Consider the following 57,671-nt stretch of genomic DNA (forward strand, 5'->3'; position numbering starts at 1 on the left):
TACGCTATTTTTGATAGCGCCTTCCCTCCCTGACGCGGTACATCAGTTCCCGGCGCGGCGCGATTCGTCTTCGTTACCGGCTTTCCGTTCGCGGGCGCCTTCGATTTTATTATTACCGAAGCGGTAACTGAACGATACGTTCACCGTTCTGTTCTGCCAGCGGTTGTTGACATACAGGTAAATATCCCCATACTCCGTACCGCCCTTGAAGCGGTTGGAAGCAAAAATATCGTTCACGTTTACCTTGATGGTGCCTTTCTTTTTGAATATCTGTTTCTGCACACCGGCATTCATGGCCCACATCGCCTTGGCCTTGAAAATACCATATACGTTGGCCGATTCGAACCAGCCGCCCAGCTCCAGTTTGATATCTTTCGGAAGCGTGAAGGTATTGGTGGTGTTGAAGTTGTATGCGAACCGTTCGTTAGTGAATGCTACGGCGGAATCTTTGATCCGGTATTGGTTGTAGTACAGCGAGATGTTATTGCTGGTATTCCACCACTTCACCGGGTCGAAGGGAAGCGTAAGGTTCAGTGAATAGGTGTTCTGGTTGGCGAGGTTCCGGTTGGTGCTGGTCGTTACTTTCGATTCCGGGTTCAGCAGCAGGAACTCGTCGATGCCGTCGACGGTGCGGCTGTATCCCAGCACCGCGATGTATTTCTGTTTGAACATATAGGTCAGCTCCGTGTTCTGCGTGTATTCCGGCGTCAGGAAGGAGTTGCCCCGGAAGTAGGTGTACTTGTCGAGGAAGAACATGAACGGGTTCAGCTGCCCGTACCCCGGCCGGTTGATGCGCCGCGAATACGCGAGGCCCAGCTTGTGGTTGTCGGAGAATTTATGATCGATGGAGGCGTTGGGGAAATAATCGAGGTACGTTTTTTTGATCCTGTTCTTGAGCGAGATGGAATTCCCGTCGGAAGTAGTCTGTTCGAGGCGCAGGCCCGCTACGAAGTCGGTCTTTTTAAACTGCTTCTTATAAATGAGGTACGCGGCCAGTACGTCTTCCTTATAAATGAACTGGTCGTACTGCGAAGGCACCGGTTTATACACGTAATTCTCCATGGAATCGAAGCGCATGTTGTTTTCGGTTCTCACGAAGCTGGCTTTTGCGCCGGCTTCGATCTTGGATGTTTTGTTCAGCACCCGCACAAGGTCGGCCTTGATGCTCCTGATCTGTATTTCCGTATTGGGCAAAGTTCTGATGGCGCTGTGGTTGAGGGTCTTACCGTCGTGCATGTTCACCATACTGTCTGCCAGGAAGGAATACATCCTGTTTTTAAACTTCGCATAATCCGCGTCCATCGTCAGTTCGGAGCCGAGCGTATCGATCTTCCATTTATAATTCAGGTTGAAAGACAAATTTTTGAAACGGTTATTCCCATGCAGGCCGGTGTAAAGCGTGGAATCCGTGGCGCCGTGCAGCCGGGCCACCTGTGTGGCGCTGGGCGCATTGCGCCAGAAGGCGTTGGTGTATCCGCTGGCCATCACGCCGATGGTATGGTTCGGTGTGAGGAAATAATCGAACCCTGATTTCATGGAACGGTTCAGAAAATGACTGGTCTGGTACACGTCCTGCCGGAACTGCAGTGGTACATTGCCGCCCGTTCTCCTGTCCAGTTCGCGGGTATTGTAGCCGTTCCATTCACCATAGTTCAGGTTGGCGAACCAGTTGAATTTTTTGGTGCGCCAGTTGAGATTGGTGCCGGCGTTGCCGAAGATGTATTTGCCGCCGCCGAGGCTGGCGTTCACGCTGCCGTTGAAGCCGGTCAGCTGCCCTTTTTTCGTTTTGATATTGATGATACCGGAAGTGCCCGCGGCATCGTATTTCGCACTGGGACTGGTAATGATCTCGATCTGCGACACCGATTCGGCCGTCATGCTTTTCAGCAGCTCCGCCAGCGCCTCATTCGACAGATACGTCAGCTTGCCGTCGATCATTACCGTTACGCCCTGTTTCCCTTTCAGCACGAGGTTCTCATCTTTATCCACCGTAACACCGGGCGCCCTGCGCAACAGGTCCAGCACGGTATTACCGGCGGCGGTCACACTGCTTTCCACGTTGAGGATGGTTTTGCCTTCCGCCCTTTCGATGTAGGGCTTTTGCGCCGTCACCTCCACGCCTTTCAGGTTCTTCGGCGCGTTCGGCAGGGCCATTGATTTCAGGTCGATGTTCTTATTGGATTCCGTGACCTGGAATGTGGTACTGCGCTGGGTGGTATAGCCCATCTGTGATACTTCGAGGTAATATTTTCCGGCTTTTATTTTTTCGATCAGGCATTTGCCTTCTTCATCGCTCATCTGTCCTTTTACAAGGGCGGAATCCGCCGCGGCACGCACGGCCACGCTGGCAAAGGGAAGTGCTTTCCCGGCAGCGTCCGTGATCTTCACGGTGATGCGGCCGGAGGGTGCTTCCTGCGCGAATAGGGTCGAGGAGATGAAGCACAGCAATACTCCCAACAATAGACATTTTTTCATAAACAGTTCCGGGTTGAATGGCTACCGGCATTTTTGGGGCAAACGGCCGGTATATTAAAGCTAGGTCATTCACTTTGTTCGTCCCCATTCAATAAAGACGACCGGCTGTAAAAAAGGTTGCAGGGTTACGTTTTAATTTCGAAGGTAAACGGGTTATCCGGCTAAAAATCGATTTAGCCGGTCACTAGAAAAGATGAAGCGATCGGAGCAATTTGTTAACCGCACCGAGTTGTGCAGCCATTTTTTGTTCCCCGTTAACAAACTCAGCGGGCCAGGCTGACCCTGGCCTCACTTTGCCGCGGTATCGCCGGGCGCACCGCCGGTATAACGTCACCGGGCGCTTTGACAGCGGGGTCGTAAACGGCCACCGCCACCCTTGAATCGGCACAGCCATAGTACAGCCACCATTTCTTCCTGAAGTATACGAGCCCTTCTATGAACACCGTACCGTCGATGTACTGCCCGCTTTTTTCAAACGGCTCCATGGGCCGGAGGAACGGCGCATCCAGGCGGGCGACGGCCCGGGTGGGATCCTGCAGGTCGAACAGCACCTGCCCGGCGCAATAGGCCCTGCCGTTGAAGCGCCGGTCGCCTGCTTCGCCGGAGCGGTTTTTACCATTATATAACAGCAGGATGCCTTTGTCGGTGATCACTGCGGGCGGGCCGCACTCGGTAAGATCGCTGTCGAAGTAACCTTTTCTCGGCGTGATGAACGGTTTCAACCCGCCGGTATCGTTCACGACAGGTGTCCAGTTCTTCAGATCGTCAGACACGGCGCCGTACACGGCATGCTCACCGAAATACATAAAATAACGGCCGTTGACTTTAGCGATCACCTGCCGGCCGTTTTCCACTTTGGTAACGATGGAGGCCGACTTGCTCCAGGTCCGCAGGAATTTACCGTCGTACGCTTTCGCGAAAATGGGCCCGTGTTTTTGCCAGCGCAGCAGGTCCCTGGAAGTGGCCACGCCAATTCGCGCCACATCCCGGTTCCACTGCGTATAAAACATTACATAGGTGCCATCGGCCGTTACGGCTACACGCGGGTCTTCACAGCCGCCGGGATATTCATAGGTTTTCTGGTTATCCTCCCCCGGGTACAATACCGGTTTGGTGTTCCTTTTAAAATGCAGGCCATCCGTGCTTTCCGCATACCCGATGCGCGACGTGCGCTTGCCGATGCCCACACCGGATTTATCTTCCGCGCGGTAAAGGACTACCACTTTATTATTCCTGACCACCGCGGCCGGGTTGAACGTATCGTTCGATTCCCAGGCTACGCGGGCTTTCTGCATGGGACAATAAAAATAAGTGGTGGAATCCGGCGACAGTACCGGGTTAATGCCCGCAGGCCGTACAAAACCACCCAGCGCCCAGTCGGGCAGGGTATTCTGGGAAAACGCCAGCAGCGGGAACAGCAACAAAGTAATGATGATCAAACGTGGAGTGTACATGCGCGGAAAATGATGGGTGAAACGAATATGCCTGTAAATGTAAAGTTTCCCTGTTAGAAAAAGAAGCGCGGCAGTGCGCAGTTCATGCACAAGCGCACGTTTCAAACCCCTACCCTCACAATTTGTACGGCAACCGCCAGGCACTCGTTCTCGAAAAAGAAAAGCTGCATCAAAAACTGATGCAGCTTCTTTATTGTTGTAACCCACATTATTAAATAGCCGGGTCCGCGGGTGTGCTGGGATTGTTATCCCTTTCGATCAGCGGGTAAGGATAAAAATTCCGGTTCCTTTCCTCACCGGGCGCATTGGGCCCGGGGCGTCCGAAACGGCGGCTGTCTTCCAGCTCCTGGCCGCAGAGGAACATCTCCAGTCTTCTTTGTTTATAGATGTCGGTGAGCAGGGCGGCTGTCGTCATCGCGCCGCTGTACGCCGGCTGCGAAGCGCCGATGCCGTAGATGTCGGTCGTTTTGGTGCGCACGGCATCCAGGGCGGTTTTGCTCTGTACGAACTGCGACTGGCGGGCGTAGTTTTCCGCGATGATCAGGTGCATTTCGCCGGGCAGGTATACCGGGTAAGAAGCGGTGGTGTTCAGCGCAAATGCTTTCAGCGGATAGGTGGTCGGCCCCGTACGGCTGATGTAGAACCCTACGCGCGGATCCGTTGCCGCAGGTACCGGCGCGAGGCCGTTGCGGAGGCCGAGCGTGGAATCGATCGCGCCGAATACGTTCACCGTGAAGTTCCACTCACCCAGCGGGTTGGTGGTCACCGCGGAAAAACGGAACTCCGATTTCACCGTCAGGCTGGCGGCGGAGGCGTATGTGATGGCTTTGTTGCCGGATGCTGCATCGTAAGTGCCGGTGATCATGCTCTGGATGTTGTAGTAACGTGCCAGCAATGCTTTCACGGTATTCTTCACATCGATGCCCGCCGGTACTCTGCTGAGAAACTTCGCGCTGGGCGCAGTTGCAGCCAGGTCGGCATCCGCACTTTCAAGTACCTCGATCACTTTTTTCAGCACGTCGGCGCGCGGACTGAACGCGGCATTGTTTTCCGTTTTCAGCGGGATGTGCTCGAAAAACTGCACCAGGGTGCCCATGCTCAGGGCGTAGAAAATACTGCCATATGCTTTCAACCCTACCTTGTCGCCTGCGTCCGCGGCCACGTTGAGATTATTCAGTACCGTTTCGGCCTCGGTGCGCGCGAGCAGGCATTGCGTCCACAACTGGGATACCACGGAGTTGGCCTGTGTAACGGCGCCTTTGCCGGTTTCCAGTTCTTTTTCCGCGGTGTTACCGATGTTGAGGGTGTACAGTGCATACACGCCATACGCCGCCCCGATCGGTGCGGAATACAGCGGGCTCTGGCGGCCGATGGTAAAACGCCGCTGTAAGCCGGCGCTGAGGTTCATCAAAGCATCCGGACTGGTCGTCACGCTCGGTACCGATGCCGTACTCGGGTTGATGTATTCTTTATTGCAGGAAACGATCGGCAGCGCACTTCCCAGCATGAGCAATAAAGCCGTTTTTTTGATATAATGCGTTTTCATGATTGTAGTGGTTTGAATTTAGAAACTGGCTCTGAACGATAACTGGTAGGTTCTGGGAATCGGCACGTTCCCGAAATCCAGCCCGCGCAAAACGGAAGCATTCCCGGCGGCATTGGTTTCCGGATCATAACCGTCGTAAGTGTCGAAGCTCACCAGGTTACGGCCTACCAGGGAAACGGACGATGATTTGATGAACTTCGCGAATTTCGGCAGTTCATAACTCAGCGCCACTTCGCGCAGCTTCACATAGGAGCCGCTTTCCACGCGCCACTCTTCGGTGTTGTAAATCGCAAAGATGTAACCTCTGGGCAGTTCACCCTTCAGTTCTTTCTCCGAATAATCCCCGATGCCCACGCCTTGTCTTGTTCTCCTGTCGGCATTGAACACTTCCTGTCCCAAAGCGCCGTCGAAGAGGATACTCAGGCTGAGTTTTTTGTAGGAAAGATTATTGGAAAAGCTCAGGATCCAGTCAGGATGCGGACTACCGATCACCTTGCGCAGCAGTACTTTCTGCGTGGGGTTGTTGATGGCTGCAATCGGGCGGCCCTGTGCGTCTAATGACATACCGCCTTTTGCGTCGCGTTCAAAATAGTTGCCGTAGAACACCCCTACCGGCTGTCCTGCCAGTATCACGGACGTAGCGCCGGTCGGGTTCGGCAGCGAAATCGGCGTTACCTGGCTGGAAGAAGTCACAAGGTTTTTGTTCCGGCTCACCGAAGCACCTATGCTCCAGCTGAAGTCTTTCCCGGCGAACGGATTGGCGTTGATGCCCAGTTCCCAGCCTTTGTTGGTGAGATTACCCACGTTCTCCGTACGCGCGCTCCCGCCAGAAGAAGGCGCCAGCACCCGGTCTACCAGCAATGAACTGCCCACGATCTTCTTGTCGTATATCGTGAAAATGATACCGAGGCGGTTGTTGAGGAAGGAAAGGTCGGTGCCGAACTCCAGTTCGCTGGACCTTTCAGGCTCCACAAATTCGTTACCGAGCTGGGTATTCAGATTATAAGTAGCGATACCGTTGATGCTGCCGGAGAGGTAAGTGGAAAAACGCTCGTAAGTGCCGATACCGGTCAGGTTACCCGCCAGGCCCCACGAACCGCGCACACGGGCAGAAGTAAACCAGGTATTCGAAAAGTCTTTCCAGAAGCCCATCTCGCTGATATTCCAGGAGCCGCTCACTTTGGGATAGAAGTAAGTACGCGTATCCTTGGGGAAGGTGGTAGCTCCGTCCACACGAGCTGCGCCCGTCAGGAAAAAGATATTCTTATACCCGAAAGTCTGTTGCAGGAAGCCGCCGAAAACCTGGCGCTGGTCGTCCGTATACCGGGGATCCAGCCGTACAGCCGCACCGTTGATGGTGGTGATGCCGTTCAGCAGATCGCGGCCCTCGTTAAACAGGCCGGTGATTTTCTGGTACTGGTGATTGAAACCTGCGGTGGTCAGCGAAGAGAAATCACCAAAGTTGGTGTTGTAGGAAATATTGACGTCGTTGTTGATCAGGAATGAGTTCACCATCGCCGACGCAGCGTAACCCAGGCCTTCCTGCGCTGCGATATAGGGATATTTTTCAATCAGGTTCCTGCCCTCCTGGCTGAAATTGTCAACACCCAGGATGTAATCGATATTCAAGCCTTTTACGGGCCTTATCTTGAGCTGCACATCACTGATGGTCCTGCTCACCGCCTGCGTCAGGTGCATGTCTTCTATCACACTCAGCGGGTTCACGCGGGTGGGCTCCACATTTTTGAGGTTGCCGGACACATCCCTTTCTTCGATGTTGTAAATGTTGTTGGTGATATTGATGGCGTTGATCGGGCTCCAGAATACGTTCCCGTTGGGCTTCTCGTTGGAGAAGGTGTTCGAATAGGCAAGCCCTCCGCTCACTGATATGTAATCATTGATCGTCTGGTCAATTCTCGTTTTGAAGTTAAACCGCCGGAAATCCGTATTCCTGATAATGCCCTGGTTGTAATAGTAACCACCGGAGAAGTAATACTTCGTTTTTTCCGAGCCACCGCTCACAGACACGTAGTTATCGGTGCCGAGCCCCGTACGGAAAATCTGGTCCTGGTAATCGTAACGCGTTACATCCACCAGGTCGGTCGACAGCTTGCGGGTCTGCCCGTCCGGGCGGGTGTAAGTCACCGTGTTACCCGGGCCGTCGCTGATATTGCCGAGGCGCAGCGCGGTGGAGCCGAACTGTTTGCCGTAAGTGGAGATGTATACTTTTTTACGCAGCTCGTTCATCGCGATGCTGGTGCTGAAGTCTACCTTCAGCTGGCCCTGTTTGCCCGCTTTGGTGGTGATCAGCACCACGCCGTTGCTCGCTCTGGAACCATAGATCGCCGAAGCCGAGGCGCCCGGGATAACGTCGATCTTTTCGATGTCGGCGGGATTGATGTCGGCCATACGGTTGGTACCGATATCGCCGCCGGAGCCCACGTTGAGGTTGGTGACATTCGTAGTGGCGTTACTTACCACCACCCCGTCCACGACATAGAGTGGTTCAGACGACCCTTTGATGGTACTGGTACCGCGCATGCGCACGGATATGCCGCCGGACGGGTCGCCGGAGGTCTGGGTGATCTGCGCACCGGGCACCTTGCCCTGCAGTGCGGCGCCCAGGTTGCCCGAGCCCGTATTGGTGAGCTGTTTGGCGTTCACGGAGTTGACGGTGTTGCCCAGTTGTTTCCTCGACTGGCGGAGGGAAGAACCGATCACCACGATCTCGTCCATCTTCAGCACGTCTTCTTCCATCACCATATCCACGGATACGGCGCTGCCGCTTACCGAAACGGCCCTGCGCATGGCTTTGAATCCGATTCCGGAAAACTCCATGGTGTAGTTGCCGGGTTGAACGTTGGCAGTAAAACTGTACTTGCCGGTTGCGTCTGTCACCGCACCTGTGCTGGTGTTGCTGAGTCGCACGGAAACGCCTGGAACGGCGGAGCCGTCGGAAGCGGTCACGTTTCCGCTGAACCGGACCTGCGCCATTGCCAGGCAGGCCAGCAGTTGAAACAGGAAAATCAGCGGGAGCGCCTTCCATCTTCCTGGTAATTGTCTGATTGGATGTTTCATGAAGGTTTCGATTTTGGCGTGTTAAAAAATTGTCAGGAGTGCACATCCTTGCGGTGGGGCCGGTTCCGGGAATTCCCTTTGCAGGAATCACCGGAACAGCCGTTCATTGTTCACCCGGATGATGTATTGTATTTTCTGTTAGCGAATGTTAGCGAATTCTGTTAGCGAAATATTAGCGAATCTCCATGCCCGCCGCCCGGTACGGTTTGAGCAACGCATGATGCGGATCCAGCTCCGTGATCAGCACGTCGATGTCCGTTACATTGCAAACTTTCAGGCGCTGAACGGTATTGACCTTTTCTGAAATCGCGAGGGACACCACTTTTGAAGAAGACTCAATCATGGCCCTTTTGATATGCACCACATCCAGGTCGTTGTCTGTCAAACCTGCATGCAGATCGATGGCGTTGGTGCCGAGGAAACATAAATCGGCTTTCACGTGCCGGATCTGGGAGATGGCGGCGCCGCCTACCGTAATCCGGGAATTTTTCGAAAGCCGGTCTCCTATCAGCACCACATCGATATGCGGGTGCTGGACGTATTCAAAGGCTGCGGGCAGACTGCCGGTAAAAAAAGTGGCATGCAGGTTTTCGGGAAGCGCACGGGCCAGCTCCAGTATGGTGGTGCCGCCGGTAGTAAAAATAAACATCCCGTCCTGGATCAGTTTTAAAGCTTTCTGTGCAATCTGCCGTTTTTCGGCCAGCGAATAGATTTCGGTGCCGTTAAATGAATTATGGAACGATTTGGAAAGCGCCCCGCCATGCACCTTGATGATTTTACCGGCATCCGCCAGTTCATTCAAATCCCGGCGAATCGTGTCTTCCGACACATTGAGCTTATCTACCAGGTAGGTGGTGAGCACTTTACTGTGGACATTCACTTCGTGAAGAATCACATTCTGACGTTCCTCTTTGAGCATAATTCATTAACGTGTCCGTGAAGTTAGGGAAATTCCGGTAATCCTGCATAAAAATGCATGTTTTTTTCGGGAATGTGCATTTTTAACTGGATAAGAACCGCAGTTATATAGAAATTCACGCACGAACATGCAGCTAAATGCTGCTAAACAGGCAGCCCGGAAACGCATAAAAAAATCCCCTGCTGCGGTGCCGCAACAGGGGAAATACAATATGAATGCGCAGGCGCTTCTTCTGCAGAAGCCGGTCGGCGGTGCCACTCAGCCCCCACCCGCGCAATTACACGAACGCACTGAACCCGGTGATCGCCCTGCCTACTATCAATGAATTGATCTCCTTGGTGCCTTCGTAAGAATAAATGGCCTCCGCATCCGCCACAAAACGCGCCACGTTATGATCGAGCAGGATGCCGTTGCCGCCCATCACTTCCCTCGACTTGCTCACGATATCACGGGTGCGCAGGCTGCAGAATACTTTCGCCAGCGATGCATGTTCGTCTTTGAGCAAACCCTGGTCCTGCAATTCGGACAAACGGAACACCATCGACTGCATGGCCGTGAGGTTGGACAACATTTCCACGAGGTGGTTCTGTATCAGCTGGAAAGCGGCGATGGGCTTGCCGAACTGTTTGCGCTTGCGGGTATAGTCGAGCGCGTTTTCATAAGCGCCGCGCGCACAGCCCACGGCCATCCAGGCCACGCCGGCGCGGGTCATCTGCAGCACCCTGGCGGTATCTTTGAATGAATTGGCATGTTCGAGGCGGTCGCTTTCGGGCACCACGCAGTCTTTCATCGTGATGAGGCCGTTCTGCACAATCCGCAGCGCCATTTTGCCTTTTATTTTTTCCACGTCGAAACCGGGTGTGTCTTTCCTGACGAGGAAACCTTTTACCTCCCCGTCGTCGAGGTCGCGGGCCCAGATGATGGTGACGTCCGCAAAGGGTGCGTTGCCGATCCATTTTTTCTGTCCGTTCAGCACCCATCCGTCTGCGGTGCGCTTAGCCGTTGTGGTGAGGCCGCCGGCAACCCCGGAGCCCACTTCCGGTTCGGTGAGGCCGAAAGCTCCTATCTTTTGGAACTGCTGCATCTGCGGCAGCCATTCCTGTTTCTGCGCTTCGGAGCCGCACATATAAATGGAGCCCATCGCCAGGCCGCTCTGCACACCGAAGAAGGTAGCCATCGAACTGTCGACCCGCGCTATTTCCATCGCGATGATCCCTTCCATCAGGAATGATTTGCCGGGGCAGCCGTATCCTTTGTACGTCACGCCGCAAAGGTTGAGCTCCGCGAATTTGGGCACCAGCTCAAACGGGAACTCGTCGCGCAGCCAGTAATAGTTGACGATGGGCTGCACTTCCCGTTCCATGAACTCGCGTACTTTTAACTGTATGGCGCGGTCTTCATCGCTGAGGCGCAGGTGGAGCTCATAGAAATCGCCGTTGATTTCAGGCAGTTCCTTCTTTTTACCACCGCTGCTGTTGAGCATTTTCATCAGGCCCTTCAGCTGGTTGTCGTCCAGTCTGGAGAAACCCTCCATCACTTTCTGAAGGTCCACTTTCTCGGAGAGTTTACCGAGTTTGTCGAAGTCGATTGTTCTGAGCAGCCTGATTGCGCTTTTGATCTTTGAGAATGTTCCTGCCATATCAATTCAGTTGAATACCAAATTTATCGAAAAAAGGCGAGGGAACGTGTGAGTTTATAACGTACAGTTGAAGGGCGGCACGCCCTGCACGCCGGGTTTTGCCATGTATATACCGCCGCCTCCCCGACCGGCAGCCGTGGTGATAAGCAACGTATCGAGCTGTTCGCCGGCGAATGCGCACGACGTTACATGCGGTACCGGTAATGCGATGAAACCGGTCATCTCACCGGACGCCGGATTCCAGCAACCGACGCCGGAGCCGCCGTACAGTGCGATCCACAGCATGCCCCGCATGTCGATCGCCATACCATCCGGCAGGCCGAGATGCGCGGGAATAGTAATGACGGTATGGCGGTTGGTAATGCGGCCGTCGTGGAAATCGTAACGCCATATTTCCCGTGTGCTGCTGTCTGTATAATAAAAGAACCGGTTATCGGCGCTCCAGGCCATGCCGTTTGAAATGAGCACGTCCTGCTGCTGAACGGTAAAATCACCGCCGGCTTCTATGCAATAAAGATGCCCATTACCCACATGCCCTTGCATCGGCATCGTTCCTATCCACAGCCGTCCTTCGTGATCGGCGCGCGCATCGTTGCAGCGGATGGTCTGCCATTCGATGCCGAGCGGCGTTATCCAGGTAATGGTTTCGGTGACCAAATGGTATCGCGCGATGCCACCCTGCATCCCGAGTATCAATTCATTCTCTTTTCCGGGCACGGCAACCGATACGCGCCGATCGAAACGATGCTGCCGCACTTCCCCGCCACTCCACTCCTTTTCGAATAACGTTTTCCTTTCGATATCTACCCAGAAAAAACTGCGCCGCGCCGCATGCCACAAAGGCCCTTCTCCCAACTCGCAACCGGCATCGTACCATAATTTCGCGTCCATCCTTAAAAAAATTTAATGTCGTAAATATCTGCAATTACCGGAGAATATTTCTATCTTCGGTTACGTACCCGTAAAATGGCTGAAAACGGGTGTATCCACGCAATAGAACCAACGTCTGACAAATGAAACGAACCGCTGTACCGCTGCTCCTCGTATTGTGCCTGGCCCTCGCGGCCTATTTTATTTTCTTCCGCTCAAAGGAAAAAGACCGGCCTGTTGAAGCCACGCTGCTGCTCGATTCGAGCGCACTAGGCATCACCACCATCGCCAGCGGGCTGAACGTGCCCTGGGAAATCTGCTGGGGGCCGGACGGCCAGATCTGGTTCACCGAACAAAGTGGTTCCATCAGTAAAGTGGACCCGCGCACAGGTGAAAAAAAACTGCTGCTCACCATCCCGGAAGTATTCCGCAAACGTTCACTGGGCATGCTGGGCATGGCCATCCACCCGCAGCAGCCTTACATCTTCGTGGATTACACCGCGCTCAAACCGGACTCTTCCGTGGTGTCGAAACTGGTGCGGTACACCTATACGGCGGACACGCTGAAAAATCCCCTCCTGCTGATGGAGCTCCCCGGCGCTACGGGCCATAACGGTTCACGCGTAGCCGTGTCGCCCGACGGGAAAGTGATCTGGTCTACCGGCGATGCCACTCGCGGCGCCAATGCCCCGGATACGGCGTCACCCAACGGGAAAGTACTGCGCCTGAATACGGACGGCTCTATTCCGGCCGACAATCCCTATCCCGGCAACCCCATGTGGTCGCGCGGGCACCGCAACATCCAGGGCCTTGCCTATACAGACAAGGGACATCTCTTTGCCTCCGAGCATGGCGATGCGATGGACGACGAGATCAACTATATTCAAAAGGCCGCGTTTTACGGATGGCCCCGCATCGAAGGGTTGGCCGACCGTGACGACGAAAAGCCCTATGCGGATTCTTTCCCGTTCACCCCTCCCGCCAAAGCCTGGACGCCCACGATCGCGCCCGCCGGTATCGCTTATTATCACGCTTCCAAAATACCCGAATGGCAAAACGCCATCCTGATGACCACGCTCAAAACATCGAGCCTGCGCGTGTTGCAACTCAACGCCGCGCAGGATGCCGTGACCGGTGAGAAGATCTACCTCGGCGGCATCTTCGGCCGGCTGCGCGCCGTATGCGTTTCGCCGGACGGGGATGTGTACGTGGCCACCAGCAACCGCGACTGGAACCCCGGAAAGGGCTTTCCCATCGAGGCCGACGACCGTATCATCCGCATTTCTCCCGTTGCAAAAACACACAACCCCATCCGCCCGTTGAAAGAAGACACACTTGCCGTGACGCTTTCAAAAGGCCAGGCATTGTATAAAAGTTATTGCGATGCCTGCCACAAAGCAGACGGTAAAGGGATTCAGGGCTCATTCCCCGCGCTGGACGGCAACGCCCTGGTTAACGGCAAACCGCAGGCCCTCGTAAAAATCATCCTGAACGGCCAGAGCGGCAACATGAAAGGCGGCGAACAAATGCCCGCCTTCAAGTTCCTCAGCGATGCAGACGTGACCGCCATCGTGAACTACACCCGGAAATCCTGGAGCAACAAAGCTTACGAAATATCCTTCGAGGACGTAGAGCGCTTCAGAAAAAGATAGTACGCTTTACACTGATACACCACTGAGAACAAAAACGCGAAGGCTTTCCTTCGCGTTTATTTTTATATCAACTGCTGCTGCGCAACCTTTGGTATGGAACAACCATCTGCATGGCTGGGAGAGCCTTCATTCGCATGCGGTTTACGCATAGCGGATGTAAAAGAAGAGCACCGCTGCCGTAATGATGGCCCACCAGAAAGCGGGGTTACGAATGCCCCGCTGGTATTGGCGCTGATCTTCCGGCAGCGAAAGGCTGGCCCTGTTCCAGATCAGGCCTTCGAGCGCAGCCGCCGGTTTGGGTTTGGTGGCCAGGCTCACCAGCACGCATACGATCATGCAGGTCCAGAATACGATACCGGTGCGGTTGAAAAAAGGCATGGCCGGGAAAATGATTTCCATGGCCACAGACATGGGAATGGTGAGAATACCCGCCGCCAGCGCGCCGGCATGCGTGGTCCTTTTCCAGAGGATGCCCAGCAGGAACATGGCGGCAATACCGGGCGTAAAGAGCCCGTAGGCATTCATGAGATATAAAAAGATGGGCTTGTCGGAATGCTCGAGGAACAACGCCGTGCAAAGAATCCCCACTACGATGATCACAGCCCCGGCCATCCTTCCGAAACGGACTGCCTGCTGTTCAGTAGCCTGCTTTTTAAAATAAGGCAGGTAAATATCGACGGTGAGGATCGTGGTGCAGGAATTGATGGCGCCGGAGAGGTGCGACATCACTGCCGCGATGAGGCCCGCCATAACCAGCCCCACCAGCCCGCTGGGCAGCAGTTTCTCCACCAGCGTGGGAAACAGCAGGTCCGGTTTTTCGAGATCGGGAAAGAGTTTGGGCGCTACGAGCGCCGGCACCGTAATGATGATGGGCACGAGGAATTTCAGGTAGTCGCCGAACACAACGCCCATCCTCGCATGCCATTCATTCTTCGCCGCCAGCACGCGCTGTACGATGAACTGGTTGGTGGCGCAGTAAAATACGCTGATGCAAAGCACGCCGCCGAGGTACATCGTCCAGGGAAAATCGGGATCGTCCGCCGGCAGGATCAAATCCCAGCTTTTGGAAGTTTCCAGCACCGCACCGATGCCACCGGCTGCCGTAACGGTAGCGATGGTAAGCGCAATGCCGCCCATCACCAGCACCACCAGCTGCAGCATTTCCGTCCAGATCACGGCCCGGAGGCCGCCTGCGATGGTGTATACGCCCGTCAGCACCGCCAGTATCACCACGCTCGTCATCACTGAAATGCCGAGCAGCGAATGCAGGGATAAAGCACCGAGATACAGCACGGCGCTGATTTCAACAAGAATGTACGTAAGCAGGATGAGCGTAGCGTAGGTGGTCCTCGCCGCCGTGCCGTATCTTTTTTCGAGGAATTCGGGCACGGTATAAAAGCCGTTTCGGATGTAAAAAGGAAGGAATATCCAGAGCAGGGCGTTGAAGCCCATGAGGATGGCGCCCCACTCCATCGCAATCGCCACAAAGCCCCTGCTGTAGGCCACGCCCATGGCGCCCACCAGGTGGTGGCTGCTGATGTTGGCGGCGATGATGCTGCCGCCGATCATCCACCAGGGCAGTTTGTCGCCCGCCAGGAAATAATCGCGTTTGGTTTGCTGCCCTTTGCGGGAAGCGTAAATACCCAGGCCGATGACCCCCAATATGTAAATGCCGAAAATCGCGGCATCGAGCGCGGTAAGATTCAAATTCATGCGGAAGTCGTCATTCGTTGCGAAATAGCTTTTGCGGATTCAGTGAGTATTTCCAGTGCGCCCTGTTGAAACGGCGTTTGCCATACTGCGTAACTGCGATGCCGGTAAGATGAGGCGGGTGGCAGGTAACCGGCGTAGCCGTTCACGATGTTCATCACGGCCACTGCATACGGCGCACAGCTTTCGCGAAGCGTTTGCTGGAAGATGGAATAGGTTTCGTTGGGCTGACCGAACAGCAGACTGTCGCCCAACCGCCATACCCATAGCGGCATTCGGCTGGTATCGCCGTCGCCGATGGTTTTGCGGATGCCCCGTTGCCGCCACAGTCTCTCCTTCAGCACATGATCTTCACAGGCGGCCCAGGCGGCCTCTATTTCTTCTAAGCCGGGCAGGTCTTTGAGCGGCAGTTCCACCATTTCCATCGTTGCATCGAGAACAGCGGACGGCGTAAATGCGGATTTCTCCCATATGCCGAGCGGCGCGCCGGACTCCACCACACCGTTGAAGGTGAGCTCGTTCGCCGCAGGCAGCATGCCTTCAAGTATCGACAACACGGCAAAACCGAGTTGCCGGCCATACGCATCCGCCAGGTCGGTATCACCGCTGTATTGTTCGCGTGGCGACAAATCGCCAGAAGCGCCTTGCAGGAAAAGACAGGGCGCACCGGTGGCGGCTTCCGTCATTTCGCGCATGGCGCCGATGTAATCCGGCGATAATAATTTATTATCCCAGGCGAGGGTGGTGGGATGACAGGCGTAGTTAACGATGGTGCCGGTGATGGAATCACCCGTCGTGATACGGCCTACCAACACGGTATCGTCTGCTGTTACCGCAGGGTTGAACGCCACCACATACCGGTCGTCCAGCGGCAGGTCGCGGTTCACCGCAAGAGCGCACCGGCCGTATTGCCAGCTCAGCACGGAAGGCGCGGCCGCTGCCAGCGCTTCGCGCGCGGCGGCAATGGCGCTTTCCTGCACATGCCGGAGGTATGGTTGTATGAAATGCCCGCCGGGTTTGGATGCGTCTTCGCTGAAGGTGCTTGGCCCGGCGTGTGTATGCGTAAGACAAAACATCAGCCGCGCCGCATCCAGCTGCAGCGCCTGCAGGATGCCTTCGCGCAGCTGCTTTTCATCCGCCGCGCTTTTCCACCAGCCGAGGTCGGCGGAGATCAGCACCAGCGGCGGTGCGGATGAAGCGGTCTGAAAAGTGATGCAGGTCAGCGTCAGGGGCAGGTGTATCCCTTCCGCCGTTTCGTGCCGTGCGGCGCCCCAGTTACGGGCAAAGACGCCCACCGGCGGCGTAATATCTTTACGGGCAATGCCGATCAGCCCGGCAAATGAAGGAGCGCACATGATGAAAAAGATTTAGAGCGATAAACCGCCGTCCATAAGCAGCGTACTGCCGGTAATGTGTTTGTTCTGCGGATCGCAGAGGCGGATGAGCTGCACCGCGATTTCTTCAGGTGTGATCAGCTGCTGCACAGGTGTTTTGCGCCGCGCTTCGTCACGCTGCTCCGGCGCCAGTTCCCATACCTTGCGACTGAGGCCCGCGTCTACGTACCCCGGCGCCAGTTCATTGACCATGATGCCGTACGGCGCCAGTTCCAGCGCCATGGTTTTGCACAGCATACGCATGCCGGCTTTCGATACCGCATATGCGGGAATTTGCGCATGCACTTTTTCCGCCGCCCAGCTTCCCACAAACACCACACTGCCGGTTTGTTTCCGTTCACGCATGCGGGTTGTTACGGCGCGGGTGAGGAAAAACGCGCCGTCGAGATTGACGCGCAGCTCTTTTGTCCACTGCTCCGGCGTGATCGAATACAGATCCGCAATGGTGACGGTGGCCGCATTGGCGATCACCATACCCGCGGGGCCGAGCGCTTTTTCAGCCGCTTGCACCCAGGCTTCCACCGCCGCCGCGTCAGACACATCCACCTGCGTATAATGCGCGCCGGCGGGCGGGTTCGCTTCGGCCGGCGGCAACACATCACCGATCGCTACTTTGGCGCCTTCGCGCGCAAAGGCCGTGGCGGCAGCACGCCCGATATCTCCCAAACCGCCGCTGATGAGCAGAACTTTTCCTTCAAATAACATGATGTATGTTTTACCAGTCTCCTACGCTACCGTCTTTATAAAAAGTGCGTTGCAATACTTCCTGCCGGAAAGGATGTTTTTTCACCACCGCTTCGTTGATCTCAATACCTAAACCCGGCCGGGTGTTCGGTTTCACGATGCGGCCCTTTTTCTCCACGGTAAACCCTTCGCTCACCACTTCGCTGCGCCAGGGCACATCGTTGTGCACACTTTCGCAGATGGCGTACGACGGTGTGGCGAACCCGAATTCAATCGAGGCCGCGGTGCTCACCGGCCCCTGCGGGTTATGCGGGGCCACCGCAACCTTGTAAGCCTCCGCCAGTGCCGCGATACGGCGCACTTCGCTGAGGCCGCCGCAATGGGTGATATCCGGCTGGATGACACTCACCGCGCGTTTCTCCAGCATATCGCGGAAAGCATGAATGCCCGTAAGACGCTCGCCGCTGGCTATCGGTGTTTTCACCGCCCGCTGGATGTGTGCAATGTCTTCCATGCTTTCTGGCCAGCAGGGCTCTTCGAAAAAGTAAAGCCCGTACGGTTCCAGCGCTTTCGCGAATTGCAGGCCCATCAACGGGCTGGGGCGGGCGTGACAGTCTACCATAATATCGATATCCTCTCCCACGGCCTCGCGCATCGACCGTACGCAGGCTTCCGCGTAACGGATCGGGCGCAAACCTTCCAGCGGCATGGTTTCCGGTACGGCCATCGACTTGAAGGCCGTAAATCCTTCCACCACCGCTTCCTGCGCCAGTTCGCCGAAACGGTTGGCATCGTCCGGCCGCGTTTCATAGAAGTCTTCCATTTTACCGCCGCCCAGATGGCAATACAACCGGATATAATCACGCACCCGGCCACCCCATAATTCGTGGCAGGGCACGCCGTGTATTTTACCGAGAATGTCCCAAAGCGCGATGTCGATGCCGCTGATGGCCGTGCCCCGCACGATGCCGTTGCCGTGCCAGAAGTGCTGGCGGTACATCATCTGCCAGAGATGCTCTATCCGCCGCGGGTCTTCACCGATGAGCAGCTGCGAGATATCTTCGACCGCTCCTACCACCGCGCGGGTATGCCATTCGAGCGTGGCTTCGCCCCATCCCCACAAACCGGGCTGGTCCGTTATTACTTTGATAAAGATCCAGTTCCGCATGCGCGCATGACAGACCTGTGTTTCTATGGCTGTAATTTTCATAATGCTGCTACGATGGTTTGTGTTTTTTCCAATGTTTCCGCAATGTCCTGTTCCGTATGCGCGAACGAAATACTACCCTGTTTGATGGGCAGCGGGAAATTGAAGACGCCCTGTTCGATCAGTTTCAGCCGGTATGTTTTATCGTATTCGAAATCATGATGCCGGAGCACATCGTGGAAATCCACCGGCACATGATCCATGAAGTACACACAAAAAGCCGAGCCCTGCCGCGCTATGTGGAAAGGCCTGCCGGTTTTGCCGAATATGCCGTTCAACCCGTCTTCGAGCTGCTGCCCGAGCCGGTTCACATGCCCGTACACATCATACGCCGGCGATGCCAGCTTCCTGACCGTGGCGATAGCGGCCGCCGTGGTAAGCGGGTGCGCATTGAAGGTGCCGGCGATCAATACTCTTTTTTCTTTATCGGGATGGATAAAATAATCCATGTAATGTTTTTTCCCGGCGATCACGCCCATCGGAAAACCGTTGGCCACGGCCTTGCCAAATGTACTTAAATCCGGCAGAACGCCGCAGATCTGCTGGTAACCGCCCAGCGCATGCCGGAAACCTGTTTTCACCTCGTCGAAAATGAGCAGGGAACCGTTGCGGTCGCACAGCGCGCGCAGTCCTTCGAGGTAACCGGGCCGCGGTTTCACGATGCCGATGTTCTGCAGGATGGGCTCCAGCAGAATGCAGGCCACCGGGTAACGTTCCATCACGTATTCCACCGATTCAAGGTCGTTATAGTTCACGATGTGCACCAGGGCCTTGTGCTGCGCGGGGATGCCGGACGACAGTGCATCGTAGGGATATTCCCCCGGGCTCACCCGTTCCCCCACATCGCTGAGGCGGCTGATCACGTTGCAGGCCACATCGTTGTGCCAGCCGTTGTAACCGCCCTGCATCACGATCACATGATCGCGGCCGGTAACGGCGCGGGCAATGCGGATGGCGTGATAGGTGGCCTCGGAGCCGGTGGTGGTGATCTGCATGCTGTCCGCATTCGTCACCGCTTCACAAAACACCCGGGCAAATTCGCCTTCGAGATTGGTGGGGCCTGCGCTCATCAGCAGGGTATCCGCGTTCAGCGCCGCTTTCACGGCGGCGTTCACGTCAGGGTCGTTATGCCCCAGGAAGGTGGCCGCGAACCCGGCCTGGTAGTCGATGTACTCATTGCCTTCCAGGTCCCACACCCTGCTGCCACGGCCTTTTTCAAAGCATATGTTCGGTTCGGACTTGCGGTTGAGCGACACTACGCCGCCGGGGATCCACTGTTCGTTCGTCTTTAACTGCGCCGACGATTTGGGCCATACGTTCATAATGGAGATATTTTTATTGCGGTAATACTACTGTTCCGGATGGTGGCATGCTCCGCATGCAGGAATAAATTGCCGGGGATGTTTTTATGGAGGATACGCACGTTCCCGATCTCCAGCCGGTCTATCACCGTGGTGCCGTCAAACAGGAACTGCGGGTTCGCATACTGCGTTTCCGTTCTGCTGATATCGTGGAATGAAATGGAATCGATCACGGAATGTTTCACGCAGATCACCCCATACACCTTCGGTAAATCGGGATGGGCGGCGCGCGCGTACACATTCGCGCCCGACACCTTCGATACGCGAACATTCCTGAAATACCCCACCTTATCGAAAAGACTGTAAAACAGGACCGATGCGGCCGCCGTATTGCCCTGCACGTTTTCGATGGTGATATTGGCCACGGTGCGGTGCTCAAATGTGTAAAATGCTACGGCTTTCAATGTGGGGATCGAATCGTAAATGTGCTGCGGAAAAATGTTCCGCACGGTAATGTTTTTGTAATCGCATGCCGGGAACGGCGACATCTTCCCCTGGAAACTGGCGCCGCCCGCGGCAAACGCCACAAGGTCGTCGTTGGTGAAGCCGGAAATATTTTCAATGAGCACATCATTGCCGCCGCCGGTCACCCCGTCCCCGTTCTGCATCAGGGCGCTCGTTTGCCGCCCGTCCCGGAACGGGTTCTGCTGGAAATGAATGTCGTGCACATGCACGGTATCGCATTCCATATAGGCAATCCCCCAGCTCCGCGTGCTGTCGATCTGCATGGCAGCCACTTCCAGCCGCTTCACCTTATAGAAGAACATGCCGAAACAGAATTCAGAATGCTCCACCTTATCGCGGATGGTGCGCGTCTGCGACCAGCCGTTGCCGTTCCATCGTCCGCCGGTAACGGTGATGTTGCGGTTGCCGTTGATGAGGTCTTCATTCTGCAGGAGGCACTGGTTCGAACCTTTCTTCAATTCTATGTACGCGTCTTTACTGGCCCGCAGCGTAAAATCGGAAGGGATGCGTATCGCCCTTGAGATGAGGTAATGGCCGGCCGGGAGATACACCTCGCGGCTGCCGTTCTTTTGGGCTTTTTCAATGGCCGATTGTATGGCCCTGTCTGCCCCGCCGGCCGAAAGGCGCACCGTTACCGGCGTTTGCGCGAACGACGCGTTCCATCCGCACATCATCCAGATGCACCACAGCTTCACTCCTGCCTGTATGTATTTTTTCATTTGTTTCCTTCTTGTATCGGTAACCTGTGTTTTGTTCCGGCACTGTTTTAAACGATGGGTCGTCTGAATACCGGACATGCATGCAGTCGCAACCGATCCGGTCACCACCCGGCAGCCCGTTTGTGATAGCCCGGATTACCCCGGACAGTGAATGATGATTGCTTTCATGTTGATTGAGTCGATAAGATTGTAGCGCACGCCTGCCTCCGGAACATTGCCTGTCTTTTAGTTGATATTTCGATGCGAAACGCCCTTCCGGACATACGCCTCCCTCGCCGCACCCGGGCAGCCTCCTCACGGAATATTCGATATTGTACGATAGGTAACGCGGCTGTTTGTAACCCCTCCCAACCAGGTAAAAGGGCCGCAATTCATAACTTTGTCTACAAATATATGCGTATTTTGTAAACAAAAAAATAATTCCGGGAGAATTTTGAGGTGTAATTGGACCAGCACCCACACCATTGGCATTCTTTTATCACTTTATCGGTCAAAAACGGGCAAAAAGTGCTGAAACAGGCGGAAATCAGCCAAAAAACAGGGGCTGACAAAGCCACCACAAAGGATTTCATTTGAGGATCGATACCCATACGCCACCCATACGCCATCTATACGCCACCTATACGTTACCTCCTATAGGGGTAACGTATCCGTATCGGAAGGGTAGCGAAAGGGTAATGGCTCCCTATCGAAGTCCAATGGCGCCATTTTTTTCAATCAGGAAAAAACAATTGTAAACTAAAACCCGGACAAGGCCCCGTATAACCCTTTTTCAGGGCACGACCAGGGGACCTGAGGAACGGCGAAAGCGGCAGATTTTGCCGCACAGTATAGCGCAGCAGGCGATGCCGCCGGCTGGGTCAATCCGTAAAAGAAGTGAAAATCAATCAGATGTGAGTCAACACTATTCTATCTCCAGGGCAGTTTCCTCTCCCCGCAGGAGGTGTTTGACGAGCGTGCTTTCCGCGAGTTTCAAATCCCCGGCTTTCAGGGCTTTGACGATCTGGCGGTGCTCCGCGTCGGTTTGTTCGTAGTCGTCCATCTGCATCTTGCCGAGCTTCATGTGGAACAGGGGGATGTTGCTGACCTGGTAGAGCTCCATCAGCTTGCTGTTGCCGGAGCTGGCAATGAGGATTTCGTGGAATTTCATGTCCGCCTCGCAGGCGCCGCCAATGTACCCTTTCTCCACCATGGCGGTAAAATCGTCGCAGATCTGCTCCAGCGCCGGTATAAAGTCCTGCTTTTCCTTCTGGAATGCCATCCTGAGCGCCCCCAGCTCCAGCAATTCCCGGAGCTGGCGGATTTCGCGGATGTCGTCCGGGGTCATGGACTTCACAAAGTAGCCGCCTTTTTCGCCGAATACCACCAGATTTTCGCCCAAAAGGCGGTTCAGGGCCTCCCGTACCGCCATACGGCTTACATCGGTTTTTTTGGCCCAAACGTCCTCTTTCAGGCGCATACCGGGCACCAGTTGATTGGAAAGGATTTTACGGCGGAGGTCAATATAAACTTTGTTGGCCAGTGAATCTGTCTTCATACCAATTTTTGTAAACGAAAGATTTAATCAAAAGTAAACATTTTAGTATTGCAAAACGCAATCCCCAAAAACCTTTAACTTGGACGGAGAAGCGTGAAACCCATGGACAAAGTATCTGCCGACTGGCTGCAAACTATTGAAGCACTGAAGGATGTGCCCCGGGAGCAGCTGCAATGGCTGGCCGACAACAGTGTACAGGAATCCGTTCCCGCCGGGGAATACGTTTTTAAAGTCAACGACCCCATCATCAGCACCATTTTCGTCATTTCCGGAAAAATCAGGGCATACCGCCTCCAGAACGGGGAAGCGCGCGAAATCGCACTGTTTGAACCGAAAAGCATCACGGGCCACCTGCCCTACTCCAGGGGCGTCAACGCCATCGCCAGCGGGCAGGCACTGGAAGATACGGAAGTACTCCGGTTCCCGCGGGAAAAATCAGACGATCTTATCCGCCACCATTTCGAGCTTACGCAGGCGCTGGTACACCAGATGATCAGCCGGGTAAGGGAATTCACTTCCAACCAGCTGCAGGACGAAAAGATGGTGGCCCTCGGCAAACTCTCCGCCGGCCTGGCGCACGAGCTGAATAACCCGGCGGCGGCGGTGGTGCGGGGCGCCACTTCACTCCGGGAACACCTCCACCTGATGCCGGAATATTTTAAAAAGATCAGCGTCATCGATATGCCGGAAGAAAAGGTCGACATCGTGTCCAACATGATGTTCACCCTGCTGCAACGCCCGCGGCAGGCGACCCTTTCCCTGATGCAGCGCACCGAAAAAGAAGACGAACTGGCCGACCTGCTCGAACAGTACGACGTGGAAAACGCGGGAGAAATAGCGGAAAACTTCGTCGACTTCGGGGGCACCACGGAAGACCTGGAAGCCTTTCGCGAACATATCCCTCCGGCCCACTTCTCCCCTGTCATCAACTGGATCAATAATAACCTCATCACCGAAAAAATGGTGGCGGACATCGGCGACGCATCCCGCAGGATAGCAGCGCTCATCGGCTCCGTGAAGGTTTTCACGCATATGGACCAGGGGCACGACCAGCAGGTGGCCGACATACACGAAGGCATCGTCAACACCCTCACCATGCTGCAGCACAAAATCCGTAAAGGCAACGTGGAAGTAGCGCAGCATTTCGACACCAGCCTGCCGCCGGTGAAAGCCTACATCGGCGAGCTCAACCAGGTATGGACCAACCTGATCGACAACGCGCTCGACGCCATGGAAAACAACGGCAAAGGCGTACTGGAGATCAAAACAGAAAAAGACGGCGAATGCGTGAAGGTCACGATTACGGACAACGGCACCGGCATTGCGCCCGACGCCCTGCCGCAGATATTCGATCCGTTTTTCACCACCAAAGACATCGGGAAAGGAACCGGCCTCGGCCTCGATATCGTATCGCAGATCGTTCGCCAGCATAAAGGCTCCGTGAAAGTACAATCGGCCCCCGGCCGCACGCAGTTCAGCGTATCCCTTCCCGCCAAAGCTTAAACAACCGGAACATGGAACTACCGATTATATTTTGCATCGACGACGACACACAGGTACTGCGCGCCATCACGCGCGACCTGAAAAACAAGTACCGCAGCGAATACCGCATACTCAGCACCATTTCGGTGACGGAGGCGCTCGACAGCCTGCGGGAACTGAAGAACAAAGGCGAAACCATCGCCATGTTCGTTTCCGATCAGCGTATGCCGCAGCTCGACGGCGTAGCCTTTCTTGAAAAGGCAATGCAGTTCTACCCGAACGCCAAACGCGTGCTGCTCACGGCCTATTCGGATACCGATGCCGCCATTAAAGCCATCAATAAAGTGCAGCTCGATTATTACCTCGTCAAACCCTGGGATCCGCCGGAAGAAAAACTCTACCCGGTGATCGACGAGCTGCTCGACGACTGGCATCACATCCACCGCCCCGCATTCAAAGGCATCAAACTTACCGGCTACCAGTATTCCCAGCAGTCGCACGCCATCAAAGACTTCCTCGCAGGCAATCTCATCCCCTACCAGTGGCTCGACATACAGACGTCCGACGAAGGGAAAAGCCTGCTGCAGCTCAACGATCTCAGCGTGAAAGACGCGCCGGTGGTGTTTTTTGAAGACGGCAGCTATCTCGTCAAACCGTCCATCTCCGACATCGCGCACAAAGCCGGGCTCACACCGCAGATCAAACACGACGTGTACGATGTGGTGATCATCGGCGCAGGACCGGCAGGTCTGGCCGCAGGTGTGTACGGCGCTTCAGAAGGGCTTAAAACATTGCTGATCGAAAGGCGCGCGCCCGGCGGACAGGCAGGCACCAGTTCCCGGATCGAGAACTACCTCGGCTTCCCCAGCGGCCTTAGCGGCGCGGAGCTCACCCGCCGCGCCATCACGCAGGCCACAAGGCTGGGCACGGAATTCATTTCCCCGCAGTCGGTAAAAGATATCCAGCAGAAAGGCGGGTACAATAAAATCATCCTCGACGACGATACCACCATCAATACGCGTTCGGTGATTATCACCACGGGCGTGGATTACAGAACGCTCGACAAAAAAGGGATCGCCGACTTCACGGGCGCGGGCATCTATTACGGCGCGGCCATGACGGAAGCAACCGCCTGCCGCGACAAGCAGGTGTTCGTAGTAGGAGGCGGCAACTCTGCGGGGCAGGCTGCCATGTACCTGTCGAAATTCGCGAAGAACGTGCATATTCTCATCCGGAAAGAAGACCTGACCAGCACTATGTCGGCCTACCTGATCGATCAGATCAAAAGCGCGTCCAACATTACGGTGCGGCCGTTTACGGAAGTGGAGGAAGCGCGCGGCTCGGAGCGGCTGGAACAACTGGTCATCCACAACATCAACACCGGCGAAAAAACGACGGAAGACGCGGACGCGCTTTATATCTTCATCGGCGCAAAGCCTTATACGGACTGGATCGCCCTGAACATCATCAAAGATGAAAAGGGGTTCATTGAGACCGGCGGCGAACTGAAGAATTACCCGGATTTCGGAAAGATCTGGAAACAGTCCCGCGACCCCTACCTGCTTGAAACCAGCTGCCCCGGCGTATTCGCGGCCGGCGACGTACGTGCGCACGCTATGAACCGCGTAGCCGCAGCGGTTGGCGAAGGATCCATGGCCATCAGCTTTGTACACAAATACCTCGCGGAGGTGAAATAGCGGGTTAGTCGTGCCCCTGCTGCTTTACCAGCTTGTTATATACGCCAAACAGCAGGAACGGGGCCGCCCACTGCCCGATGAACAGGCTGAGGTGTTTTTTGCCCACACACTGGAGGGCCAGAGCCACGCCCATAGCACCCACAGCTGCCCACAAATAGATATCCGACGGCAGTTTTGCCGTTTGTTCCTCGATGGCTTCCGCCACCTGCCCTTCCTGATGTGCAGGATTGTAATTTGCTGCCATAATAAACGGTTTATTTATTCATTGTCGCCGAGGCTGTAAGGATTGTTTTCTTCGTCCTCGGCGCCAATATCTTCCCCTTCATCGTCGAGTTCCGCGCCGGGCACATCCAGGTCGTCTGCTTCGTTCAGCAGTTCGCCGTCTTCGTCCCGGTTTTCCAGGCTGGAATTGCGCAGGTTCTGATCGTCGCGGTACGCGGGATCCGAATTCGCGGCTTCGTCCAGCAGCTCCCTTTCTTCCGCGGTCACATTGCTGTCGCCCGCAATCAGCGTTTCTTCTTCATTATCGAGGGCGCCTTTCCCTTCTTCATCGTCGGAAGAAGCGGTTGTATCCGCCAGTTCGCCTAACGGCGCAGGTTTGACATTTTCCTGGCCCGGTATATCTTCCACGCCGGGAAGGTTGATTTGATCAGGTTTCTTTTCCATGTTTTTTTTTATTATTCCGGTAAATACCATGCCACGGTAAACCCGCAGCGGAACGGGCACCTGCCGCGCTCATACTGTGGAGAAACTTTCGCATTTCCCGGTACACAACAGCCACACCAGGGTGGCACAGAAATTGGCGCCTTTTCCTAAACACCTGTTATGAACCCTGCATCACCGGCCCCGGAGATCGTACCGCCCCAGCTCGACGGTGTCAAAACCAACACCTCGTATACGGTCAGAACGGAACATCAGAAAGCAGCCAGGGAATTATACCAGACAGCACGGACGCGCCTCCTGGACGTCAACCACTGGAAAGACATCAGCGGGCGGCAAAGCGCCGTATTTACGCTGACCGACAGTGACGGTCATTTCGCGCGGCGGCTGGCGCGGGAGGGCGATCTTATCCGCATCAGCATTCCCGGCCCGGCGGCGGCCGACGGGCAGGAATACGACTGGGTACAGGTGGAAAGGATATTTGAAGCCAGCGGCAGCCATCATAAAACGGCTTACATCGGCATGCGGGTGCGGCCGGTGAAAGCGCCAGACAAGATCCCGGAAGAAGTGTCCCACTTTTTCACGGACGATGCCACGAGCTCGTTCGTGGTGGAGAAACGCGGCAAGCTGGTCAGAGCCAGTGTTTACGGCCGCAACGAACAGCCCAACACAACCGTCACCCGGTTGGGCGCCGTCGCCCGCAACCTGCTGGTATGGCTGGGTGCATTGCTGGGATTCTCGAAAATGCAGTGGAAAAGCCTCGTCAGGGGTATCCTGCGCGATTAGACTTCCTCTTCGTCTACATTTTCGTCTACATTCTTTAACTGGTATTTGATGGCGTGGTGCAGCGGCTGGATAGGTTTGCCGTTCACATTGGCCCACACATTGGCGAAAGAAGTGCCGTAGTAAAAAATCATCGATACATAGAATACGAACAACAACAGCAGCACGGTGGCGGCAGAAGCGCCGTATATGCTGTTGATATTGCTGTACGACAGCATCCACCGGAGGATCAGCTTACCGATATTGAACAGGATGCTGGTCACGAAAGCGCTGGTAAAAACGATCTTCCAGCGCGGCCGCCCGTCGGGCAGGAGGTAGAACACCAGTGCGAACCAGAGCGTAACGGTGAGGATGGAGATCAGGTACCGGAGGCCGCTGTCGTAATACGTAAAAATGGAGGGCAGGTATTGATCGATGTATTGTCCCAGGTAAGCCTGGATGGAATCGGCGAGAATGCCCAGCATGAACAGTACGGCAGTGAGCAGAATCACCAGCACGCCCCGTAACCGCGACATCATGATCTGCCCGAACGTTTGCCGTTTGGCGATGCGGATGCTCCAGAGCTGGTTCATGGAGCTTTTGATGACCTTGAACAACGTAGTGGCCACAAAAAGCAGGAAGAGAAACCCCGCAATGGCGATCAGCCAGTTTTCGGCGATGCCGCGGAACGCCCGTAATGTTTTGATCACTTCAGCCGTCGCTTCCGGGCCGATGATTTCGCGGAGCTGATCGAATAGCTGGAGGCTGATATTGCGGGGCTCGAAAATCAGGCGGAGCAACTGGATGATGATCACCAGGATGGCCGGTAATGCAAAAGTGGTAAAAAAGGCCGTGGCGCCGGCCATCCGGAGCGGGTCATTTGCGTTGAACTCTTTGAATGCATCTTTAAACGACAAGAGAAAAATCTGCCAGCGTTTGAGATGTTGCCTGTTTCCGGTCATCATATATGCGGCGAAATTAAAGTAAAAAACCCGCCATCCGGGATTTGTACAGGAACATCCGTAATATTTGCAACACAGTTGCGTATTATATCGGTACATTTGCCCCATGCAACAAACGATTGATATAGACGTCGCCGTGGTTGGCGGCTCTTCCGCGGGACTAGCCGCCGCACTGACCCTGGGCCGCTGCGGGAGAAAAGCGGTGATATTCGACACCGGCCGGCCGCGTAACAAGCCCGCCGCGCATGCACAGAACCTCTTTACCCGCGACGGTACGCCGCCGCTTGAGTTGCTGCGCATCGGCCGGGAACAGCTGGTGCCATACCCTTCCGTGAGCATCGTCGAAACGGCTGTAACCAGCGCCATAGCCGAAAACGGCCTGTTCATCCTGCATACCGATACCGGCGCCGCGTACCGCGCCCAACGTGTCATTCTCGCCACCGGCGTCAAGGATGATTTGCCCGACATTCCAGGCCTGGCCGCATTGTGGGGCAGCAAACTGGTGCATTGTCCCTACTGCCACGGCTGGGAAATAAAAGACCTGCCGGTGGCCGTGTTCGCCAACGGCCCGATGGCCTATGAATTCACTGCCGTGCTCACCAACTGGCACCCCGACATTATCCTCTGCACCAATGGCCCGGCAGGCCTCACCGCCGAACAAATGCAGCAACTGGCCCGCAACGGCATCACCGTAACGGAAACCCCGGTTGAAAAAGTGGAGGAAACGGCAGGTGGCATGCAGATTTCGTTTGCAGATGGAACGGCTGTGCGGAGGAGCGCTGCATATATAAAATCGGGACTCATATTCAACAATACACTGGCGGAGCAGCTGGGTTGCGAGTTAACGGAAAAGGGCGCCGTGAAGATCAACCACGTCCAGGAAACCACCGTGCCGGGTGTTTTTGCGGCAGGTGACATCAGCTCCGAGGGCGCCCACCAGGTATCGATTGCCATTGCCGGCGGCCACATGGCGGCAGGCATGTGCAACAACGGGCTGGCGAAAGCCGCATTCGAGCAGAAATAAATTTTGTGTTTGTAAGGGAGTAATCCAAAGCGGTACGCGGCCTGGTGCGGCGTGCCGCTTTATTGTTTCAGGACGCGATGTTTCGCTGTATTTGAAGAATATTGCGTAAACTGAATGACGACGGTGCATCGCCTCATTGCTCTGGCGCGATATTTCACCGCATTTGAAAAATGCTGCACTAAACGAAAGAAGACAATGCATCGCTTTATTGCTCTGGCGCGATATTTCACCGCATTTGAAAAATGCTGCACTAAACGAAAGAAGACAGTGCATCGCTTTATTGCTTTGACGCGATGCTTCACCGCATTTGAAAAGTGCTGCGCAAAGCGAAAGAAGACAGTGCATCGCTTTATTGCTTTGACGCGATGCTTCACCGCATTTGAAAAATGCCGTGTAAACAAATGAGGGCAGCACTATTTATTGTTCCACGTATTGAAGACGCTCCTTTATCCCGGCTTGATGCATGGAATTTATTGATGCAGCGATAGCGCGATGCCCATCTCCAGGCCGCGCAGTTCCGCCAGCCCGCGCAAACGACCGATGGCGCTGTATCCCGGGTAGGTTGTTTTGTGCAGATCGTCGAGCATCTGGTGGCCGTGATCGGGGCGCATAGGAATCGACACATTTCTTTTCCGCATCAGTTTCACCAGCTCACGCACCACAGCGAACATATCCACATCACCGTCGAGGTGGTCGGCTTCATAAAAATTGCCGGCGGCATCCTGTTTCGTATTGCGCAGATGCACGAAGTGGATGTGATCACCGTGCCGTTGAATAATTCCCGGCAGATCGTTCCTGCGGTCTACGCCAAGCGAGCCCGTGCAATAACAAAGGCCATTGGCGGGCGAAGGTGCAGCCTGTAGTATGTCGATGAGATCCTGTTCGGTACTGACGATCCTCGGCAGGCCCAGCAAGGGATACGGCGGATCATCGGGATGAATGGCCAGTTGCATGCCCAGCTCTTCCGCTACCGGCACTACCTGTTGCAGGAAATAAAAGAGATGCGTTTTCAGTCTGGCGGCATCGATACGGGCGTACTGCTGCAATGCGGCGAGAATCACTTCTTTGGTGAAACGCTCGTCGCTGCCCGGCAGGCCAAGCAACGCATTGTGATACAGCGTTGTTTTATCCCGCTCCGTCATAGCCTGCAGGCGCGCCTTTGCGCCGGCCATTTCTGCCGGCGTATAATCTTTTTCGGCGCCGGGGCGTTGCAGCAGAAACAAATCGAACGCCACGAAAGCCGCCCGTTCAAAATAAAGCGCCTTGCTGCCGTCCGGCATGGTGTAAGAAATATCCGTCCGCATCCAGTCGAGCACCGGCATAAAATTATAAGTGATCACCCGGATGCCGCACTGCGCCAGGTTACGGAGACTCTGGCGGTAATTGTCGATATAGGTTTGAAAACCGGGGCGTTGTTGTTTGATATCTTCATGCACCGGTAAACTCTCCACCACCGCCCATTGCATGCCGGCGGCTTCGATGAGGGCGATGCGCTGCCGAATCGCTTCCACGCTCCATACCTCCCCCACGGGAATCTGGTGCAGGGCCGTTACCACGCCACTGCAGCCGGCCTGGCGGATGTGCTGTAAACTGACCGGGTCGTTCGGGCCGAACCACCGCATTGTTTGTTGCATTAACATGCCGCTAAGATGTAAAAAAATTGATCACGCCGGTAGCGGCGGGGCGGTTACAACGATGTAAATCCCGTTAAAAAGGTTCTTTGCGGAGCAGGTGCAGTTTTTCTTCGTTGGTGAGCGTGATGAATCTGCCTGAAACCGCCACGAGATTTTCTTCGATCATGGCATTGAGCATGCGGAAGGTGGTTTCGTAAGTAGCGCCGATGTAAGAGGCCAAATCCTGGCGGCTGAGCGGGAATGCGATGAACCCGTCTTTATCGTAGCCGAACTTTTCTTTCAGCGTGATCAATGCGTTCGCCAGCCGGCCTTTGACCGGCATGTGGGCGAGGTTGCGCATCCTTTTTTCAGACTCCTGCAGCTCCCGGGCGTAAAAGAGCATCAGTTCGTATAAGAGGTGGTGGTTGACTTTCAGGGAGGCATTAAAAAAGTCCATTTCGAAATAACAGACGGTCACCGGTTCGAGGGCGGTGGCGGTAACGGGATACACCAGGTCCGTGCCTATTCCCCGGTGCCCGACAATATCCCCTTCTTTGGCGAAGCGTACGATCAGTTCCTTGTCGTCGTCCCAGTGTTTATGCACCTTGACCTTTCCTTTGTACAGGAAATAAATCCCCTTCACCGGGTCTCCTTCCCTGAACAGCACGTCCCCTTTTTTGCAGCCGAAGTGTTTTTTCTGCACAGCGATCGCCGGCAACCATTCCGGCAGGCATAACCGGCAAACGAGGCAGGTTTGCCGGTCACATCCCTCTTTATTTTTCTTCATATGATGCGGCGGTATATACAATATTCTCCATGGCGGCTTTCAGCTTCACGACTTCCCCGGCGATGATAATGGCCGGGTTACCCATCCCCGCCGCTTCGGCCCGGGCGGTAATGTCTGCCGCGGTGCCCGTGACGATTTTTTCCTGCGGGGTGGTACCGTTCTGGATAATGGCCACCGGCACATCTCCCCGGCCTTGGTCGCAGAAAATCTGCATGATGGCGCCGAGGCGGCTCATAGCCATCAGTATCACCACGGTGGCGGTGGACCGGGCGGCCAGATGAACATCTTCCGAAATGTCCCCGGAACGGGTGGTGCCCGTGGTAATCCAGAAACTCTCCGCTATACCGCGGCAGGTCAACGGTATCATCCGGGAAGCCGCTACCGCCAGCGCACTCGATATGCCAGGCACAACGGTCACTGGAATGCCCGCCTCCCGGGCAGCTTCGATTTCTTCCACGGCGCGGCCGAACACGAAGGGATCCCCTCCCTTCAGCCTCACCACATGCCCATATTGCCGGGCGCATTCCACGATCAGGGCATTGATTTCCTGCTGGGAAAGCGCGTGGCATCCATACCGTTTGCCTACAAACTGCCGGTACGCATGCGCCGGGGCGTATTCCAGCAGCTCCGGGTTGACCAGCGCATCATATAATATGGCGTCTGCGCGCTGGAGCGTACGGATGGCTTTTAAAGTGATCATTTCCGGGTCGCCCGGCCCAGCTCCTACCAAAGATAATGACGACTGAAGCATAGAATAAATATATTAGATAAATATTTATATATCAAAATTGGTAGAGAACAAGCATAAAATTAAAACATTTTGCCGTATTTTTATGACATAGATCATACACCTTATACGATTTTCGATTTGTTTTCGCCTATGATAATAATATATAAATTATCATAATGTAATTAAAACAATCTCTTTTATGAAAATCGTAGTCATCGGAAATGGCATGGTGGGCCATAAATTTTGCGAAAAAATAATCGATAAATCCGGAAGTTCCCCTGTAGAGCTGGTTGTTTTTGGTGAAGAACCGGTTCAGGCATACGACAGGGTCCATCTCAGCGAGTACTTTTCCGGTAAAACAGCCGATGACCTGAGCCTCGCCTCTCTCCAATGGTACTGTGAACAAAACATCACCCTGCACCTCGGCGACCCGGTGCAATCCATCGACCGCACCACTAAAACCGTGCATTCGCACCGGGGCATCACCGAAAGTTACGACTACCTGGTGCTGGCCACCGGCTCTTCGGCCTTAGTACCACCTATCCCCGGCACCGACAAAAAAGGCGTGTTCCTTTACCGCACCCTGGAAGACCTGGCCCTTATGACGGCCTACGCCCCCCAGGCCACCTGCGGCGCCGTGATCGGCGGCGGGCTGCTGGGCCTGGAAGCCGCCAAGGCACTCATCGACCTGGGCATCCCTGAAACACATGTGATCGAATTCGCCCCGCGCCTAATGCCCCGCCAGATCGACGAAAAAGGCTCCGACATCCTTAAAACCCAACTGCAGCGCCTCGGCCTGCAGATCCATACCTCCAAAAACACGCAGGCCATCCTCGGCAGCGACACCATCACCGGACTCAGCTTCGCAGACGGCAGCTCCATCCAGGCGGACATGCTCATAATTTCCGCCGGCATTGCGCCCCGCGACGAGCTGGCCAAACAGAGCGGCCTCAAAACAGGGCCCCGCGGCGGCATCATCGTCGATGATCACCTGCAGACCAGCGACCCGCACATTTTCGCCATCGGCGAATGCGCCTTGTATAACGGCATGATCTACGGCCTCGTGGCCCCGGGGTATGAAATGGCGGAAGTGGTGGCCTCCCGGCTTTGCGATACGGCGAAGTCTTTCACCGGCTTCGACATGAGCACCAAACTGAAACTGATCGGCGTGGACGTGGCCAGTTTCGGCAACCCTTTCATCACACCCGAGGAAGGCGACAGCATCGTGCTGGAAGATTCCATGAAAGGCATTTACAAGCGCATCAATATTTCGAAAGACGGCAAACTGTTGCTGGGCGGCATCCTGATCGGCGACGCCAGCGCCTATAACCTGCTGCTGCAGACCTGCAAGAACAAACTGGCGCTGCCCCCGGAACCGGCAGACATCCTGCTCGGCGCCCGCGGCGGCCAGCCGGCCAACGTAGAGCTGCCGGACGATGCGGTGATCTGTTCCTGCGAAAACATCTCCAAAGCACTCATCTGCAAGGCGGTGGAAGACGGCCACGAAACGTTCGACGCCGTTAAAAAATGCACCAGGGCGGCCACCTGCTGCGGCGGCTGCGCCCCCATGGTGAAAGACATCATCACCACCACCATGAAGGCCCAGGGCAAGTACATCCGCAACGTGGTATGCGAACACTTCTCCTACTCCCGGCAGGAGCTGCTGGACCTCGTTAAACTGAAGTCCCTCCGCTCGTTCGATGAAGTACTCGACCATTACGGCCACGGCGACGGCTGCGAAATCTGCAAACCGGTAGTGAGCTCCATTCTCGCCAGCCTCTGGAACGAACTGATACTGGCCAAAGGCAACGACACCGCGCAGGACTCCAACGACCGCTACCTCGCCAACATCCAGAAAGGCGGCACCTATTCGGTGGTGCCCCGCATCCCCGGCGGTGAAATCACCCCGGAAAAACTGATCGTGATCGGCCAGATCGCCGCGCAATATAACCTCTACACCAAAATCACCGGCGGCCAGCGCATCGACCTGTTCGGCGCCCACCTCAGCGACCTGCCGGACATCTGGGAAGCGCTGATCAAAGCCGGTTTCGAAAGCGGCCATGCTTACGGCAAAGCGCTGCGCACGGTGAAGAGCTGTGTAGGCTCCACCTGGTGCCGCTTCGGGCTGCACGACAGTGTGAGCTTCGCCATCCGGATCGAAGAAAGGTACCGCGGGCTGCGCGCGCCGCATAAAATAAAATCCGCCGTATCCGGCTGCATCCGCGAATGCGCCGAAGCACAGTCCAAAGACTTCGGCATCATCGCCACCGAAAAAGGCTGGAACCTTTATGTGGGCGGCAACGGCGGCTCCAAACCGCAGCATGCCAAACTCCTCGCCGCCGACCTCGACAGTGAAACCTGCATCCGCTACATCGATCGCTTCCTGATGTTTTACATCAAAACGGCCGACCCGCTCACCCGCACCGCCACCTGGCTCAACAAACTCGAAGGCGGCATGGACTACCTGCGGAACGTGGTGGTAAACGACAGCCTCGGTATCGGAGAAGAACTGGAAAAAGAAATGCAGCTGCTGGTGGACAATTACAAGTGCGAATGGCGCGAAGTGGTGGAAAGCCCGGAGTTACGCAAACGCTTCTCCCACTTCGTGAACGCGCCGGAAGAAAAAGACCCGACCGTCAAATTCGAAAGCATGCGCGCCCAGAAAAGGGCCGCAGAGTGGAAATAAATATTCGTGATCTAAATCCAGTCATTTATGTCAACCATCAGCACAACAGACACCACCTGGTTTTTTGCCTGCAAAACAACCGACGTGCCACCCAACGGCGGCGTGTGCGTGAAGTACAAAGACGAACAGATTGCCCTGTTTTACTTTACCCGTACCGACAAATGGTACGCGTCCCAGAACCTTTGTCCGCACCGCCGCCAGATGGCCCTCAGCCGCGGCCTCACCGGCACGCAGCAGGGTGAGCCCAAAGTGGCCTGTCCCTTTCATAAAAAGACTTTTTCGCTGGAAGACGGCAGGTGCCTGAACGACGAGCACGAATGTGCCATCACGACTTACCCGGTACGACTGGAAGACGACCGTATATACATTGGTGTTAGTAACACGTATTAAAAAGCGAAACCCGGCAGTTGGCAGACTGGCCGGGCTTCTGGATTTTAATATGATTGGCTCATTTAAAATTTACCAAAAATACATGAAAAAACGGTTCCTTTCCGGGGCGTCCGCCATTTTCTTCAGCTCCTTTTGCTGGCAGGATGCCATGGCCCAGTTTTCACTCTCCGCACAGCTTCGTACCCGCACAGAGCTCCGCGACGGACAAGGCGCCCCGCTCCCCGCCGGCGCCAAACCTGCGGTATTCACTTCCCAACGCAGCAGGCTGACCGCCGGTTACGCGATGCCCGGCCTTAAGCTCGGGCTTACCGTACAGGACGTGCGCGTATGGGGACAGGACGCCTCTACCATCAACCGCGTCACAACGGCCGACAACAATGGTTTTATGCTGCATGAAGCCTGGGCGGAAATCGACATCGTCGACAGCCTTCAGCTGAAGGTCGGCCGCCAGGAACTGGTGTATGACGACAGCCGGCTGCTCGGCAATCTCGACTGGCTGCAACAGGGCCGGCGGCACGATGCGGCCCTGCTCAAATTCAGGCACACCGGCTGGGTGCTGCACCTGGGCGGCGCTTTCAACCAGAATAAAGAGAACAGCTCTGGTACGGTATACAGTCCCGTAACCGGCTATCCCGCCAATACCAACGGCAGCCAGCAATACAAAAGCCTCGAGTTTTTATATGTGCAGAAGAAAAGCCTGTCTTTTCTTTTTCTTGCCGACCAATTCTCCAAATACACCACCGACAGCACGAACGTAAAAAAATGGCAGTCATCGGCCTACAACCGCATGACCACCGGCCTTTTTTACTCGTGGAAAAAACGGATCACGCTGGCAGCGTATTACCAGTTCGGACATACGCCGGCCGGGGAAAACCTCAGCGCTGCGCTGCTGTCTGCCGCCTATCTCCATCCCTTCGGAACGCGTTTCACCGCGGAGGCCGGCATCGACTACACCACCGGCGGGAAAGCTGTCAGCGCCTTTGATCCCCTGTACGGCACGCCGCACAAGTTCTGGGGCGCCATGGATTATTTTTATGTCGCCAGCGGCTTCGGCAACAAAGGCCTGCAGGATTATTACCTCAAAGGCAAATACAAACCTTCCGCGAAATGGAGCGTGGGCCTGGATGTGCACCAATTCTTCAGCGCGGCTTCCTATAACTTCGGCACGGAGGCCGATCTCACGGCCAGCGTGCAGCTGCACAAGTTCGTGGGCCTCGAAGGCGGTTACAGCCACTTCATGAGCACCGACTACCTCACTTCACCCGGTGTAAAAAATGTGGCCAACGCCCGCAGCAACAGCAACTGGGCGTACCTCTCCCTCAACATCAAACCGGAATTATTCTCCAAGTAAAACACTGCAACATGACCTTTCAAAATAAACCGCTCGAAAAAATTGCGCTCTTCAGTCTGAAAACCATCCAGATGCGCAGTTTCCATATCACCTGGCTGATGTTCTTCGTATGTTTCTTCGGCTGGTTCGGCCTCGCGCCGCTGATGCCTACCATCCGGGAAGATCTCGGCCTCACCAAATCGCAGGTCGGCAATATTATCATCGTGTCCGTTTCCGGGACTATCATCGCCCGCCTGATTATCGGCCGGCTCTGCGATACCTGGGGGCCGCGCAAAACCGCGGTACGGCTGCTGCTGTTCGGTTCCATCCCCGTATTCCTTGTGGGGCTCGCCAATGACTATGTGTCTTTCCTGATGTTCCGTTTGGCCATCAGCGTGATCGGCGCATCTTTCGTGATCACGCAGTTCCATACCTCCATGATGTTCGCTCCGCGTATCAAAGGCACTGCCAACGCGGTGGCCGGCGGCTGGGGCAACCTCGGCGGCGGTGTCACGAACATGGTGATGCCATTGATCTTCGCGGCGATCGTGGGATTCGGGTACACCAATCACCAGGCCTGGCGCTTCGCGATGATCGTACCGGGCTGTATGATGCTGGCCGTGGCCTACCTCTATGCGAAATACACCAAAGACACGCCGGACGGCAACTACGACGAGATCGGCCGCAATACCGTGAAAACAAAAACCGACTGGACGGTACTGGCCGACTGGCGCATCTGGGCATTAACGCTTGCTTACGCCATGTGCTTCGGGATGGAAATCACTTTCGACAACGTAGCGTCGCTGCACTTCGTGGACACTTTCCATCTTTCGCAGGCCAGCGCCGGTTTCTGGGCCGGGATATTCGGGCTGATGAACGTCTTCGCCCGCGCCCTCGGCGGTTTCGTGTCGGACAGGGTGGGTGAAAAACAGGGTATGAAAGGCAAAGGCACCCTGCTGGCTTTTGTGCTGCTGGCGGAAGGCGGCGGTCTGTTGCTTTTTGCAGAAGCGGCCTCCCTCACCCTCGCCATCATCGCGATGCTGGGTTTCGCCCTGTTCCTGAAAATGGCCAACGGCGCCACCTACGGCATTGTGCCGTTTGTGAATGAAAAGAACGTGGGGCTCGTGAGCGGCATCGTAGGCGCCGGCGGCAACCTGGGCGGTATGCTCTTCGGCTTCCTGTTCAAATCGGAATCCATCAGCTACGAGCAGGCCTTCAGCTACATCGGCTACGCGGTAATTGCGACCGGTATAATTGTGCTGCTGACGCGCTTCGGCAAACAGCCGGCCACCGCCGGCGCCGCCGCTCAGCCGCAACCCGTATTGGTGACTGAAAAACATTAAACAGCATGCAGGATTCATTCAAAACAACCTGTTGTTACTGCGGTGTCGGCTGCGGCATCGTAGTACACCGGGACAGACTGGGAAAATTAACGGTAGAGGGAGATAAAGACCATCCGGTGAACAGGGGCATGTTATGCTCCAAAGGAATGAACCTGCATTACACCGTAATGGATACTTCCGACCGGTTGCTGCACCCTGAAATGCGGTACAACCGGAACCTTCCGCGGCAAAGGGTTTCGTGGGACCAGGCGCTTGGCAGAACGGCCGCCGTGTTCAGCCAGATCATCCGGCGCTACGGGCCCGAATCCGTGGCGTTCTATGCATCCGGTCAGTGCCTGACGGAAGAATATTACGTAGTGAATAAACTGATCAAGGGATTCATCGGCAGCAACAATATCGACACCAACTCCAGGCTTTGTATGAGCAGTGCGGTGGCCGCGTATAAAATGGCTTTGGGGGAAGATGCGGTGCCCGGTAGTTATGACGACATCGAACATACCGATTGCATTTTTGTTGCCGGCGCCAATCCGGCCTGGTGCCATCCCATTTTGTGGCGCCGGGTAGAAGCCGCACGTGCCGCCAACCCACGGCTCAAAATCATCGTGAGCGACCCGCGCGTTACACAAAGCTGCGCCATGGCCGACGTACACCTGCAGCTCAATCCCGGTACAGACATCGTGCTGCACCACGCCCTCGGAAGGATACTGATCGAAAAAGGAAAAACGGATCCTGCTTTTATCCACCAGCACACCGAAGGTTTTGAAGCGTACCGCGAAGCCGTGATGCAGCGCAGCATTGAAGAGGCCGCGCTCATCTGCGGCATCGACGCCGCCGATATCTATGCGGCGGCCGGCCACATCGCAGGCGCCAAAGGATTTATGACGATGTGGACGATGGGCCTGAACCAGAGCGCCGTTGGCGTGCGGAAAAACCTCAGTCTCATCAACCTTCACCTCATCACCGGCCACATCGGCAAACCGGGCAGCGGGCCGTTTTCGCTCACCGGCCAGCCCAATGCGATGGGCGGCCGCGAAGTGGGCGGCCTGGCCAACCTGCTCCCCGCCCACCGGGTACTCGACAACCCGGAGCATCGCCGCGAAGTGGCGGCCTTCTGGGGCGGTGGAGAGCTCTCGCCCAAACCCGGCCTCACCGCCACACAAATGTTCGAGGCCATGCATAGCGGACAACTGAAAGCTATCTGGATCATGTGCTCCAACCCCCTGGTGAGCCTGCCCGATGCGCGGTTCATGGAAGCCGCGCTGCAAAAGGCCATGTTCGTGGTGGTGCAGGAAATTTCCAACAAGCCGGAAACATTGCGGTATGCGGACGTTGTGCTTCCCGCGGCGGCCTGGGCGGAAAAAGAAGGTACGATGACCAACGCGGAGCGCCGCATCAGTTACCTCACCAAAATCACCGACGCACCGGGAGAAGCGCTGCCCGATTCGGAGATCATCTGCCGGTTTGCACAGAAAATGGGCTATCATGGGTTCGATTACCCGCATGTGTCGGCCATATACGAAGAACATTGCCGGCTTACCGCAGGCACCAACATCGATATCACCGGCCTGAACTACAACGTGCTGCGCGAACAGCGGAGCGTACAATGGCCTTACCCGGCAGGCGCAACGGGCCATGGCACTCCTCGTCTCTTCACCGATCACCAGTTTTATACCGCGCATCAGAAAGCGGTGATACACAGCTTCGGTGATGAGAACACCTCCGCGCCACCCGACCGCGACTACCCGCTGATACTCACTACCGGCCGCATCCGCGACCAGTGGCACACCATGAGCAAAACGGGCAAAGTCAGCAAACTGAAACAGCATATCGACGCCGCGTTCCTCGAAATCCACCCGGACGATGCGCGTACACGCAACATCCGGCAAAACGACATGGTGGAAGTGACCAGCGGCAACGGCATGGTAAGAGTAAAAGCCCTGCTCTCCACCACCATCAAAAAGGGTGTGGTGTTCCTGCCCATGCACTGGGGAAAAATACTGAACAATGATTTACATCGCGCCAACAACCTGACCAACAACCTCGTGGATCCGGTATCCAAGCAGCCGGACCTGAAATTCACCGCCGTAGCAGTTGCACGTTATGAAAAACCGGTACAGAAAATCGTCGTGATCGGCGCGGGCGCAGGGGCGTATGGATTTGTAAAATCGTACCGCCAGCTGAACCAGCGAGACGAAATCACCGTATTCAGCAAGGAAGATTTGCCTTTTTACAACCGCGTTATGCTTCCCGACTATATCAGCGGCGCCCGTCAGTGGGCGCAGCTGATAAAAATGTCGGAAGCGGAAGAACGGAACTTCGACATCACGCTGCACCGCGGCCTGAGCATCGAAAAAATCGACCGCGAAAACAAAGTACTGACGGACAGCAAAGGCATTACGCATACCTACGATGTGCTGATACTGGCCACCGGCAGCCGCGCCGCCACCCTTCGCGACACGCCGCCCTTAACCGGCATCTTCACCATGCGCAGCCGGATGGACGCGGATGCCTTTCTCCGGCACATCGACCCCGCCGGCGGAAAAATCGTCATCGCCGGCGGCGGCCTGCTGGGCATTGAGCTCGCCGCTTCCCTCCGCGAAATGAACATGGAGGTGGCGGTGATACAACGTACTTCCCGCCTCATGGACCGGCAGCTGGACGCACTGGGCGCCCAGTTGTTATACGAAGAACTCAAGGACCGGGGCATCGACATTTATTTTACGGACGAAATAGAACAGTTCGCCGGCACCCGGAAAGTAGAAGGCGTACGCCTCAAAAGCGGCCGCAGCATTGCCTGCCAGGCCGTGGTGATCTCAATCGGCACCGTACCGAACATTGAACTGGCGCAGGCCGCACAACTGGAGTGCAACCGCGGCGTGGTGGTGAATGAATACCTCCAAACCAGCGACCCGGGCATTTACGCCATCGGCGAAATCGCATCCTGCAACAACATCCTCTACGGCATCACCGCCGCGGCGGAACAGCAGGCCGGCGTGGTGGCGCGGCACCTCGGCGGCGACATTTCCGGGTACTACGAAGGTTCGCTCTTCATGAACATCCTTAAAATGCAGGGCATGGAGCTTTGTTCCATGGGCATGGTGGAAACCCCGCCGGACCAGGCTTACGAGGAAGTAGTGTTCATCGACAAGAGCCACCGGTATTATAAAAAATGTATCATACACCAGGACAGGCTGGTGGGTGCGATTCTCATCGGCGACAAGTCGGAGTTCCAGGAATTCTGCGATCTCATCCGCCAGAAAACGGAACTGTCGGAAAAGCGTCTTCAGCTGCTCCGCTCCGGGCGGAAAGGCGCGGCGCTCATGGGAAAACTCGTTTGTTCCTGCGGGAACGTGGGAGAAGGGAATATCCAGGAAAAAATACGCGAAGGGCACACCGAGCTGGAATCGCTTTGCCGCGCTTCCGGCGCGGGCCTGGGCTGCGGCAGTTGCAGGCCGGAGGTACAAAACCTGCTGGGCGCCTGCAAACCGAAAATCAAAACTCAATTGCAAACACATGGCCAGGCAGTCACAACTCATCCGCATTAATTTCACCGGCGGCATTATTTCGCCCGGCTATTTGCTGCAGCTGCTGGAGATAGCGGAAGCGGCGAAAGCCGGCGAAGTGCGCTTCGGATTGCGCCAGGAATTGTTCCTCGAAATCGCGCAAACGCAGCTGCAGAAATTTGCGGCCGCCTGTAAAACGTATCACATCAGCTGGCAGCCGGCGGAAGATGGCGCACCGAACATCACCAGTTCCTATCCCGGCGCGAATATTTTTGTGGCCGACAGCTGGCTGACGGAAGGGATTTACAAAGACATTTTCGACCTCTTTAACTACCAGCCGTCGCTGAAGATCAACATCTGTGACAGCCAGCAGACTTTCTGTCCTTTTTTCTCCGGGCACCTGAACTGGGTATCGTCGCCGCACCAGCATTACTGGTACCTCTACATCCGCCGACCGGGAGAAGAAAACACTTTCTGCTGGCCCGCGCTCATCTATACCAACAGCATCGCCGCCCTCAGCCGCGAGCTCGAAACGCGCCTGGCGGGTGAAACGCCCGAAGCCATCGCGCAACAGCCGCCGGAATACATCAGCCGCCCGCTCGACCAGCCGTTGGAGCTCCCGGCCTTTCACCTGCCCTACTACGAAGGTTTTAACCGGCAGGGCAACCAGTACTGGCTGGGTATTTACCGGCGGAACGAGACGTTCGCCGTGGATTTCCTGAAAGATATCTGTACCGTTTGCCTCGAAACGGGCATCGGGCAGCTGTACGCCACACCCTGGAAATCCGTCATCATCAAAAACATTGAGCCAGCGCACCGCAAGCTTTGGGATTATGTGCTGGGCAAATACAATATCAACGTGCGGCATGCAGCCAATGAACTGAACTGGCAGGTGGCCGATAACTGTGAAGACAGCCTCATCCTCAAAAGGCATATCATCCGCCACTTCGACACGGCAGACGTACGCACGTACGGCCTGTGTTTCAGTATTCGGGTAAAGGAAGCCGGCGGCCAGTTCGGCGCCATCCTCATCCGCCGGCAGGAAAACCGGTACCAGAGCAGGTTGAAATACATGCAGCGGTACGACATCCTGTACAAGGCCGACTTCAACCCGAATGCGGCCGGCCTCACCGTATACCGGAACAACGTACTAAAGGAACATCTCGGCCCGTATATCGTTTCGCTCTGCAAACACTTTTATGAGATCGGCAGCGAACAGCCCGTATTACAGCAATATGCGCGGCAACAGGCACCGCCGGTGGTGCGGGTGGATGAAAAACCGCTACACCAATGCCCGGGCTGCTTTACGGTATACGATGAGGCGGCGGGCGATCCGTTCCGGGAAATCAGTCCGGGTACCGCGTTTGCCGCATTACCGGATTCGTTTAGCTGTTACATCTGCGGAACGGGGAAAGAAGACTTTGAAGAAATAGCAGCGGCCTCGCTGAGACACCCGGCAGTGTGAGAGGAAACGGAGGAACAAATAACGCGGGATATTGCGTTGTGCTGTTTTACTCAAGTAACCACCCGGCGGTGTGTGAGAAAACAGAGGAACAACAACGCAGGATAAAGCGTTGCGCTGTTTTAATAAGCAACAACCCGGCGGTGTGTGAGAAAACAGAGGAATAACAACGCAGGATAAAGCGTTGCGCTGTTTTAATAAAGCAACAACCCGGTGGTGTGTAAAAAAAAGGAGGGCGAAAGAACATAGGATAATGCGTTCTGCTGTTCTAGTAACGCAACAACCCGGCGGAGAGAGTACGGAGGAACAAATAACACAGGATAATGCGTTGTGCTGTTTTACTGAAGAACAACCGATTTCCTGATGAATATCAGCCAGAACCAGGTGTACCGGAATGAAATACTGATAAAACATCCGTAGACATGAACCACCCAAGGAAGGTAAACACATAAGATCTTTGAATGCAATATTCACCGGAAGCGCCAAACAGCAAGACTGCTGCCCTTCGGGAAAGTATCCTGCTCCGCAGGCAGCGCCAGGAAAGCATCGGCATGGAGCAGGCTGGCAAGGTCGCCGGAGCCATGGTAAGGAACAGGGCGGGCGGACAGCACACCCGTGGGTGACATGGAAAGCCGCACGGGCAGGTAATATTCCAGCGGTTTATCGAACACCACGTCTTCTTCCAGCACGGCAAATTCCTGCGGAGACGGCAGCTGCCGCATACAGGTTTTCAGAAACGGCAGCACGTACCGGTAGCAGCACATGAAACCGGATACCGGGTTGCCGGGCAAACCGAACACCGCCGGCCCGTTGTTGAAAGTACAAAACAGGAGTGGTTTCCCGGGCCGCTGCTGCACCGCGTGAAACACCTTTTTGGCGCCCAGCGAGAGCAGCACATCCGGCAGATGATCGAAGCGCCCCGCAGAAACAGCGCCCGTGCAGACGAGCACATCCGTTTTTGCGATCAGCGTGCCGAGGGCCTCCCGCAAATGGGCCGTATCGTCTGGCAGATGCAGGTATTCCGCTTCAATGCCCGCCTGCTGTAAAGCGGCACGAAGGCTGAAAATGTTGGACATGCGGATTTGGTGAGGCTCGGGAGTATCGGCAACGGGCACCAGCTCGTTGCCGGTGGCAATGAGCATCACACGGGGCCGGCGGCTGACGGTCACTTCCGTTTTGCCGACAGTGGCCAGTACACCCGCTTCAGCCGCACCGATAACGATACCCGGCTCCAGCAGGGTGGCGCCGGAGGGCACATCGGAACCAAGGCGGTGAATGTTCTGGCCTGCCGCAACAGGCTTCAGGATATTGAAGCGCCGGAAACCCTCGTGCTCGGTTATCTCCAGGTGTTCGTAGGGAACGACGGAATCAGTACCTTCGGGTAGTACGGCGCCGGTCATCACTTCGATGCAGTCCGCGAAATTGGCCAGCTGCAATTGCGGCATGCCGGCGGCGGCGAGATCTTCTAGCCCGAAAATCCGCTGGCCGCGCTGGTAGCTGTCGAAATGAATAGCGATACCGTCCATCGTCACCCGGTCGAAAGGCGGGAAAGCACGGTCGGCTGTTACCCGTTCACGCAGCACCCTGCCCGCCACCGCGTCGAAAGGAACGGATTCTGTACCGAAGTCGCGGGCAGCAGCCAATACGGCGGCAAAAGCATCAGGAACACGCATCATCATTTGTAACGAATTTTGCTTTGATAAAATTATTCAATTATGGCCAATGCATCAAGCTTCACCCACCTCGACGAAACAGGAAAACCGCAGATGGTGGACGTGGGAGAAAAAAATGCTACCGTCAGAACGGCTGAAGCGGAAAGCCGCATTTACCTGCCGCCCGCCGTGCTGCAGCAATTCGACGGCACGGAACTGACCACCAAAAAGGGGGCAGTATTCCAGACGGCGGTGATCGCAGGCATCATGGCCGCAAAGAAAACGCCGGACCTCATCCCGCTCTGCCATACCCTGGTGCTGGAAAACTGCAAGGTACACATTGCGGTGGAAGGCTCGGAAGCCGTCATCCGCTGCACGGTAAAAACCACCGGCAAAACGGGCGTGGAAATGGAAGCCCTCACAGGCGCCAGCGTGGCGGCACTGACGGTGTACGATATGTGCAAGGCTTTGTCGCACGACATGGAGATCGTTCACACCAGACTCATCAGTAAAACCGGCGGCAAACATGACATCGGATAATCACCTGAAAGGGCTCGTCTTATGCGGCGGCCGCAGCACACGCATGCAGCACGACAAAAGCAGCATCGCCTACCACAACGGCCTTCCGCAATGGCAGTATCTCGCCAATCTGCTGCTGGCTTTCGTACCGGAAGTGCACCTTTCATGCCGGGCCGATCAAACGATTCCCGGTGCAACGAACATCATCCCCGACAGTGTGGACGGCGCCGGTCCTTCGGCAGGCCTGTTGAGTGCGCATGCGCTCCACCCTTCCGCATCGTGGCTGGTGCTGGCCTGCGATCTGCCGCTGATCGGGCCGCAAAGCATTGCGTACCTGCTACAGCACCGGCGGCCCGAAAAGCTGGCTACTGCTTTTCTCAGCCCGTTTAATAACATGCCCGAACCGCTGATTGCCATCTGGGAACCGGCGGGCCTGGAGCAACTGAGGAAAGATTATGAAGAAGGGAAAACCTGTCCGCGTAAAACGCTGCATTTCGCAGATACGGCGGTATTGGACAATCCTTATGCGGATGAGCAGTTTAACGCCAACACGCCGGAGGAGATGCGCGAGGCGTTGCGGAAAATCAATTAATCAGGGATGTGCGGCCACCCACACTTCCCCGTCATCAAAAAATTCTTTTTTCCAGATGGGCACCGTTTCTTTCAGGGTATCGATGGCGAACTGGCAGGCTTCGAAGGCAGCGGCGCGGTGGGCGGCTGCAACGGCGATCACCACGACCACTTCGCCGGGCAGCTTTTCCCCTTTGACATGTAACAGGGCCATGCGCTGCACAGGCCACTTTTCACCGGCGGCCTTTGCGATTTTTTCCAGTTCAAGCACGGCCATCGGCTCATAGCACTCAAAAAAAAGTTTATGCACGGATTTTTGCTGCGTCTGATTCCGGACAGTTCCTGTAAAAGTGACAATACCACCGCTGGCCGGCGATTGTACAAAATCGATCGCCTCCTGCACGGTAATGCTGTCTGCTATGCTGATCCAATGTTCCATGTAAAAAGATTAACCGCCGCTGAGGGGTGGGATGATGGCAATTTCGTCGCCGGGCGCAAGCGGCTGACCATCGGCGGCATAAGCCTTGTTAACGGCGATCATCACAGCGCGGAGGTTTTTCATGGCGGGATATTCCTGCAGCAGCCAGGTACGCAGTGCGCCTACGTCGGACAGCTGTTCCGGTACCGTCAGGGAGCCCGCCGCCACAATGTCTTTCATGATGCCGAATAACATTACTCTCATACGATAAAGCTACATAAATATTCAATTTCATACAGCTCATTTAAAGAAAACAAATATGAAAATCAGGATAAGAGGCAACAGCATCCGGTACCGGCTCGACAAAGCGGATATCGCCACACTGGAGGTGCAGGGCAAGGTGGAAGAGGAGACCTGCATCGGCGCCGGCGCGCTTCATTTTTGTATCCGCGCCAGGGCAGATATCCAACAACCTGCCATCCGGCTGGAAGGCACTGCCGTTCACCTCTCCATTCCGGCGGAACAGTTACAGGCGTGGACTGGCAGTAACCTCACCGGCTTCGACGCCGTCATCACCAATCCCGATGGCTCCGTGCTGAAGCTGCTCGTCGAAAAAGACTTTAAATGCCTGACGGAACGGGACGAAGATGAAAGCCAGGCTTTCGACAACCCTTTGAACGGCCACACATGCTGACAGATTCACATCACCGCACCATCCGCTATGTACGCCTGTCGGTGACCGACCGGTGCAACCTCCGCTGCAGTTACTGCATGCCGGAGCACATGCATTTTATGGAACGAGAGGCATTGTTATCATACGAAGAAATACTCCGCAGCATGCAGCTGCTGCATACCGCCGGCGTAGACAAGCTGCGCATTACGGGCGGGGAACCCTTCCTCCGTAAAAACCTGTTGCAACTGCTGGCTTCGCTGGCGCCCATGTTCGACATTTCCATCACCACCAACGGCGTACTCACCGCGGATTACGTGCCGGCTTTAAAAGCGCTCGGCATCCGGAAAATCAACCTCAGCCTCGATACGCTGCAGGCTGAAAGGTTCGCTCAAATTACCCGCCGCAACCAGTTCAGTGCGGTCATGCATACACTCGACACCCTACTCCTGCACAACATGGACGTCAAAATAAACATGGTGGTTATGGATGGTGTGAACACTGATGAACTGCATCAGTTCGCGGCACTCACCGCGAACAACAACGTTTCAGTACGCTTCATCGAAGAAATGCCATTCAACGGCCAGGAGAAAGGATTCTCCGGTATACAATGGCACTACCAAAAAATACTGGCCATCCTCGGCGAACAACACGACCTGCATAAAATACCCGACGCCCCCGGCAGCACCTCACTGAACTACAGCATCGCCGGCCATCTCGGCCACATTGGCGTGATACCGGCCTACAGCAGAACGTTCTGCGGCAGCTGCAACCGTCTCCGGATCACGGCTACCGGCGGGATCAAGACTTGCCTTTACGGGTGTGATGTTATGAATATCAGGGATGGGATGCGCAACGGGTTGTCCGACGAAGCATTGCTATCCGCCTTGCAGGACGCCGTGTGGCAAAAAAAGAAAGACGGCTTTGCAGCCGCCGCACTCAACCGCCCGATGCTCCGGGAAAGCATGTCGCTCATAGGCGGGTGATCAACAAACGGACCCCGGCATACAGAATCAGCGCTGCCGTGAATGCCTCCACCCACCGGGGTTTCAGCCACGCCGCACTCATCCGCGAACCTACCTGTCCACCGACGATCACCGCTGCCAGCAAAGGCAGCGTAAAACTCCACTGGAACGCCATCGCCCCTTTCGCCGCTTGTCCTGCCAGGCCCGCAATAGAATTCACGAGAATAAAAAAACTGCTGAGCCCGGCGATGTTCTTCGCGGTGTCGTACCGGCCCAAACGGAGCACGGGCGCCAGGTAAATGCCGCCGCCGATGCCGGTCATGCCGGAAAGCAAACCGATGCCGCCGCCGATGAGGCTGTAGGTTAATGCGCTTTGCTGACGGATGTGCGCCTGTTTTTCGAAAAATAGCCGGAATATCATCAGTAACGCAGCCAGCGTTAGGGCGAGGCCCAATAACAGAAAAAAGGTCTGCTGCTTCAGCGGGAAATAACTGCCGGCAAAAGCCATCGGTATGCTGACGATACTGAGCTGCAGTGCTTTCTTCAGGGGCAGGTGCCCGTTTTTTGCGAAGTGGTACACCCCGCCGGCCACCACGGCCACATTGCAAAACAACGCCGTGGTTTTCATGAGCAGGAAACCCACCCCCGCTAGCGCCATGATGGCGAGGTAACTCGAACCGCCGCCGAAACCGGCGGATGAATAAATCAATGCAATGGCGAAAAACAGCAGGCAGAGCTCAATCAGCATGAAAACAATGATACGAAATCATGCGCAGAATTCTTAGTCCGCTTTCAGTGTTTGCACCGGGTTCATACGCCCCGCCCGGATAGCCTGGAAGCTGACCGTGAACAATGCGATGACGACCGCCACCACGCCGGCGATGATAAACACCCAGGCGCTCACATCGATACGGTACGCAAAGTCTTCGAGCCAGCGGCGCACACCGAACCAGGCCAACGGCCAGGCAATGAGGTTGGCTACGATCACCAGCTTCACAAAGTCGCGGCTGAGCATCATCACGATGTTCTGCACGCTGGCACCCAGCACCTTGCGGATACCGATCTCTTTGATGCGGCGTTCGGCGGCGAATGAGGCGAGTCCGAACAAACCCAGGCAGGATATAATGATGGCCAGGCCGGTCAGTACGCCCACCACCACGCTCACCTGCTGATCTGCCTTATAGATAGCGGCAAAATGCTCGTCGAGGAAAGTATATTTGAATGGATGACCGGTAACGTGTTTATTCCAGACGCTCTCCACAAATGCGATGGTTTCTTTGGCCTTGCCGCCATTGATGCGAATAGACATTTCACCATATCCCCAGTCTTTCTGGTTAAACATGGCGAGGGTTTCGATTTTGTGGTGCAGGGTATTGAAGTTAAAATCCTTCGACACGCCGACGATACGGCCGGTAGAGTCCATTCCCCCGAAGCCGAACATTTTGCCGATCAGCGATTCATACCCTGCACCCTTTTTGCTGTCTTTCAGCAGCTCTTTCGCCAGCGTTTCATTGATCACATATTCCTTCGCATTGGCGCCGGCATCGGGTGAAAAATTGCTACCCAGCAAGACGGGGATCTTGTACACCCGCAGGTAGTCTTTATCGACCACGACGGTGGACGAAGTCAGTTCCCGCTTCGGGCCGTCGCCGCTGTGAAAGGCTACGCCGCTCTGGTGAATATTGTTGCCCAGCCGCTGTTGCGAGGCGGTAATGCCGCCGACAAGGCTGTTGCCGCTCAACTCCTGCTTCATGGCTTCATATTTTCCGTTCGTCTCATTATCCAGGCGGATGAGCACTACCTGCTCGCCAGTAAACCCACGATCGCGGGTTTGCATGAAACGCAACTGTTTCAGGGCGAAAATGGTGGCGATGATGAGGAACACGGCGGCGGAAAACTGCACCACCACCAGCACGTTGCGCAGTGTGCCCTTGTTGCGGCCCACTTTGGGCGAACCTTTCAATACTTTGACCGGCTCGAAAGAAGCGAGGTAAACGGCCGGGTACAGGCCCGCCAACACTCCCACCAGCAATGTAGCTGCAATCAGGCCAGGCAGTATGAACGGGTTGCCGAACAAGGGCAGTTTCAGCGCACGGTCGCTGAAGTCGCCCACCCAGGGCAGCACGAGCTTTACGATCAATACGGCAAACACCATCGCCATCAGGGTGAGCAGGATCGATTCACTGATAAACTGCCAGCCCAACTGGAAACGGCGCGCGCCGACGGCCTTCCGCACGCCTACTTCCCTGGCCCGTTCGGCGGAACGGGCGGTGGAGAGGTTCATGAAGTTGATGCAGGCAATCGCCAGGATGATCACCGCAATGATGAAAAAAATATACGTGTAACGTTTGTCGAATTTCTTTGCATTGAGATAATCGTGGGTGATGTTGGAGGAACCAGCATGCACTTCTTTCAGTGGTTGCAGGAACAGTTCATAAAACCTCCAGCTGTCGCCCGCCGCCATATGCCTTTTCAGGTAATCAGGGAATTTTTTCTCCATCGCCGCCACATTCACATGATCTGCCAGCACCAGGTAAGTGGTCAGCCAGTTTCCGCCCCAGTTTTGTGACATCCGCGGATGATAGATGGTGCTGAAAGGAACGAGCGCTTCAAATTGCAGATGCGAATTTTCCGGTGCGTTTTTGATAATACCGGTCACCATCAGGGCCGTTGTATCACCAATGTAACGCATCACCGTTTTTCCCATCGGGTCGGCATCACCGAACAGTTTTTCCGCAAGGGCCTCCGTCAATACGATGGTATTGGGTTTCATCAGCATCGACTCCCGTTGACCGTCTACTGTTTTGAAATCAAACACCTGCAGAAAAGTGGAGTCCACGATCAGCAGCTTTTCCGTAAAAAGCCGCTTGCCTTCATAGTTCAAATCCACTTCGCCCTGGCCGCGCACACGCACGAAATTTTTAATTTCCGGAAACTCTTCTTTCAGCGTATTGCCCATCGGGTACATGCTGAGTGCCACATTTTGCGGCGCCACCATTCCTTCGTATTTCTGCACTTCACACAGCCGGTAAATGTTCTTCGAATGCATGCCGTCGAAACCCCGTTCGAAAAACACGAACAGCAGGATGACGATGCAGGCAGCCATACCAATGGCGAGACCCAGAATGTTTATCGTGGAGAAGGTCTTATTCTTCCACAGGTTGCGCCACGCGGTTTTCAGGTAACTACGGAACATACAGTGGTTTTAGAGGAGAATCCGTATGGTTGCACAAACAGAATACCATGTAAAAAGCAGCTGATAATCAAAACATTACCATCTTTTCATGTCCGCCTGTTGTCCGTTTTCGGCACAGGGACTGTCCGGAAATGAACAACAAACGGGGCAGGGCGGATGTTGTACTAGAAAACCTGCTATCATGAAAACTGCAACCCGGCTCCTGTTATTCACGTTGTTATGTGCCTGCAGCACCCCCACACAGGTCACCAATTTCTGGAAAACCAACCAGCCCGCCGCCAAAACCTACCACACCGTTTTTGTAGCGGCGCTGGTGAACAGTGTGAATGTAAAAGCCTCCATCGAAAACCATGTATCCGCCGCAGCTGAAGCGAAAGGCCTGAAAGCGGTTAAAAGCGGCGACGTGTTCCCGCCCAATTTCACCAAAGAGAACATGCCGGATAAAAAGGTGATGCTCGACAAACTCCGGCAGTTAGGCTGCGACGCCATCTATACGGTGACGCTGGTAAAAAAGGAAAGCGAAAGCCGGTATGTACCGGGCTCCGGCCCCTATGCACCTTATCCGCGCTACGGCTGGTACGGTAGCTTCTGGGGATATTACAATTACTGGTCGCCGATGATGTACAGCCCCGGGTATTATACCACCGACAATACCTATTACATGGAAACCAACCTGTACGATGCGGAAACGGAAGCATTGCTGTTTTCCGTGCAATCAGCCACCTTCAACCCCAACAGCGTGGAAGATTTTTCGAAGAGCTACACCAAAGCCATCGTGCATGAGCTGACGGCGCAGGGGCTCCTGAAATAGCAACAGGCTGACCGGAAAAGTCCGGTCAGCCTGTTGCTAAGTTATATAGAGGAACAGATAAAAAATTATTGTTTATCCCACCGGATCCTGCCGCGGGTATCGGGGCGGTCTGCACCGTAAGTCGCGTCTTTCGCCTTTATGTCCGCCACCGCTTTGTCGAGGTTCACGTTGATTTCCGTGGAGGTGGACGGGAGGATGAAACGGCAGGGATGGTCAGGTTCTGTGAACCACGCCTACCAATTATTTATGCTGGTCATAGTCCTGTATGGGAATAGCCGCCGTAAGCTGCTCATATTCGCCCTCGTTGAGCCGTGGCGCGGCCGCGGCAGCTTCCTCCAGCTGCACCATGGTCCGGATGCCCACCACGGCGGAAGCGACCACCGGATGCATCAGCACATACTTCAGCGCCGTTTGCGCCGGGCTCCGAAAAGGCCCGGACAAGGCGGCCACCGCATCTTTTGCCTGCTGCACTTCGGCCTCTGAATACGACAGATAAGGCGTAGCGGGTTTATCGATCAGCAACCCCTTCGCCACGCTGCCCCTGGCCACCACGCTGATGCCGTGCTGCTGCAATATGGGCAGGCAGCTCACTTCGGGCCGCCGGTCGAGCAGGCTGTACTGCATCATCACACTCACGATATTGGAACGTTTGGCATATTCGCGGATCACATTCGGACGGATGGACGAAATACCGTAATAACGGATTTTACCCTGTTGCTGCAGTTGTTCGAAAGCGGCGATGATATCGTCGATAGGGTCGTCTATGGTGCCGCCGTGCAGCTGGTAAAGATCGATGTAATCAGTGCCCAGCCGTTTCAGGCTTTCTTCCACGGACGCCAGGATGTACTCCGGGCGGGGATTCCAGTCCCACCCGCTGCCGTCCGCCCGCCACTGGTTGCCCACCTTGGTGGCGATCACCACTTCCTTCCGCCGGTCGCGCAGGGCTTTACCGACGCTGCTTTCGTTAAAACCTTTGTCGTACAGATCGGCCGTATCGAAATAATTGATGCCGAGCGCCACCGCGCGATGCAGCAGGCGGGCATTGTCTGCGTCATTCAAGCCGAGCGACATACAGCCGAAAGAAACTTCACTGACCTTTAAATCGGAACGGCCTAATACCTGGTAGTTCATGGTGCTTGCATTGTATTTCAAATGTAACACCATTTACGCCGGTATCAGGCCGTTGAAAAAAATAAAATGAATCCCATCAATACACGATGATCTCATCCGTAAAGATGAAACCCTTCTGTGTTTTGGCTTTCACACGGATATAACGCGCGGACGCGCCTTTCAGGTCAAATACAAAATCTTTAAAAATGAGTTTGTTATGCGTGGGCGGCACATCGTTGTCTATTTTCTGCGCGAGAGTAAACTGCTGCCCGTCGTTCGAGGTGTATACTTCCACCGCCGGCGGCATGTACACACCGGGGCCCGTCAGCTGCATAAAACCCACCGACAAACTGTTGAGGGGCGTCGCCTGCTCCAGGTCGATCGTCACGTCGAGCCCTTTGTTCAGGAAACCCTGCCATTGCCCGTCGCCGTAGGTCAATGAGCCGCGGTAACCGTTCACCAGCGTGGCTTCGTTTTGTGCGGCGTAGCCTTTGTAATAAGGCTCGTTATACGTTACTTTTTTGCCGAGCGCTTTATGAAAGTCCAGCGGCAACGAAGCGGGCTGTCCCTGCATGGCCGTATCCCTGAAAATCGCAGCTTTTATTTTTGCGGAGCCTTTGATTTCGAATGGACCGGCATACTGTGCCGATGCGGCGGTAGGTGTGCTCCCGTCGAGCGTATAGCAGATGAGCGGCCGGTATTGTTCTGAATCGAAAGTGATCAAAGCGGAACCGGTTTGCGGGCGGATGTCGGTTTTGATTTGCAACTGGTAGGAAGGGCGGTAATAGTTGACGTTCTTTTTTTGCAGCAGCGGATAATGTGCCTGCAACCGCGTTTTAAAGTCGTCCCAGTTTTTCAGCTGCAGCGGCGTCCACAATACTTCCGCCAGTGCCAGCATCCGCGGGAAGGCCATATATTCCACCTGGTAGGTAGTGGGCATATATTCCGTCCAGATGTTGGCCTGTGCGCCCAGCACGTGATGGGCCTTCGCTGCATGCAGCTCTGCCGGAACGGGATTGTAGGAATATACTTTCGATAACGGCAGGAAACCGCCTATGGCCGGCGGCTCTGTGGCCGGATCGGCCTGGTAACTGTCGAAATAACAATAACCGCCCGGTGTCATGATCACATCGTGACCGGCTTCGGCGGCCGTGATGCCGCCCTTTTCGCCGCGCCAGCTCATCACCGTCGCTTCCGGCGCCAATCCGCCTTCGAGGATTTCATCCCATCCGAGTAATTTTCTTTTTTTACCGACAAGGAATTTTTCCATTCTCCTCACGCCGTAACTCTGCAGTTCCTCCTCATCTTTCAGGCCTTCTTTTTTGATGCGCTGCTGGCATTTCGGGCAGTTCTTCCAGGCTTTCTTCGAGGCTTCGTCGCCGCCGATATGAATGTAGCGGGAAGGAAAAATTGCCATCACTTCCTGCAACACATCTTCCAGGAAAGTGAATGTACTGTCGTTACCCAGGCAGAACTCCGAATTCTCATAAGGTTTGCCGGTGCACGACAAATGAGGATACACGGCCAGCACTTCTTCGGAGTGGCCGGGCATTTCTATTTCCGGAATAACGGTGATGCCCCGCTTCGCCGCATACGCCACTACGGCTTTGGCCTGTTCCTGTGTATAATAACCGCCGTAAGCGTTGGCGTTGCCTTCGGGTAAATACTGGCGGCCGTTGGCCCACCAGTCCATGCAATAATTATGCGTCCGCCACGCTGCAGTTTTCGTCAGCTCGGGGTATTTGTTGATTTCGAGGCGCCAGCCCGCACCATCGGTGAGGTGCCAGTGGAAAGTGTTGAACTTGTAGAGCGCCATCAGGTCGATGAACTTGTAAATAAATTCCACCGGGTAAAAGTGCCGCGACACGTCGAGATGCATGCCCCGGTACCCGAAACGCGCACTGTCTGTAATATGCATGGCGGGCAGGTGCAGGTCGCTCCCGTTCAGCAGGTACAGCTGGCGCAGTGTGTTCACGCCGTCGAGCGCGTCGGCGAGCTGGCGGGCGGACAGGACGATCCTGTTTTGTTCTATTTTCAGCTGGTAACCGTTCTCTTTACCCCTCACGATAACGATACTGCCGGCAGATGCGGCGCCGGTTCCGGCAGGCAGCCGGAGATATTCTCCCAGCAGGCCCGCGGCGGGTTTGAACACTGGGTCCGCCACGATCCGCGGGCTGCTCTTAAAGTCGAATCGTCCTTCTTTCTGCTCCATTTTCAGCGGCCGGGGAATAAGCGCCGGTTCCTGCGCAGCGGCGCCGAGCGTGGTCAAAGCCAGCACCATGGCACTAATTACTATTTTCATTGCACTGTTCCTTTTAATACGGGCGTGAAGATAGTGAATGAAAGGAAAAACCGCACCGCTTTCAGAAACACCCGGATTGTTGCAGAAAGTACCATCCTGCCGTTTGCAGGGGGCTTATCTTAGCACGATGAAGAAACTCTGCATGGCCATCCTCATGGCATTGCCTGCGTGGCCCCTGGCCGCGCAAAAAATCAAAGCCGACCTGCTGGTGCATTCCGCTACCATCATCGATGTGCGCAGCGGACAGCTGATCACCGGCAAAGCTTTTGCCATCCGCAACGATTCCATACTGGCCGTATTCGATGCCGGCCAGCGCAACCGCTACGACGCTGCAACCGTCATCGACGCAAAAGGCAAATATGCCGTGCCCGGTCTTTGGGACGCACACATTCATTTCGGCGGCGGCGACTCACTCGCCCATGAAAACAAAAACCTGCTCCCGCTTTTCCTTGCCCACGGCATCACCGCGGTGCGCGATTGCGCGGCAGATATCAGCCACTTCGTATTGCAGTGGCGCGACTCCATCAACAACGGCACCCTGCAGGGCCCCACGATCTTTACGTCAGGCCCCAAACTCGAAGGTTATAAATCCGTCTGGAAAGGCGACATCGAAATAGGCACCACCGCAGAGCTTCACCACGCCCTCGATTCACTCCGGCAGTTGAACGTCGACTTTATCAAAATCACCGACAACACGCTGCAACCAGCCCTGTATCTCGAAAGCATCCGCGAAGCGAGGAAACGCGGGTATGTGATTTCCGGCCACGTGCCCTACGCCATCCCGATGAAACAGATCGTGGACGCGGGCATCGGCTCCATCGAACACATTACCTACCTGCTGAAGGCCGGGTCTTCAGAAGAAGAAAATATCTCCGCACAAGTAGCGGCCGGCCAGCTGAAAGGCCGCGACCTGAGCCAGCGGATAACAGATACCTATAACCGCGAAAGCGCGTTGAAAATGTACCGCTACATGGCGCAGCACGGCACCGCCGTAACGCCAACCCTCAGCCTGGGCCACCTCCTTGCATACTTCGACGAACACGATCCGCGCAAAGATGCATACCTGCAGTACATCGGCAAAGGCCTGCAAAAAACATACGAAGGCCGCGTGAACAACATACTGAAACACGATGCCGCAGCCATTGCCGCACGCAAAGCTGCATTCATCAAATCCGCTTCCGTATTGCCCGTATTGCAGGAAGCCGGCGTAAAGATTCTCGCCGGCACCGATGCAGGATATCTCAACTCATACACCTATCCCGGCCTCGGCCTGCATACGGAACTGGCGCTGATGGTGCAGTATGGCCTCACGCCGTTACAGGCGTTACAGGCTTCAGTGATCAACGCACCGGAATTCCTCGGTAAAAAGTCCTACGGCAGCATCGCCGCCGGCAAAAAAGCCGACATCCTGCTGCTGAACGCCAACCCGCTGAAAGACATTACCAATACACAAAAGATCGACGCGGTCATCACGAAAGGAATTTTCCTGAACCGCCGTCAACTGGATGGCCTGTTGGCAACAACCGCGGAGAAAACCGCAAAGGGCATCTAATTTCCATATCCTGTCAGAAACAAAAAGGCCGCCATTACGGGCGGCTTTTTTTTGCGGAGAAAAAAAATTTTTGTGGTGTCGGTTTTTTCATTTTATATTTGTCCACAAGATTGGTAGACTAATAAATATCCAACCATGACAGCACACCACATATCACTCCCGGCCAGCTACCGCCCAGCCATCAACGTCATGCGCCCCGGTGCATGTTGTTGTTGTTGATGCTCATCACCGCTTCTCCGTACACCCACTGCACCAGCCATTATATCGATTCACCTGCATAGCGGGCAGGCACTCTCATGCATTTTATTTCAAAAACCAACCAAACTTTTTTACCATGAAAAAGGCAGCACACGCCGCGTTCCGGTTTGAAGGAACCATTACCCCTGCACAGCAGCAATACTTCAACAAGCACGGGATTATTCAGTTCAGGAACTTTGTAGACAAGGCCACCGTAGCACGTTTCATCCGGGAAACGGAACAAGTGCAGGACCAGCTCCTGCGCTACGACATCCGGAAAGTAAACGGCATTCCCCTCAAATTCGGCCACGACGATGAGGGCCGGCCTTTCATCCAGCGTATTGCTTTTGCTTCGCAGTACAGCACCGTGCTCAGTAATTTCCTCAAAGACAAACGGCTCGACGCGCTGAAAACACTGCTGCAGCCATACGATGGGCGCATCAGTGAAAACGAAAAGGACGGGCTGGTGGTGAACCATTATCTCAACACTGCCAGCAGCGAGTTCAAACAGCTCGGCTGGCATACCGA

Annotated in this window: 45 protein-coding genes (1 of these 45 only partly in view); 18 read left to right on the forward strand and 27 right to left on the reverse strand. The window is 55.3% G+C overall.

The genetic code is table 11. The features are described 5' to 3' along the window. Positions 1 to 42: 42 nt before the first annotated feature. From EGT74_RS19665 to EGT74_RS19695, 7 genes are all read right to left on the reverse strand, one after another. A complete protein-coding gene (locus EGT74_RS19665; RefSeq protein WP_123848269.1) occupies positions 43 to 2,475 on the reverse strand; it encodes an outer membrane beta-barrel protein in 2,433 nt (810 codons plus the stop codon). Between the two features lie 263 nt (positions 2,476 to 2,738). Next, positions 2,739 to 3,929: a glycoside hydrolase family 130 protein gene (locus EGT74_RS19670; protein WP_123848270.1), complete on the reverse strand. Its 1,191-nt coding sequence runs from the start codon at positions 3,927 to 3,929 to the stop codon at positions 2,739 to 2,741. A gap of 211 nt (positions 3,930 to 4,140) precedes the next feature. Further along, positions 4,141 to 5,475 carry a RagB/SusD family nutrient uptake outer membrane protein gene (locus tag EGT74_RS19675; RefSeq protein WP_123848271.1) on the reverse strand — a complete coding sequence of 445 codons (1,335 nt, stop codon included), beginning with the start codon at positions 5,473 to 5,475 and terminating at the stop codon, positions 4,141 to 4,143. 18 nt (positions 5,476 to 5,493) lie between these two features. Next, positions 5,494 to 8,553, reverse strand: coding sequence for a SusC/RagA family TonB-linked outer membrane protein (locus tag EGT74_RS19680; RefSeq protein WP_220392912.1), 3,060 nt, complete (start codon positions 8,551 to 8,553; stop codon positions 5,494 to 5,496). Positions 8,554 to 8,725: 172 nt separating this feature from the next. Then, on the reverse strand, positions 8,726 to 9,472 hold the full coding sequence (locus EGT74_RS19685) for a DeoR/GlpR family DNA-binding transcription regulator (RefSeq protein ID WP_123848272.1): 747 nt from the start codon (positions 9,470 to 9,472) through the stop codon (positions 8,726 to 8,728). A 277-nt stretch (positions 9,473 to 9,749) separates the two neighbouring features. Beyond that, complete coding sequence (locus EGT74_RS19690) at positions 9,750 to 11,111, reverse strand: acyl-CoA dehydrogenase family protein (RefSeq protein ID WP_123848273.1); 1,362 nt, start codon at positions 11,109 to 11,111, stop codon at positions 9,750 to 9,752. 54 nt (positions 11,112 to 11,165) lie between these two features. Continuing rightward, positions 11,166 to 12,002 (reverse strand): SMP-30/gluconolactonase/LRE family protein, encoded by an 837-nt coding sequence (locus tag EGT74_RS19695; RefSeq protein ID WP_123848274.1) that lies wholly within the window; start codon positions 12,000 to 12,002, stop codon positions 11,166 to 11,168. A 122-nt stretch (positions 12,003 to 12,124) separates the two neighbouring features. On the opposite strand from EGT74_RS19695, the gene EGT74_RS19700 reads away from it, so the two are divergent. After that, complete coding sequence (locus EGT74_RS19700; RefSeq protein WP_123848275.1) at positions 12,125 to 13,633, forward strand: PQQ-dependent sugar dehydrogenase; 1,509 nt, start codon at positions 12,125 to 12,127, stop codon at positions 13,631 to 13,633. 141 nt (positions 13,634 to 13,774) lie between these two features. Here the strand turns inward: EGT74_RS19700 and EGT74_RS19705 are convergent, their stop codons facing one another. The 7 genes from EGT74_RS19705 to EGT74_RS19735 all read right to left on the reverse strand — a co-directional run bounded on the left by EGT74_RS19705 (position 13,775) and on the right by EGT74_RS19735 (position 22,710). Then, positions 13,775 to 15,346, reverse strand: coding sequence for an SLC5 family protein (locus EGT74_RS19705; protein WP_123848276.1), 1,572 nt, complete (start codon positions 15,344 to 15,346; stop codon positions 13,775 to 13,777). Next, positions 15,343 to 16,698 (reverse strand): hypothetical protein, encoded by a 1,356-nt coding sequence (locus EGT74_RS19710; protein ID WP_123848277.1) that lies wholly within the window; start codon positions 16,696 to 16,698, stop codon positions 15,343 to 15,345. Before EGT74_RS19710 ends, EGT74_RS19705 begins: the two co-directional genes overlap by 4 nt. Positions 16,699 to 16,710: 12 nt before the next feature. Next, entirely contained in the window at positions 16,711 to 17,442 is a 732-nt protein-coding gene (locus EGT74_RS19715) for an SDR family NAD(P)-dependent oxidoreductase (RefSeq protein WP_123848278.1), read from the reverse strand. A gap of 10 nt (positions 17,443 to 17,452) precedes the next feature. Next, the gene (gene dgoD / locus EGT74_RS19720; protein WP_123848279.1) at positions 17,453 to 18,631 is read right to left on the reverse strand and encodes a galactonate dehydratase; all 1,179 of its coding nucleotides are present in this window, start codon (positions 18,629 to 18,631) and stop codon (positions 17,453 to 17,455) included. Then, positions 18,628 to 19,950, reverse strand: a complete 1,323-nt coding sequence (locus tag EGT74_RS19725; protein WP_123848280.1) for an aspartate aminotransferase family protein — start codon at positions 19,948 to 19,950, stop codon at positions 18,628 to 18,630. Before EGT74_RS19725 ends, dgoD begins: the two co-directional genes overlap by 4 nt. Beyond that, positions 19,947 to 21,173: a glycosyl hydrolase family 28-related protein gene (locus EGT74_RS19730; RefSeq protein ID WP_158618231.1), complete on the reverse strand. Its 1,227-nt coding sequence runs from the start codon at positions 21,171 to 21,173 to the stop codon at positions 19,947 to 19,949. Before EGT74_RS19730 ends, EGT74_RS19725 begins: the two co-directional genes overlap by 4 nt. Positions 21,174 to 22,077: 904 nt before the next feature. Next, positions 22,078 to 22,710: a GntR family transcriptional regulator gene (locus EGT74_RS19735; RefSeq protein ID WP_123848282.1), complete on the reverse strand. Its 633-nt coding sequence runs from the start codon at positions 22,708 to 22,710 to the stop codon at positions 22,078 to 22,080. A gap of 102 nt (positions 22,711 to 22,812) precedes the next feature. Here EGT74_RS19735 and EGT74_RS19740 point away from each other — a divergent pair, with 102 nt between their 5' ends. Next, the gene (locus tag EGT74_RS19740; protein WP_123848283.1) at positions 22,813 to 24,213 is read left to right on the forward strand and encodes a sensor histidine kinase; all 1,401 of its coding nucleotides are present in this window, start codon (positions 22,813 to 22,815) and stop codon (positions 24,211 to 24,213) included. Between the two features lie 11 nt (positions 24,214 to 24,224). Next, positions 24,225 to 25,889 (forward strand): FAD-dependent oxidoreductase, encoded by a 1,665-nt coding sequence (locus EGT74_RS19745; protein ID WP_123848284.1) that lies wholly within the window; start codon positions 24,225 to 24,227, stop codon positions 25,887 to 25,889. Positions 25,890 to 25,893: 4 nt separating this feature from the next. Here the strand turns inward: EGT74_RS19745 and EGT74_RS19750 are convergent, their stop codons facing one another. Further along, positions 25,894 to 26,133 carry a hypothetical protein gene (locus EGT74_RS19750; RefSeq protein ID WP_123848285.1) on the reverse strand — a complete coding sequence of 80 codons (240 nt, stop codon included), beginning with the start codon at positions 26,131 to 26,133 and terminating at the stop codon, positions 25,894 to 25,896. 14 nt (positions 26,134 to 26,147) lie between these two features. Continuing rightward, entirely contained in the window at positions 26,148 to 26,555 is a 408-nt protein-coding gene (locus EGT74_RS19755; protein WP_123848286.1) for a hypothetical protein, read from the reverse strand. 159 nt (positions 26,556 to 26,714) lie between these two features. Here EGT74_RS19755 and EGT74_RS19760 point away from each other — a divergent pair, with 159 nt between their 5' ends. Next, complete coding sequence (locus EGT74_RS19760; RefSeq protein ID WP_123848287.1) at positions 26,715 to 27,335, forward strand: hypothetical protein; 621 nt, start codon at positions 26,715 to 26,717, stop codon at positions 27,333 to 27,335. Here EGT74_RS19760 and EGT74_RS19765 read toward each other — a convergent pair. Then, positions 27,332 to 28,276: a YihY/virulence factor BrkB family protein gene (locus EGT74_RS19765; protein ID WP_158618232.1), complete on the reverse strand. Its 945-nt coding sequence runs from the start codon at positions 28,274 to 28,276 to the stop codon at positions 27,332 to 27,334. The genes EGT74_RS19760 and EGT74_RS19765 overlap by 4 nt on opposite strands. A 103-nt stretch (positions 28,277 to 28,379) precedes the next feature. Here EGT74_RS19765 and EGT74_RS19770 point away from each other — a divergent pair, with 103 nt between their 5' ends. Next, the gene (locus tag EGT74_RS19770) at positions 28,380 to 29,297 is read left to right on the forward strand and encodes an NAD(P)/FAD-dependent oxidoreductase (protein WP_123848289.1); all 918 of its coding nucleotides are present in this window, start codon (positions 28,380 to 28,382) and stop codon (positions 29,295 to 29,297) included. Positions 29,298 to 29,767: 470 nt separating this feature from the next. Here the strand turns inward: EGT74_RS19770 and uxuA are convergent, their stop codons facing one another. The 3 genes from uxuA to cobA form a co-directional block, all read right to left on the reverse strand. Continuing rightward, a complete protein-coding gene (uxuA, locus tag EGT74_RS19775; protein ID WP_123848290.1) occupies positions 29,768 to 30,931 on the reverse strand; it encodes a mannonate dehydratase in 1,164 nt (387 codons plus the stop codon). A gap of 73 nt (positions 30,932 to 31,004) precedes the next feature. After that, a complete protein-coding gene (locus tag EGT74_RS19780; RefSeq protein WP_123848291.1) occupies positions 31,005 to 31,697 on the reverse strand; it encodes a Crp/Fnr family transcriptional regulator in 693 nt (230 codons plus the stop codon). Then, complete coding sequence (gene cobA / locus EGT74_RS19785) at positions 31,684 to 32,448, reverse strand: uroporphyrinogen-III C-methyltransferase (protein WP_123848292.1); 765 nt, start codon at positions 32,446 to 32,448, stop codon at positions 31,684 to 31,686. Before cobA ends, EGT74_RS19780 begins: the two co-directional genes overlap by 14 nt. Positions 32,449 to 32,626: 178 nt before the next feature. Here cobA and nirB point away from each other — a divergent pair, with 178 nt between their 5' ends. The 6 genes from nirB (at position 32,627) to EGT74_RS19815 (ending at position 43,144) form a co-directional block, all read left to right on the forward strand. Next, positions 32,627 to 35,113: a nitrite reductase large subunit NirB gene (nirB, locus tag EGT74_RS19790; RefSeq protein ID WP_123848293.1), complete on the forward strand. Its 2,487-nt coding sequence runs from the start codon at positions 32,627 to 32,629 to the stop codon at positions 35,111 to 35,113. Positions 35,114 to 35,140: 27 nt separating this feature from the next. Continuing rightward, positions 35,141 to 35,503 carry a nitrite reductase small subunit NirD gene (nirD, locus tag EGT74_RS19795; protein ID WP_123848294.1) on the forward strand — a complete coding sequence of 121 codons (363 nt, stop codon included), beginning with the start codon at positions 35,141 to 35,143 and terminating at the stop codon, positions 35,501 to 35,503. A gap of 82 nt (positions 35,504 to 35,585) precedes the next feature. After that, the gene (locus tag EGT74_RS19800) at positions 35,586 to 36,854 is read left to right on the forward strand and encodes an alginate export family protein (protein ID WP_181954762.1); all 1,269 of its coding nucleotides are present in this window, start codon (positions 35,586 to 35,588) and stop codon (positions 36,852 to 36,854) included. Positions 36,855 to 36,865: 11 nt separating this feature from the next. Next, entirely contained in the window at positions 36,866 to 38,176 is a 1,311-nt protein-coding gene (locus tag EGT74_RS19805; protein WP_123848295.1) for a NarK family nitrate/nitrite MFS transporter, read from the forward strand. A gap of 5 nt (positions 38,177 to 38,181) precedes the next feature. Continuing rightward, positions 38,182 to 41,721 (forward strand): nitrate reductase, encoded by a 3,540-nt coding sequence (locus EGT74_RS19810; protein ID WP_123848296.1) that lies wholly within the window; start codon positions 38,182 to 38,184, stop codon positions 41,719 to 41,721. Beyond that, positions 41,690 to 43,144, forward strand: a complete 1,455-nt coding sequence (locus EGT74_RS19815) for a rubredoxin (protein WP_123848297.1) — start codon at positions 41,690 to 41,692, stop codon at positions 43,142 to 43,144. Before EGT74_RS19810 ends, EGT74_RS19815 begins: the two co-directional genes overlap by 32 nt. 467 nt (positions 43,145 to 43,611) lie before the next feature. Here EGT74_RS19815 and EGT74_RS19820 read toward each other — a convergent pair whose 3' ends face one another. After that, on the reverse strand, positions 43,612 to 44,820 hold the full coding sequence (locus tag EGT74_RS19820; RefSeq protein ID WP_123848298.1) for a molybdopterin molybdotransferase MoeA: 1,209 nt from the start codon (positions 44,818 to 44,820) through the stop codon (positions 43,612 to 43,614). A gap of 36 nt (positions 44,821 to 44,856) precedes the next feature. Here EGT74_RS19820 and moaC point away from each other — a divergent pair, with 36 nt between their 5' ends. Then, positions 44,857 to 45,333 (forward strand): cyclic pyranopterin monophosphate synthase MoaC, encoded by a 477-nt coding sequence (gene moaC / locus EGT74_RS19825; protein WP_123848299.1) that lies wholly within the window; start codon positions 44,857 to 44,859, stop codon positions 45,331 to 45,333. Next, entirely contained in the window at positions 45,320 to 45,904 is a 585-nt protein-coding gene (gene mobA / locus EGT74_RS19830) for a molybdenum cofactor guanylyltransferase (RefSeq protein ID WP_123848300.1), read from the forward strand. Before moaC ends, mobA begins: the two co-directional genes overlap by 14 nt. Here the strand turns inward: mobA and EGT74_RS19835 are convergent, their stop codons facing one another. Beyond that, complete coding sequence (locus EGT74_RS19835) at positions 45,905 to 46,321, reverse strand: molybdopterin synthase catalytic subunit (protein ID WP_123848301.1); 417 nt, start codon at positions 46,319 to 46,321, stop codon at positions 45,905 to 45,907. It lies immediately after the preceding gene. 9 nt (positions 46,322 to 46,330) lie between these two features. Continuing rightward, positions 46,331 to 46,564: a MoaD/ThiS family protein gene (locus tag EGT74_RS19840; protein WP_123848302.1), complete on the reverse strand. Its 234-nt coding sequence runs from the start codon at positions 46,562 to 46,564 to the stop codon at positions 46,331 to 46,333. A gap of 55 nt (positions 46,565 to 46,619) precedes the next feature. Between EGT74_RS19840 and EGT74_RS19845 the strand changes: the two genes are divergently transcribed. Together EGT74_RS19845 and moaA are read left to right on the forward strand one after the other, a co-directional pair. Next, positions 46,620 to 46,994, forward strand: coding sequence for a DUF7009 family protein (locus tag EGT74_RS19845; RefSeq protein ID WP_123848303.1), 375 nt, complete (start codon positions 46,620 to 46,622; stop codon positions 46,992 to 46,994). Next, the gene (gene moaA, locus EGT74_RS19850) at positions 46,988 to 47,956 is read left to right on the forward strand and encodes a GTP 3',8-cyclase MoaA (protein WP_123848304.1); all 969 of its coding nucleotides are present in this window, start codon (positions 46,988 to 46,990) and stop codon (positions 47,954 to 47,956) included. Before EGT74_RS19845 ends, moaA begins: the two co-directional genes overlap by 7 nt. Here the strand turns inward: moaA and EGT74_RS19855 are convergent. Next, positions 47,943 to 48,683, reverse strand: coding sequence for a sulfite exporter TauE/SafE family protein (locus tag EGT74_RS19855; protein WP_123848305.1), 741 nt, complete (start codon positions 48,681 to 48,683; stop codon positions 47,943 to 47,945). The two genes, moaA and EGT74_RS19855, sit on opposite strands and share 14 nt — an antisense overlap. A gap of 33 nt (positions 48,684 to 48,716) precedes the next feature. Continuing rightward, entirely contained in the window at positions 48,717 to 51,131 is a 2,415-nt protein-coding gene (locus tag EGT74_RS19860) for an ABC transporter permease (RefSeq protein WP_123848306.1), read from the reverse strand. Between the two features lie 181 nt (positions 51,132 to 51,312). On the opposite strand from EGT74_RS19860, the gene EGT74_RS19865 reads away from it, so the two are divergent. Then, on the forward strand, positions 51,313 to 51,942 hold the full coding sequence (locus EGT74_RS19865) for a hypothetical protein (protein ID WP_123848307.1): 630 nt from the start codon (positions 51,313 to 51,315) through the stop codon (positions 51,940 to 51,942). Positions 51,943 to 52,182: 240 nt separating this feature from the next. Here the strand turns inward: EGT74_RS19865 and EGT74_RS19870 are convergent, their stop codons facing one another. After that, complete coding sequence (locus tag EGT74_RS19870; RefSeq protein WP_246008259.1) at positions 52,183 to 53,094, reverse strand: aldo/keto reductase; 912 nt, start codon at positions 53,092 to 53,094, stop codon at positions 52,183 to 52,185. Positions 53,095 to 53,149: 55 nt separating this feature from the next. Beyond that, on the reverse strand, positions 53,150 to 55,354 hold the full coding sequence (locus tag EGT74_RS19875) for a glycoside hydrolase family 20 protein (RefSeq protein WP_123848308.1): 2,205 nt from the start codon (positions 55,352 to 55,354) through the stop codon (positions 53,150 to 53,152). 127 nt (positions 55,355 to 55,481) lie between these two features. On the opposite strand from EGT74_RS19875, the gene EGT74_RS19880 reads away from it, so the two are divergent. Both EGT74_RS19880 and EGT74_RS19885 read left to right on the forward strand, forming a co-directional pair. Continuing rightward, positions 55,482 to 56,906, forward strand: a complete 1,425-nt coding sequence (locus tag EGT74_RS19880; RefSeq protein WP_123848309.1) for an amidohydrolase family protein — start codon at positions 55,482 to 55,484, stop codon at positions 56,904 to 56,906. Between the two features lie 334 nt (positions 56,907 to 57,240). Then, a protein-coding gene (locus tag EGT74_RS19885; protein WP_123848310.1) for a phytanoyl-CoA dioxygenase family protein crosses the window boundary here: on the forward strand, positions 57,241 to 57,671 show its 5' portion. It continues 430 nt past the right edge of the window; the window shows 431 of its 861 coding nt (coding positions 1–431); it begins with the start codon at positions 57,241 to 57,243; its stop codon lies off the right edge, out of view.

Origin of the sequence: Chitinophaga lutea (assembly GCF_003813775.1) — a bacterium.
Classification (GTDB): Bacteria; Bacteroidota; Bacteroidia; order Chitinophagales; family Chitinophagaceae; genus Chitinophaga; species Chitinophaga lutea.

Excerpts from the sequence above, each read along its gene's own strand:
- moaC (WP_123848299.1), top strand. The coding sequence starts at position 44,857 with ATGGCCAATGCATCAAGCTTCACCCACCTCGACGAAACAGGAAAACCG.
- EGT74_RS19735 (WP_123848282.1), bottom strand. The coding sequence starts at position 22,710 with ATGAAGACAGATTCACTGGCCAACAAAGTTTATATTGACCTCCGCCGT.
- EGT74_RS19875 (WP_123848308.1), bottom strand. The coding sequence starts at position 55,354 with ATGAAAATAGTAATTAGTGCCATGGTGCTGGCTTTGACCACGCTCGGC.
- EGT74_RS19680 (WP_220392912.1), bottom strand. The coding sequence starts at position 8,553 with ATGAAACATCCAATCAGACAATTACCAGGAAGATGGAAGGCGCTCCCG.
- EGT74_RS19815 (WP_123848297.1), top strand. The coding sequence starts at position 41,690 with ATGGCCAGGCAGTCACAACTCATCCGCATTAATTTCACCGGCGGCATT.
- EGT74_RS19855 (WP_123848305.1), bottom strand. The coding sequence starts at position 48,683 with ATGCTGATTGAGCTCTGCCTGCTGTTTTTCGCCATTGCATTGATTTAT.
- EGT74_RS19670 (WP_123848270.1), bottom strand. The coding sequence starts at position 3,929 with ATGTACACTCCACGTTTGATCATCATTACTTTGTTGCTGTTCCCGCTG.
- EGT74_RS19755 (WP_123848286.1), bottom strand. The coding sequence starts at position 26,555 with ATGGAAAAGAAACCTGATCAAATCAACCTTCCCGGCGTGGAAGATATA.
- EGT74_RS19665 (WP_123848269.1), bottom strand. The coding sequence starts at position 2,475 with ATGAAAAAATGTCTATTGTTGGGAGTATTGCTGTGCTTCATCTCCTCG.
- EGT74_RS19675 (WP_123848271.1), bottom strand. The coding sequence starts at position 5,475 with ATGAAAACGCATTATATCAAAAAAACGGCTTTATTGCTCATGCTGGGA.
- EGT74_RS19860 (WP_123848306.1), bottom strand. The coding sequence starts at position 51,131 with ATGTTCCGTAGTTACCTGAAAACCGCGTGGCGCAACCTGTGGAAGAAT.
- EGT74_RS19695 (WP_123848274.1), bottom strand. The coding sequence starts at position 12,002 with ATGGACGCGAAATTATGGTACGATGCCGGTTGCGAGTTGGGAGAAGGG.
- EGT74_RS19745 (WP_123848284.1), top strand. The coding sequence starts at position 24,225 with ATGGAACTACCGATTATATTTTGCATCGACGACGACACACAGGTACTG.
- EGT74_RS19810 (WP_123848296.1), top strand. The coding sequence starts at position 38,182 with ATGCAGGATTCATTCAAAACAACCTGTTGTTACTGCGGTGTCGGCTGC.
- EGT74_RS19840 (WP_123848302.1), bottom strand. The coding sequence starts at position 46,564 with ATGAGAGTAATGTTATTCGGCATCATGAAAGACATTGTGGCGGCGGGC.
- EGT74_RS19805 (WP_123848295.1), top strand. The coding sequence starts at position 36,866 with ATGACCTTTCAAAATAAACCGCTCGAAAAAATTGCGCTCTTCAGTCTG.
- EGT74_RS19690 (WP_123848273.1), bottom strand. The coding sequence starts at position 11,111 with ATGGCAGGAACATTCTCAAAGATCAAAAGCGCAATCAGGCTGCTCAGA.
- EGT74_RS19865 (WP_123848307.1), top strand. The coding sequence starts at position 51,313 with ATGAAAACTGCAACCCGGCTCCTGTTATTCACGTTGTTATGTGCCTGC.
- EGT74_RS19880 (WP_123848309.1), top strand. The coding sequence starts at position 55,482 with ATGAAGAAACTCTGCATGGCCATCCTCATGGCATTGCCTGCGTGGCCC.
- EGT74_RS19835 (WP_123848301.1), bottom strand. The coding sequence starts at position 46,321 with ATGGAACATTGGATCAGCATAGCAGACAGCATTACCGTGCAGGAGGCG.
- EGT74_RS19725 (WP_123848280.1), bottom strand. The coding sequence starts at position 19,950 with ATGAACGTATGGCCCAAATCGTCGGCGCAGTTAAAGACGAACGAACAG.
- EGT74_RS19705 (WP_123848276.1), bottom strand. The coding sequence starts at position 15,346 with ATGAATTTGAATCTTACCGCGCTCGATGCCGCGATTTTCGGCATTTAC.
- EGT74_RS19685 (WP_123848272.1), bottom strand. The coding sequence starts at position 9,472 with ATGCTCAAAGAGGAACGTCAGAATGTGATTCTTCACGAAGTGAATGTC.
- dgoD (WP_123848279.1), bottom strand. The coding sequence starts at position 18,631 with ATGAAAATTACAGCCATAGAAACACAGGTCTGTCATGCGCGCATGCGG.
- EGT74_RS19760 (WP_123848287.1), top strand. The coding sequence starts at position 26,715 with ATGAACCCTGCATCACCGGCCCCGGAGATCGTACCGCCCCAGCTCGAC.
- EGT74_RS19845 (WP_123848303.1), top strand. The coding sequence starts at position 46,620 with ATGAAAATCAGGATAAGAGGCAACAGCATCCGGTACCGGCTCGACAAA.
- EGT74_RS19750 (WP_123848285.1), bottom strand. The coding sequence starts at position 26,133 with ATGGCAGCAAATTACAATCCTGCACATCAGGAAGGGCAGGTGGCGGAA.
- cobA (WP_123848292.1), bottom strand. The coding sequence starts at position 32,448 with ATGCTTCAGTCGTCATTATCTTTGGTAGGAGCTGGGCCGGGCGACCCG.
- EGT74_RS19765 (WP_158618232.1), bottom strand. The coding sequence starts at position 28,276 with ATGATGACCGGAAACAGGCAACATCTCAAACGCTGGCAGATTTTTCTC.
- EGT74_RS19800 (WP_181954762.1), top strand. The coding sequence starts at position 35,586 with ATGAAAAAACGGTTCCTTTCCGGGGCGTCCGCCATTTTCTTCAGCTCC.
- nirB (WP_123848293.1), top strand. The coding sequence starts at position 32,627 with ATGAAAATCGTAGTCATCGGAAATGGCATGGTGGGCCATAAATTTTGC.
- mobA (WP_123848300.1), top strand. The coding sequence starts at position 45,320 with ATGACATCGGATAATCACCTGAAAGGGCTCGTCTTATGCGGCGGCCGC.
- EGT74_RS19730 (WP_158618231.1), bottom strand. The coding sequence starts at position 21,173 with ATGAAAAAATACATACAGGCAGGAGTGAAGCTGTGGTGCATCTGGATG.
- EGT74_RS19820 (WP_123848298.1), bottom strand. The coding sequence starts at position 44,820 with ATGATGATGCGTGTTCCTGATGCTTTTGCCGCCGTATTGGCTGCTGCC.
- uxuA (WP_123848290.1), bottom strand. The coding sequence starts at position 30,931 with ATGCAACAAACAATGCGGTGGTTCGGCCCGAACGACCCGGTCAGTTTA.
- EGT74_RS19740 (WP_123848283.1), top strand. The coding sequence starts at position 22,813 with ATGGACAAAGTATCTGCCGACTGGCTGCAAACTATTGAAGCACTGAAG.
- nirD (WP_123848294.1), top strand. The coding sequence starts at position 35,141 with ATGTCAACCATCAGCACAACAGACACCACCTGGTTTTTTGCCTGCAAA.
- EGT74_RS19715 (WP_123848278.1), bottom strand. The coding sequence starts at position 17,442 with ATGTTATTTGAAGGAAAAGTTCTGCTCATCAGCGGCGGTTTGGGAGAT.
- EGT74_RS19780 (WP_123848291.1), bottom strand. The coding sequence starts at position 31,697 with ATGAAGAAAAATAAAGAGGGATGTGACCGGCAAACCTGCCTCGTTTGC.
- EGT74_RS19710 (WP_123848277.1), bottom strand. The coding sequence starts at position 16,698 with ATGTGCGCTCCTTCATTTGCCGGGCTGATCGGCATTGCCCGTAAAGAT.
- EGT74_RS19700 (WP_123848275.1), top strand. The coding sequence starts at position 12,125 with ATGAAACGAACCGCTGTACCGCTGCTCCTCGTATTGTGCCTGGCCCTC.
- moaA (WP_123848304.1), top strand. The coding sequence starts at position 46,988 with ATGCTGACAGATTCACATCACCGCACCATCCGCTATGTACGCCTGTCG.
- EGT74_RS19770 (WP_123848289.1), top strand. The coding sequence starts at position 28,380 with ATGCAACAAACGATTGATATAGACGTCGCCGTGGTTGGCGGCTCTTCC.